The organism is Brevibacillus migulae (genome assembly GCF_004521915.1).
Lineage (GTDB): Bacteria > Bacillota > Bacilli > Brevibacillales > Brevibacillaceae > Brevibacillus_F > Brevibacillus_F migulae.
Genome location: NZ_SDKD01000017.1, coordinates 57,051 through 114,721 on the forward strand (window position 1 = coordinate 57,051; position 57,671 = coordinate 114,721).

Annotated in this window: 53 protein-coding genes (2 of these 53 cut by a window edge); 52 read left to right on the forward strand and 1 reads right to left on the reverse strand. The window is 48.5% G+C overall.

The window, feature by feature from the left end:
• The 38 genes from EIZ37_RS18310 to EIZ37_RS26760 form a co-directional block, all read left to right on the forward strand.
• A protein-coding gene (locus EIZ37_RS18310) for a DUF6115 domain-containing protein (RefSeq protein ID WP_134686225.1) crosses the window boundary here: on the forward strand, positions 1-227 show its 3' end. The gene continues 289 nt to the left of window position 1, outside the view; the window shows 227 of its 516 coding nt (coding positions 290-516); its start codon lies beyond the left edge, outside the window; the stop codon is at positions 225-227.
• A complete protein-coding gene (locus EIZ37_RS18315) occupies positions 217-792 on the forward strand; it encodes an MltG/YceG/YrrL family protein (RefSeq protein ID WP_134686226.1) in 576 nt (191 codons plus the stop codon). Before EIZ37_RS18310 ends, EIZ37_RS18315 begins: the two co-directional genes overlap by 11 nt.
• 200 nt (positions 793-992) lie before the next feature.
• Positions 993-1,697 carry a 30S ribosomal protein S2 gene (gene rpsB, locus EIZ37_RS18320; RefSeq protein WP_134686227.1) on the forward strand — a complete coding sequence of 235 codons (705 nt, stop codon included), beginning with the start codon at positions 993-995 and terminating at the stop codon, positions 1,695-1,697.
• 159 nt (positions 1,698-1,856) lie between these two features.
• A complete protein-coding gene (gene tsf / locus EIZ37_RS18325) occupies positions 1,857-2,741 on the forward strand; it encodes a translation elongation factor Ts (RefSeq protein WP_134686228.1) in 885 nt (294 codons plus the stop codon).
• Between the two features lie 68 nt (positions 2,742-2,809).
• Positions 2,810-3,532, forward strand: a complete 723-nt coding sequence (gene pyrH / locus EIZ37_RS18330; protein ID WP_134686229.1) for a UMP kinase — start codon at positions 2,810-2,812, stop codon at positions 3,530-3,532.
• A 1-nt stretch (position 3,533) separates the two neighbouring features.
• Positions 3,534-4,091: a ribosome recycling factor gene (frr, locus tag EIZ37_RS18335; protein WP_134686230.1), complete on the forward strand. Its 558-nt coding sequence runs from the start codon at positions 3,534-3,536 to the stop codon at positions 4,089-4,091.
• A gap of 80 nt (positions 4,092-4,171) precedes the next feature.
• Complete coding sequence (locus tag EIZ37_RS18340) at positions 4,172-4,936, forward strand: isoprenyl transferase (protein ID WP_134686231.1); 765 nt, start codon at positions 4,172-4,174, stop codon at positions 4,934-4,936.
• Between the two features lie 19 nt (positions 4,937-4,955).
• Entirely contained in the window at positions 4,956-5,747 is a 792-nt protein-coding gene (locus EIZ37_RS18345; RefSeq protein ID WP_134686232.1) for a phosphatidate cytidylyltransferase, read from the forward strand.
• 27 nt (positions 5,748-5,774) lie between these two features.
• Positions 5,775-6,923 (forward strand): 1-deoxy-D-xylulose-5-phosphate reductoisomerase, encoded by a 1,149-nt coding sequence (locus tag EIZ37_RS18350; protein WP_134686233.1) that lies wholly within the window; start codon positions 5,775-5,777, stop codon positions 6,921-6,923.
• Between the two features lie 42 nt (positions 6,924-6,965).
• Positions 6,966-8,231, forward strand: coding sequence for an RIP metalloprotease RseP (gene rseP / locus EIZ37_RS18355; RefSeq protein WP_134686234.1), 1,266 nt, complete (start codon positions 6,966-6,968; stop codon positions 8,229-8,231).
• A 55-nt stretch (positions 8,232-8,286) separates the two neighbouring features.
• Positions 8,287-9,345: a flavodoxin-dependent (E)-4-hydroxy-3-methylbut-2-enyl-diphosphate synthase gene (gene ispG / locus EIZ37_RS18360; RefSeq protein ID WP_134686235.1), complete on the forward strand. Its 1,059-nt coding sequence runs from the start codon at positions 8,287-8,289 to the stop codon at positions 9,343-9,345.
• A 44-nt stretch (positions 9,346-9,389) separates the two neighbouring features.
• The gene (locus EIZ37_RS18365; protein ID WP_134686236.1) at positions 9,390-11,108 is read left to right on the forward strand and encodes a proline--tRNA ligase; all 1,719 of its coding nucleotides are present in this window, start codon (positions 9,390-9,392) and stop codon (positions 11,106-11,108) included.
• 154 nt (positions 11,109-11,262) lie between these two features.
• Positions 11,263-15,573 (forward strand): PolC-type DNA polymerase III, encoded by a 4,311-nt coding sequence (locus tag EIZ37_RS18370; protein WP_134686237.1) that lies wholly within the window; start codon positions 11,263-11,265, stop codon positions 15,571-15,573.
• Positions 15,574-15,790: 217 nt separating this feature from the next.
• Entirely contained in the window at positions 15,791-16,249 is a 459-nt protein-coding gene (gene rimP / locus EIZ37_RS18375) for a ribosome maturation factor RimP (protein ID WP_134686238.1), read from the forward strand.
• 48 nt (positions 16,250-16,297) lie between these two features.
• On the forward strand, positions 16,298-17,395 hold the full coding sequence (nusA, locus tag EIZ37_RS18380) for a transcription termination factor NusA (protein ID WP_134686239.1): 1,098 nt from the start codon (positions 16,298-16,300) through the stop codon (positions 17,393-17,395).
• On the forward strand, positions 17,392-17,682 hold the full coding sequence (gene rnpM, locus EIZ37_RS18385) for an RNase P modulator RnpM (protein WP_134686240.1): 291 nt from the start codon (positions 17,392-17,394) through the stop codon (positions 17,680-17,682). The genes nusA and rnpM overlap by 4 nt, the downstream gene beginning before the upstream one ends.
• The gene (locus tag EIZ37_RS18390; protein ID WP_134686241.1) at positions 17,679-17,987 is read left to right on the forward strand and encodes a YlxQ family RNA-binding protein; all 309 of its coding nucleotides are present in this window, start codon (positions 17,679-17,681) and stop codon (positions 17,985-17,987) included. The genes rnpM and EIZ37_RS18390 overlap by 4 nt, the downstream gene beginning before the upstream one ends.
• Positions 17,988-17,998: 11 nt before the next feature.
• Complete coding sequence (gene infB / locus EIZ37_RS18395; protein WP_134686242.1) at positions 17,999-20,449, forward strand: translation initiation factor IF-2; 2,451 nt, start codon at positions 17,999-18,001, stop codon at positions 20,447-20,449.
• A gap of 1 nt (position 20,450) precedes the next feature.
• Complete coding sequence (locus EIZ37_RS18400) at positions 20,451-20,732, forward strand: DUF503 domain-containing protein (RefSeq protein ID WP_134686243.1); 282 nt, start codon at positions 20,451-20,453, stop codon at positions 20,730-20,732.
• Between the two features lie 30 nt (positions 20,733-20,762).
• The gene (rbfA, locus tag EIZ37_RS18405) at positions 20,763-21,125 is read left to right on the forward strand and encodes a 30S ribosome-binding factor RbfA (protein WP_134686282.1); all 363 of its coding nucleotides are present in this window, start codon (positions 20,763-20,765) and stop codon (positions 21,123-21,125) included.
• Complete coding sequence (locus EIZ37_RS18410) at positions 21,118-22,107, forward strand: DHH family phosphoesterase (protein WP_134686244.1); 990 nt, start codon at positions 21,118-21,120, stop codon at positions 22,105-22,107. Before rbfA ends, EIZ37_RS18410 begins: the two co-directional genes overlap by 8 nt.
• Positions 22,107-23,036 carry a tRNA pseudouridine(55) synthase TruB gene (gene truB, locus EIZ37_RS18415; RefSeq protein WP_134686245.1) on the forward strand — a complete coding sequence of 310 codons (930 nt, stop codon included), beginning with the start codon at positions 22,107-22,109 and terminating at the stop codon, positions 23,034-23,036. Before EIZ37_RS18410 ends, truB begins: the two co-directional genes overlap by 1 nt.
• Positions 23,033-23,974, forward strand: coding sequence for a bifunctional riboflavin kinase/FAD synthetase (locus tag EIZ37_RS18420; protein ID WP_134686246.1), 942 nt, complete (start codon positions 23,033-23,035; stop codon positions 23,972-23,974). The genes truB and EIZ37_RS18420 overlap by 4 nt, the downstream gene beginning before the upstream one ends.
• Before the next feature lie 128 nt (positions 23,975-24,102).
• Positions 24,103-24,372: a 30S ribosomal protein S15 gene (gene rpsO, locus EIZ37_RS18425; RefSeq protein WP_134686283.1), complete on the forward strand. Its 270-nt coding sequence runs from the start codon at positions 24,103-24,105 to the stop codon at positions 24,370-24,372.
• Between the two features lie 158 nt (positions 24,373-24,530).
• Complete coding sequence (locus tag EIZ37_RS18430; RefSeq protein WP_134686247.1) at positions 24,531-26,651, forward strand: polyribonucleotide nucleotidyltransferase; 2,121 nt, start codon at positions 24,531-24,533, stop codon at positions 26,649-26,651.
• A 167-nt stretch (positions 26,652-26,818) separates the two neighbouring features.
• Complete coding sequence (locus EIZ37_RS18435) at positions 26,819-27,805, forward strand: polysaccharide deacetylase family protein (protein ID WP_134686248.1); 987 nt, start codon at positions 26,819-26,821, stop codon at positions 27,803-27,805.
• A gap of 124 nt (positions 27,806-27,929) precedes the next feature.
• Positions 27,930-29,189 carry a M16 family metallopeptidase gene (locus EIZ37_RS18440; RefSeq protein ID WP_134686249.1) on the forward strand — a complete coding sequence of 420 codons (1,260 nt, stop codon included), beginning with the start codon at positions 27,930-27,932 and terminating at the stop codon, positions 29,187-29,189.
• Positions 29,190-29,319: 130 nt separating this feature from the next.
• Entirely contained in the window at positions 29,320-31,320 is a 2,001-nt protein-coding gene (locus EIZ37_RS18445) for a methyl-accepting chemotaxis protein (RefSeq protein WP_134686250.1), read from the forward strand.
• A 98-nt stretch (positions 31,321-31,418) separates the two neighbouring features.
• Entirely contained in the window at positions 31,419-31,679 is a 261-nt protein-coding gene (locus EIZ37_RS18450; protein ID WP_134686251.1) for a YlmC/YmxH family sporulation protein, read from the forward strand.
• 152 nt (positions 31,680-31,831) lie between these two features.
• Complete coding sequence (gene dpsA, locus EIZ37_RS18455) at positions 31,832-32,731, forward strand: dipicolinate synthase subunit DpsA (protein WP_134686252.1); 900 nt, start codon at positions 31,832-31,834, stop codon at positions 32,729-32,731.
• Positions 32,728-33,324 (forward strand): dipicolinate synthase subunit B, encoded by a 597-nt coding sequence (locus tag EIZ37_RS18460; RefSeq protein ID WP_134686253.1) that lies wholly within the window; start codon positions 32,728-32,730, stop codon positions 33,322-33,324. Before dpsA ends, EIZ37_RS18460 begins: the two co-directional genes overlap by 4 nt.
• Positions 33,325-33,369: 45 nt before the next feature.
• Positions 33,370-34,410 carry an aspartate-semialdehyde dehydrogenase gene (locus tag EIZ37_RS18465; protein WP_134686254.1) on the forward strand — a complete coding sequence of 347 codons (1,041 nt, stop codon included), beginning with the start codon at positions 33,370-33,372 and terminating at the stop codon, positions 34,408-34,410.
• A 12-nt stretch (positions 34,411-34,422) separates the two neighbouring features.
• Complete coding sequence (gene dapG / locus EIZ37_RS18470) at positions 34,423-35,649, forward strand: aspartate kinase (RefSeq protein WP_134686255.1); 1,227 nt, start codon at positions 34,423-34,425, stop codon at positions 35,647-35,649.
• 49 nt (positions 35,650-35,698) lie between these two features.
• Complete coding sequence (gene dapA, locus EIZ37_RS18475; RefSeq protein ID WP_134686256.1) at positions 35,699-36,562, forward strand: 4-hydroxy-tetrahydrodipicolinate synthase; 864 nt, start codon at positions 35,699-35,701, stop codon at positions 36,560-36,562.
• A 197-nt stretch (positions 36,563-36,759) separates the two neighbouring features.
• Positions 36,760-38,436 carry a ribonuclease J gene (locus tag EIZ37_RS18480; RefSeq protein WP_134686257.1) on the forward strand — a complete coding sequence of 559 codons (1,677 nt, stop codon included), beginning with the start codon at positions 36,760-36,762 and terminating at the stop codon, positions 38,434-38,436.
• 943 nt (positions 38,437-39,379) lie between these two features.
• Entirely contained in the window at positions 39,380-40,492 is a 1,113-nt protein-coding gene (locus EIZ37_RS18485) for a UDP-N-acetylmuramoyl-tripeptide--D-alanyl-D-alanine ligase (RefSeq protein ID WP_134686258.1), read from the forward strand.
• 154 nt (positions 40,493-40,646) lie between these two features.
• Positions 40,647-41,183 (forward strand): GNAT family N-acetyltransferase, encoded by a 537-nt coding sequence (locus EIZ37_RS18490; RefSeq protein WP_134686259.1) that lies wholly within the window; start codon positions 40,647-40,649, stop codon positions 41,181-41,183.
• The gene (locus tag EIZ37_RS26760; RefSeq protein WP_205683855.1) at positions 41,167-41,439 is read left to right on the forward strand and encodes a hypothetical protein; all 273 of its coding nucleotides are present in this window, start codon (positions 41,167-41,169) and stop codon (positions 41,437-41,439) included. The genes EIZ37_RS18490 and EIZ37_RS26760 overlap by 17 nt, the downstream gene beginning before the upstream one ends.
• Before the next feature lie 65 nt (positions 41,440-41,504).
• On the opposite strand, the gene lepB is transcribed toward EIZ37_RS26760, so the two are convergent.
• Complete coding sequence (gene lepB / locus EIZ37_RS18500; protein WP_134686261.1) at positions 41,505-42,071, reverse strand: signal peptidase I; 567 nt, start codon at positions 42,069-42,071, stop codon at positions 41,505-41,507.
• A gap of 338 nt (positions 42,072-42,409) precedes the next feature.
• Here lepB and EIZ37_RS18505 point away from each other — a divergent pair, with 338 nt between their 5' ends.
• The 14 genes from EIZ37_RS18505 to EIZ37_RS18570 all read left to right on the forward strand — a co-directional run.
• Complete coding sequence (locus EIZ37_RS18505; RefSeq protein ID WP_134686284.1) at positions 42,410-43,099, forward strand: ClpP family protease; 690 nt, start codon at positions 42,410-42,412, stop codon at positions 43,097-43,099.
• Complete coding sequence (locus EIZ37_RS18510; RefSeq protein WP_134686262.1) at positions 43,096-43,326, forward strand: YlzJ-like family protein; 231 nt, start codon at positions 43,096-43,098, stop codon at positions 43,324-43,326. The genes EIZ37_RS18505 and EIZ37_RS18510 overlap by 4 nt, the downstream gene beginning before the upstream one ends.
• A 100-nt stretch (positions 43,327-43,426) precedes the next feature.
• Positions 43,427-45,787, forward strand: coding sequence for an FtsK/SpoIIIE family DNA translocase (locus EIZ37_RS18515; protein WP_134686263.1), 2,361 nt, complete (start codon positions 43,427-43,429; stop codon positions 45,785-45,787).
• 224 nt (positions 45,788-46,011) lie between these two features.
• The gene (locus EIZ37_RS18520) at positions 46,012-47,079 is read left to right on the forward strand and encodes a BMP family ABC transporter substrate-binding protein (protein WP_134686264.1); all 1,068 of its coding nucleotides are present in this window, start codon (positions 46,012-46,014) and stop codon (positions 47,077-47,079) included.
• Positions 47,080-47,191: 112 nt separating this feature from the next.
• The gene (locus EIZ37_RS18525; protein WP_134686265.1) at positions 47,192-48,730 is read left to right on the forward strand and encodes an ABC transporter ATP-binding protein; all 1,539 of its coding nucleotides are present in this window, start codon (positions 47,192-47,194) and stop codon (positions 48,728-48,730) included.
• Positions 48,727-49,800 (forward strand): ABC transporter permease, encoded by a 1,074-nt coding sequence (locus EIZ37_RS18530; RefSeq protein WP_235828096.1) that lies wholly within the window; start codon positions 48,727-48,729, stop codon positions 49,798-49,800. Before EIZ37_RS18525 ends, EIZ37_RS18530 begins: the two co-directional genes overlap by 4 nt.
• Positions 49,800-50,756 (forward strand): ABC transporter permease, encoded by a 957-nt coding sequence (locus EIZ37_RS18535; RefSeq protein WP_134686266.1) that lies wholly within the window; start codon positions 49,800-49,802, stop codon positions 50,754-50,756. Before EIZ37_RS18530 ends, EIZ37_RS18535 begins: the two co-directional genes overlap by 1 nt.
• A 126-nt stretch (positions 50,757-50,882) precedes the next feature.
• Complete coding sequence (locus tag EIZ37_RS18540; protein ID WP_235828097.1) at positions 50,883-52,055, forward strand: stalk domain-containing protein; 1,173 nt, start codon at positions 50,883-50,885, stop codon at positions 52,053-52,055.
• Positions 52,056-52,543: 488 nt separating this feature from the next.
• A complete protein-coding gene (yfmF, locus tag EIZ37_RS18545; RefSeq protein WP_134686268.1) occupies positions 52,544-53,836 on the forward strand; it encodes an EF-P 5-aminopentanol modification-associated protein YfmF in 1,293 nt (430 codons plus the stop codon).
• 2 nt (positions 53,837-53,838) lie between these two features.
• Positions 53,839-55,131, forward strand: coding sequence for an EF-P 5-aminopentanol modification-associated protein YfmH (yfmH, locus tag EIZ37_RS18550; RefSeq protein WP_134686269.1), 1,293 nt, complete (start codon positions 53,839-53,841; stop codon positions 55,129-55,131).
• A gap of 7 nt (positions 55,132-55,138) precedes the next feature.
• Complete coding sequence (gene ymfI / locus EIZ37_RS18555) at positions 55,139-55,873, forward strand: elongation factor P 5-aminopentanone reductase (protein ID WP_134686270.1); 735 nt, start codon at positions 55,139-55,141, stop codon at positions 55,871-55,873.
• Positions 55,874-55,976: 103 nt separating this feature from the next.
• On the forward strand, positions 55,977-56,225 hold the full coding sequence (locus tag EIZ37_RS18560; protein ID WP_134686271.1) for a DUF3243 domain-containing protein: 249 nt from the start codon (positions 55,977-55,979) through the stop codon (positions 56,223-56,225).
• 103 nt (positions 56,226-56,328) lie between these two features.
• Positions 56,329-57,123 (forward strand): DUF3388 domain-containing protein, encoded by a 795-nt coding sequence (locus EIZ37_RS18565; protein WP_134686272.1) that lies wholly within the window; start codon positions 56,329-56,331, stop codon positions 57,121-57,123.
• A gap of 3 nt (positions 57,124-57,126) precedes the next feature.
• Positions 57,127-57,671 carry the 5' portion of a helix-turn-helix domain-containing protein gene (locus tag EIZ37_RS18570; RefSeq protein ID WP_134686273.1) on the forward strand. 343 nt of this gene lie beyond the right edge of the window, so only the first 545 of its 888 coding nucleotides appear in the window; its start codon is at positions 57,127-57,129; the stop codon falls past the right edge of the window.

Here is a 57,671-nt window from a genome sequence, read left to right on the forward strand (position 1 = left end):
CGAGCAATATGGCTTCGCCGACGGTGGCGGTTGAGCACGCCGAAGAAAGTCCTGCCACCGAGGATACATTGGCGCTCCAGGAAAGATATAGCCGCGTTTTTGAGTTGAAAAAAGAAGGCTTGACGGTGGATGAGATCGCGAAGCGTTTAGGTGCTGGCCGCGGTGAAATCGAATTGATTTTTTCATTGGCCAGCCCGAGCGAGAGAGGGTCAGCCCATGAAGCGTAACCTATTGATGGGGTTTGGGGCTGGCTTGGTGTTTGCTGCAGGCTTTATGATTGTTTTTCCGCCGCAGGGAAAATCCGCTGTCATGACTAAGGAACAATTGCAAAGCGCTGCGCAGGCTTATGACATGGTCCTGGTATCCAAACAGGAATATGAAAAATGGAAAGAGAAAGAAGAGTCTGGAAACAAGGGAAAGGCGCCAACAGCACCGGCTAAGCCAGTGAGCCCCACAGCACCAAAGCAGGGGACTGGACAAGCGCCAGCAGCGCCAAAGACGCCAGCGGAGGGTACAACGCCTACGACACCTGCCGCTCCTGCCCAGCAAGCTCCTGCAGCACCTGCTGCGCCAGCGGATAAGGTCAGCTTTACCGTCACTGCCGGTATGACAAGCGCAAATGTGGCTGCTCAGCTGGTAAAAGCCGGGGTTTTGCCGCCGAACAATCAATTTGTCCGAAAGCTTCGTGATCAGAATAAGCTCAATCGCATACGCACGGGAACGTACAGCCTCGAAAAAGGTATGTCGGAAGATGATGTGATCAAGCTTTTAACAACACCGCCTCGCTTGTAAGAGGTGGTGTTTTCTTCTTTCTCATATTTTTCCTCGAAGCGTTTCTTGCATTTGATTTTTCCATGTGATATATTTTTCTACGGTGTTGAATTCGCACGCCGACCAATCTTGGCAACGGTGCTGCTGAAAAGCAGTTTTGTCAGGAGATGCGGGCGGCGGAGGTTGGCACGACAAAAAACCAAACTAAGGAGGTGTGATGTATGGCGGTTATCTCTATGAAACAACTGCTCGAGGCTGGTGTTCACTTTGGTCACCAAACTCGTCGTTGGAACCCGAAAATGTCCCGCTATATTTTCACCGAACGTAATGGTATTTACATCATTGACCTGCAAAAAACGGTCAAGAAAGTAGAAGAAGCGTACAACTTCGTGCGTGATTTGGCTGCTAGCGGCGGAAAAATCCTGTTCGTTGGTACCAAAAAACAAGCACAAGAATCCGTGAAAGAAGAAGCGGAACGTACAGGTCACTACTACATCAACCAACGCTGGTTGGGTGGTACCCTGACTAACTTCTCTACCATCCAAAAACGTACAGCTCGCCTGGCTGAGCTGAAGCGTATGGAAGAAGACGGTACTTTCTCTGTACTGCCTAAGAAAGAAGTAATCAACCTGCGCAAAGAAATGGAGCGCCTCGAGAAATTCCTCGGCGGTATCTCCAACATGAATAAATTGCCTGACGCAATGTTCGTGATCGACCCGCGCAAAGAGCGCATTGCGATTGCAGAAGCTCGCAAACTTGGTATCCCAATCGTTGCGATTGTAGATACTAACTGCGACCCAGATGAAATCGACTACGTGATCCCTGGTAACGATGACGCGATCCGTGCGGTTAAACTGCTGACTGGTAAAATGGCAGACGCATTGGTTGAAGGCAGCCAAGGAACAGACCAAACAACAACTGCTTAATCTTACGAGGGTGGACTGAGGGTTTCAGAAACCTTCGTCCACCCTTTTTCGTAACACTGGGCCCCGCCCGGCAAAGCGCACGCTCACGCTGGGTGGGTTTTTTACAGGAAAAGAAGCTCCCTGTTTTTACTAAACCCACCATATCAAGGAGGAGTTACAATGGCAATTAGTGCACAATCCGTTAAGGAACTGCGTGAAAGAACAGGCGCAGGTATGATGGACTGCAAAAAAGCGTTGGAAGAAACCAACGGCGACATGGAAAAAGCGATTGACCTTCTGCGTGAACGCGGAATCGCGAAAGCTGCGAAAAAAGCAGGCCGTATTGCTGCTGAAGGTTTGACTGCAATTGCAACTGCAGGCAACAAAGCAGCGATCGTAGAAGTAAACTGCGAAACGGACTTCGTAGCGAAAAACCCTGAGTTCCAAACACTCGTAAAAGACATCGCTGAGCATGTAGTGGGCCAAAACCCAGCGACTGTAGAAGCTGCGCTGGAGCAACCTTTCAAAGGGGCTGGCGAAACCCTCGGCCACGTAATCAACGAGAAAATCTCCACAATCGGTGAGAACATCTCCCTGCGTCGTTTCTCCGTTGTTGAAGTATCCGATGGTGTTATTGGCGGATACCTCCACATGGGTGGAAAAATCGGCGTAGTAGTAGCTTTGGAAGGTTCCAAAGACGAAGGCCTCGCGAAAGATCTGGGCATGCACGTAGCTGCTTCCAACCCACGTTTCATCGATCGCAACGAAGTATCTGCTGATGAGATCGAACGTGAGCGCGAAGTGTTGAAAAACCAAGCGCTGTCTGAAGGCAAACCAGAAGCAATCGTGGAAAAAATGGTGGAAGGCCGTCTCTCTAAATACTTCGAAGAGTACTGCCTGGTAGAACAACCATTTGTAAAAGATCCAGACAAAAAAGTTTCCGCTCTGTTGAAAGATGCTGGAGCTACTGTAAAAACGTTCGTTCGTTTCCAAGTGGGCGAAGGTATCGAGAAAAAGCAAGAAGACTTCGCTGCTGAAGTAATGGCGCAAGTAAATAAGCAATAATTGATAGATAGGGAACACCTGTGTGTTCCCTATTTTTAAAACAAGAGGATGAATGGAGGCACTCGAAAATGCCACTTCCTGCCTATAAACGAGTTGTGTTAAAGTTAAGTGGAGAAGCGCTTGCCGGCGATGTCGGCTATGGGATTGATCCAAAAATCATTTTCTCCATCGCAAATCAGATCAAAGAAATCGTTGAACTAGGTGTTCAGGTAGCAGTTGTCGTGGGTGGAGGAAATATCTGGCGCGGTCTGTCGGGAAGCTCGAAGGGGATGGATCGGGCAACAGCCGATTACATGGGAATGTTGGCCACGATCATGAACTCACTCGCCTTGCAGGATGGTCTGGAAAAGGTGGATGTGCCGACACGCGTTCAAACTTCGATTGAAATGAGACAGGTCGCAGAACCATACATACGCAGAAGAGCGATCCGACATCTCGAGAAGAATCGGGTTGTTATCTTCGCGGCTGGAACAGGAAACCCTTATTTTTCAACAGACACCACCGCAGCTTTGCGTGCAGCGGAAATCGAAGCAGAAGTAATCCTGATGGCCAAAAACAAGGTGGATGGTGTTTATACAGCTGATCCATCCATTGATCCTACAGCAAGCAAATATGATGAGCTTACGTTCCTGGAAGTCCTGAACAAAGGGTTAGGAGTGATGGATTCAACCGCGTCCAGTCTCTGTATGGACAATCACATCCCGCTCATTGTATTTAACATAACGCAGGAAGGAAATATTCGCCGTGCTGTGATGGGCGAAAAAATCGGAACGCTAGTAAAGGGGGATTAATATGCCACAGTCAATTTTGAAAGATATGGAAGAACGGATGACGAAAGCCATCGGTACGCTGAAAAAGGATTTGGCGACACTCCGTGCGGGCCGTGCCAATCCTGCCATGCTTGATAAAGTCGTGGTTGATTACTACGGAACGCCAACACCAATCAGTCAGTTGGCGAACATCAATGCACCTGAACCGCGGATGCTGCAAATCCAACCATGGGATAAAAGCGCATTGAAAGATATTGATCGCGCCATTCAACAGTCTGATTTGGGATTGACCCCTTCGAATGATGGGAACATCATCCGGATTGCCGTGCCGCCTCTGACAGAGGAACGACGCAAGGAACTGGTGAAAGTAGCAGGCAAAAGCGGCGAAGAGGCAAAAGTAGCGATCCGTAATATCCGTCGCGATGCGAATGATGAGATCAAAAAGCTGGAAAAAGCGGCAACGATTTCAGAAGACGAATCCCGTCGTTATCAAGAGTCCATTCAAAAGACTACGGATAAATACATCGCGGAAGTCGACAAAATCGTAAAAGACAAAGAGAAGGATATCTTAGAAGTATAGCCAACGCATTCGGCATGATTGCATCCCCCTCAATTTGAGGGGGAATTATGTCTATATCTCGCTTTCTGGGGGAAAGCTTTATGTTAGAGCGAATCGCGCATTTTTTTACGCGCACGAAAAAGCAAACGACATCCGTCGATACCAATCTCAGCGTGCCCGTGCATGTGGCCGTGATTATGGATGGAAACGGAAGATGGGCGAAAGCAAGAAGCTTGCCTAGAATAGCTGGTCACAGCGCAGGTATGAAAACAGTAAAAGAAGTGGTAAAGGCTGCCGATGCCATTGGCGTGAAATATTTGACCATGTATGCTTTCTCTACGGAGAATTGGAAGCGACCTCGGGAAGAAGTGGAATTTCTCATGAAACTTCCCCAAGAGTTTTTGTCGACTGAATTGGATGAATTGGTCGAACGGAATGTATGTGTGAAAATCCTGGGCAGTCGAGAAGAACTGCCTTCTCATACACGTCAAGCATTGGAGACGGCAGTAGAGAAAACAAAACATAACGATGGCTTACAGCTTCTGTTTGCCTTGAATTATGGAGGGCGCAAAGAGATTTGTGATGCAGTGCAAGAGCTTGCACGTCAGGTTGAAGCGGGCATTCTTTCTGCTGAGCAAATCGATGAAAAGGCTATTGAGCAGAAACTTTACACAGGTGGGATACCAGAGCCGGACTTGCTGATCCGGACCAGTGGAGAAATTCGTCTGAGTAATTTTATGTTGTGGCAATTAGCCTACACGGAATTATGGTTTACGGATGTATTGTGGCCGGATTTCACCAAAGAACATTTCAATGAGGCAATCGCCGAATACCAACGCCGTGCTCGCCGTTATGGTGCGGTATGAGCCGAAGAGGTGGACATAGTTGAAGCAACGGATCGTATCAGGGGTTGTAGGTGGCATCATTTTTCTCACGATGGTTTATGTGGGAAACGCTTGGTATTCTTGGTTTGTATTGATGCTAGCGATCATAGGACTTTTTGAATTCTTATCGATGACAGGAATCCGGCCTGTGTCTGTACCGGGATTGCTCAGCTATGCGTTGCTGGTGAGCATCATGTGGCCGCAGCTGTACATCGGTACGGGACTCGAAATATCGCTGTCCCCGGTTCTGGTGTCCGTCATGATCCTTTTGTTGTTTTATTCGGTTTACCGGAAAAACAAGTTTCATATTGAACATGCCGCCCTTGCGATAATGGGGGCGTTATACATAGGGTTCGGATTTGTGTATATGCTTTCTGCACGCAATGTACCGGAAAATGGCCTCTTCCTGACCATGTTGGTCTTTCTCGGCATCTGGTCGACGGATTCGGGCGCTTATTTTGTGGGGAGAGCGATCGGCAAACGGAAGCTGTGGCCAGAGATTAGCCCCAACAAAACCGTAGAAGGAGCAGTAGGCGGCCTGATTCTCGCACTCCTGGTAGTTGCGGGTGTAAATCTTCTTTTTGATGCAGTCAGCCTCGCACAAGCTCTGGCCATTGGGCTGGTTGCGGGGATCCTGGGACAAATAGGAGACCTGATCGAATCAGCGTTGAAGCGCCATTATGGGGTGAAGGATTCGGGGAATATCATGCCTGGTCACGGCGGTGTGCTCGACCGTTGCGACAGCTGGCTGATTGTCTTTCCGATCCTGCATCTGCTGCAATTGATCGGCTAGAGTGAGGAAGAGGGAGAGGGACTTTACATGAGGAAAATCAGTCTGCTCGGTTCCACTGGCTCCATTGGGAAAAGTACATTAGAAGTGGTGGAGCAACATCCGGAACAATTTCAAGTTGTCGCGATGGCGGCGGGAGCGAATACCGAATTGCTGGCACAGCAGGTTCGTATCTTTAAGCCGAAGCTAGTGTCGGTAGGGAATGAACATTCTGTTCAGAAGCTACGCGATCTGCTAGGAGACTGTGATACGGAAATCGTATGGGGCGAAGAAGGATTGCTGCAGGCAGCGGCATTTTCCGAGGCCGATTTCGTCATGACAGCCATTGTAGGGAGTGTCGGAGTCGCCCCCACATTAGCGGCAATTGAAGCGGGCAAAACGATTGGTCTTGCCAATAAGGAAACATTGGTGAGTGCAGGACATCTGGTCATGAAGGCAGCAAAGGAAAAAGGGGTAGCGATTATCCCTGTAGATAGCGAGCATTCTGCTATTTTTCAATGTCTGCAAGGGGAACGGCGTGAGGATGTCTCAAAAATTATCATCACTGCATCAGGAGGATCCTTTCGCCAGCGGTCACGAGCAGAGCTCGAACATGTGACCGTCGCAGATGCGCTGCAGCATCCCAACTGGAGCATGGGAGCGAAAATTACCATTGATTCCGCTACGATGATGAACAAAGGATTTGAAGTGATCGAGGCCAATTGGCTGTTTGGATTGCCATACGATCAAATCGAATGTGTTCTCCATTATGAAAGTATCATACATTCTATGGTAGAATATAAAGACAGGGCTGTCATGGCTCAGCTGGGTACACCTGACATGAAAGTGCCGATTCAGTATGCGCTAAGTTATCCAGGGCGGATGCCTCTTGCGACCGAACCTCTGGATTTGCTGAAAATCGGAACGCTGCATTTTGCTCCGATGGATGAAGCCAGATATCCATTGTTACGGTTGGCCTATGAATGCGGCAAGCAAAGCGGCACCTTGCCTACGGTTTTAAATGCTGCCAATGAGGTGGCTGTATCGCGTTTTTTACGAGGGGAGATTCGTTTCCTCACGATCGAGGAAATTGTGGAACGTGTGTGCGAACAGCACGATAATACGTCAAACCCGTCCCTGGAAATGATACAGGCAGCCGATGCGTGGGCCCGCGAAAAAGCAACTGCATGGTCAGAGTAATACCTGTAATAACTAGTCTGGTATGAAAGGTGGCTAAAATCCTTGCCTTTTGCTCTGGATTCGCTCGAATCAATCCTTGCGATAATTGTGGTATTTGGTTTGTTGGTATTCGTACACGAATTGGGTCACTTCCTATTGGCCAAACGGGCAGGTATTTTATGCCGCGAGTTTGCGTTGGGGATGGGGCCGAAAATTTTTAGTGTGAAGCGTGGAGAGACAGATTATACGCTGCGGTTGCTGCCGATTGGCGGAATGGTCCGGATGGCAGGAGAAGACCCCGAGCTGGATGTCCTGAAGCCGCATATGGAAGTATCGGTGGCCCAGGATCCGTTGGGAAAAGTGACTCGCATCTTTTTGGATCAACCAAAAGATGCTTCCGTCCAAACGATTACAGGTACGGTCATTCGTTACGATTTGGAACATCAGCTAACGCTTACGCTTGATGTGGCCGGTGAACAACGCACCTTTGGTGTTCACCCGCAGGCCATGCTGGTAAAAGATGAGCAAGAAGTGCAAATCGCGCCGGCTAACCGACAATTCAAGGGAAAAACACTTTCACAGCGATTCTGGACGATTTTTGCTGGACCTGCTGCGAACTTTCTGTTAGCCTTTGTCTTGTTTGCAGCAAGCGGTATATTATATGGCGCGCCAAGCAATGAAGCGAAGCTGGGTGCTGTACAAGCGGGGGGACCCGCAGCACAAGCCGGGCTGCTGGAGGGGGATCGTGTTCTCGCCATTGACGGCAAACCGATTCAAACCTGGCGTGATCTGGTTACGATCGTGAGCGCTTCTCCAGGCAAGACATTGAATTTTGTCATTGAGCGTGGCGGAGTGCAAAAGAACGTTCCGGTAAAAGTGACGGTCGGAGATGAAAATGTAGGGAAAATCATGGTGTATAATCCGGTAACCTATGCACCGTGGGAAGCAATCAAATACGGAGCGACCTCGACCTACCAGTTTACGGTCATGATGGTACAGGGATTGGTCCAGCTCTTTACGGGCAGCGTCGGGCTTGATCAGCTTAGCGGGCCGGCGGGCATTTTCGTGATGACTGGTCAGGTTGCACAGCAAGGCATGTCCAAGCTGATGATGTGGGCCTCTGTACTGAGTATTAACCTCGGATTGTTCAACCTGCTGCCGCTGCCTGCTTTGGATGGCGGAAGATTGGCTTTTCTGTTCGTGGAAGCATTGCGGGGAAGACCAATCGACCCGCATAAGGAAGGCATGGTTCACTTCCTTGGGTTTGCGTTTCTTATGCTTTTGATCCTTGTTGTCACCTGGAACGATTTGCAGCGATTCTTCTTTTAGAGGTAACTTCTTAGTCAGAGTGCTTGTGAAAATATAAAGGATGGTGCACATACAGATGTTTAAACGTGAGGAGACGAAACCGGTATTTGTTGGAGGCGTACAGATCGGCGGACAAAAAAGCGTGGTTATCCAATCGATGACAACGACGGATACACGTGATGTGGAGGGCACCCTTGCGCAGATTCAACGCTTGGCAGACGCTGGATGTCAAATCGTTCGTCTGGCTGTAATCAATCAGGACGCTGCTCGTGCGATAAAACAGATCAAGGAACGTTCCCCGCTGCCGCTTGTCGCAGATATTCATTTTGATTACAAGCTGGCCTTGACCGCTTTGGAAAGCGGGATTGACAAGATCCGTATCAATCCAGGGAACATTGGTTCCAAGGAAAAGACGAAGGCTGTCGTGGAAGCGTGCAAGGAACGTGGGGTACCGATTCGGATCGGTGTGAATTCCGGCTCTGTAGAAAAACGCCTGTTGGACAAATACGGTTATCCGAGCCCGGAAGCGATCGTGGAAAGCGCCCTCGACCACGTGCAAATTTTGGAGGACCTTGATTTTACCGATATCGTGGTTTCCTTGAAGTCATCGGATGTTCCGTCGATGATTCAAACGTATACGTTGATGGCCCAAAAACGAAATTATCCGCTGCATGTAGGGGTAACCGAAGCGGGCACCGCGTTTTCTGGCGGCATCAAGTCAGCGGTCGGGATTGGTACCGTTCTCTCCATGGGGATTGGGGATACCATCCGTGTATCTTTGACGGCTGATCCGGTGGAAGAGATCAAGGTCGGGAAGCAGATCCTGCGCAGCCTGGATATCGTGAATAACGATCCTGTTGTCATTGCTTGCCCTTCTTGCGGACGCTGCGCAATCGACCTGATCGGTTTGGCCACGAAGGTAGAGGATGCAGTGGCAACCTTGAAAACCCCGCTGAAAATCGCAGTAATGGGTTGTGCCGTGAACGGACCGGGAGAGGCGAGAGAAGCCGATGTCGGCGTTGCGGGCGGTAACGGGGAAGGCCTGATCTTCCGTAATGGGGAGATCGTGCGCAAGGTGAAAGAAGACGAGTTGTTCGAGGAACTCATGAAAGAAATTCAGACGATGGTGAAATAATGGTTACCATCTTGTGGTTATAGTCGCTTGGGGGGAACAATCCTGTGCTTAAACAAAGTCAAATCCTGATTCCTACATTAAGAGAAGTGCCTTCTGATGCTGAGATTGCCAGCCATAAGCTGCTTTTGCGTGCAGGCTTGGCTCGTCAGCTGGCGTCCGGGGTATATACGTATATGCCGCTGGCGCTTCGCGTATTGCAAAAAATTCAAACCATCATTCGTGAAGAGATGAATCGCGCGGGGGCACAGGAGCTGATGATGCCCGCCCTGCAGCCGGCAGAAATCTGGCAGCAATCCGGCAGATGGGAAGCGTATGGTCCGGAATTGATGCGCATGAACGATCGCCATAACCGCCCGTTTGCTTTGGGTCCTACGCATGAAGAAGTCATTACCAGCTTGATTCGGGACGAAGTGAATTCCTACAAAAAGCTGCCGTTGAATCTTTATCAAATTCAAACGAAGTTCCGTGACGAAGTACGGCCACGCTTTGGCTTGATCCGCTGCCGTGAATTCATCATGAAGGATGCCTATTCCTTTGATACGACGCAAGAAGGCTTGGATAAGAGCTTTCAAGCCATGTTTGATGCGTATACCCGCATCTTTACCCGCGTAGGTTTGAATTTCCGTGCTGTTGAAGCGGATGCTGGCTCTATCGGTGGTACCGGTACGTATGAGTTTATGGCATTGTGCGAGATCGGTGAGGATACGATTGCCTATTCCACCGAGGGAGACTATGCAGCCAATCTGGAAAAAGCTGAGGTTGTCTACAAACCATCCGGCTCGAAACCAGAGAATGTGCCGGCAGCTGAAAAAATTCATACACCAGCGGTAAGAACGATTGAACAATTGACTGCTCATTTGGGGATTGCAGCCAATCAAATCATCAAGAGCCTTGTCTATCGTGTAGACGATAAGCTTGTTCTCGTATTGGTTCGAGGCGATCATGAGCTGAATGACGTCAAATTGAAAAACTACTACGATGCGGTCAATGTGGATTTGGCTTCCGAAGAGGAGATTCGCAGCTTGACAGGAGCGCCTGCTGGATTTGTGGGTCCAATCGGCATTAACAAGGAAATTGACATTTTGGCTGACAACTATGTGCAGGATGTGTACGACGGGGTGGTTGGCGCAAATGAAGTCGACTATCATATCCAGCATGTACAGCCTGGACGTGACTTCCAAGTGACGGCATACCTTGATCTGCGCAATATCATGGAGGGTGACGATAACCCGCGCGGCACCGGAAAAATCGTCTTTGCACGAGGTGTCGAAGTCGGACACGTGTTCAAGCTGGGGACCAAGTATTCCAAGGCATTGGGTGCTAACTTCCTCGACGAGAACGGCCGCAGCCAAATGATGATCATGGGGTGCTACGGTATCGGCGTATCACGCACGCTGGCAGCGGTCATCGAGCAAAACAACGATGAAAACGGAATTATTTGGCCTGTCTCCGTCGCGCCATATCATGTGCATGTCATTCCGGTAAACGTAAAAGTGGACGAGCAGCGCAATATCAGTGAGAAAATCACAGACGCGCTTACGCAAGCTGGTCTGGAGGTTCTTTATGACGACCGCCCAGAACGTGCCGGGGTAAAATTCAAGGACGCTGATTTGATCGGGCTCCCGCTGCGCATTACCGTCTCGGACAAAGCACAGGAAGGCTTGGTCGAGGTTCGTGTACGCCGTACGGGTGAAACCCATGAAGTCGCGATTGAAAAAGTAACCCAATTTGTACAGGATTTGCTGACTCGTGTAGACGCATAGATGCAACTCTCGCGGAATGTCTAGCAGGAATTCACGCAAAACTTGTCGAAATTACGGGAGGTACTCGAAATGGGTACCTCTTTTATTTTGCTCATATGCCACCTCGCGAGTTATTCGGTGGATACGGGTGCTGGAAGTGTAGGGAGGGTTTGCGATGGATAGAAGCGCAGAACAAAAGCAGCGCTTTACGATATTGTGTTCGCAGCTGGATTTGCCGCAAGAATGGCATTCCAGCTATTTTCAAGACGGGGAAATCGAAAAGCTGGAAGTGTACAAGCAGACAAAAGAATGGGTATTCCATTTTGCCTTGGCTCAGTTGCTGCCAGTCACCGTCTATCAGGGATTTGTAGGCAAGCTTAAGCAAACCTATGCGCACTTGGCAAAAATCGATGTCCGGATGCGCTATCGGCAAAAAGCGGCAGTCGAGCAAGGCGTCGAGGAATATTGGGATCTCGTGTTAGCTGCGCTGGAACCGAAAATCAATTCCTTGGCGGGTACGATTCGTTCCTCCCGCAAGACAATCGTCGGGGATGAGATCAAGATTCATGTCCCGACGGAGATGACGGTAGAAATGGCAAAGCGTAAGAAAGTGGATGCGGAATTAACCGAAGCCTTCTATCAGTTTACTCAGCTCCGATTGCGCTTCCAGTTTTTGGCGGAAGAAAGTGACGAAGCCTATCAAGCTTTCGTAGAGCAAAGACAAGAAGAAGAACGCGCTTTGATCGAAGTCGTGATGAGCGCTCAATCTGAGAAAGACAGCAAGGATGCAGCAGCGCAAGCTATTACCACATTGGTGATTGGCTACGACATCAAGGAAGATCCGGTGCCGATCAAGGAAATTCAGGAAGAAGAGCGGCGCATTACCATTCATGGTACCGTATTTGGCGCCGAGCTTCGGGAATTGAAAAGCGGACGTCATCTGCTGACGTTCCACCTGACCGACTATACGGATTCCCTGACGATCAAGGTGTTCTCGCGCGATAAAGAAGACGTAAAGATGCTGGAAGCGATCAAAGACGGTATGTGGCTCAAAGTGCGCGGCAGCGTCCAGCACGACACGTTTATGCGTGAGCTGGTCATGAACGCAAATGATATCAATCAGATCGAGCAGCGCGGACGTAAGGATTATGCCGAAGAAAAGCGGGTTGAACTCCACTGCCATACACCGATGAGTGCGCTGGACGGCGTAGCCCCAATCAAATCGATCTTTTCCACAGCGGCCAAATGGGGGCATAAAGCTGTTGCCGTGACAGATCACGGCGTAGTGCAGGCGTTTCCGGAGGCATACAGCAACGCGAAAAAGAACGGGATCAAATGCATCCTGGGGCTGGAAGCGTACGTCGTGGAAGATGGCGTGAACATCGTCTACAATCTCAACGCAGACGGCAGTAACGATTTTGTGATTGATGAAAATACGCCTTACGTGGTATTCGACGTGGAAACGACCGGTTTAAATGCCGCAGAAAACACCATCATTGAGATTGCCGCAGTTAAGATGAAGGGCACTGAAATCATCGACAAGTGGACGGAGCTCATCGATCCGGGACATCCAATTGGCGCGAAAACAACCGAGATTACCGGCATTACGACCGAAATGGTCGCTGGGAAGCCTACGATTGACGTCGTGCTGCCGCAATTTAAGGAATTTGCCGGAGATGCGATTCTCGTTGCCCACAATGCGGAGTTCGACCAAGGGTTTATTAACGCTTGTGCACTGCGAATCGGGATGGAAACATGGAAAAATCCATTTTTAGATACATTGCCCTTAGCACGGATGCTTTATCCGGGGATGCGCAACTATCGTCTTGGCACGATTGCGAAAAAGCTGAATGTTGAATTGATCAATGCCCACCGCGCGCTTGACGATACGGTCGCGCTTGCCCAAGTGTTCCAGCACATGTTGAAAGAAGTGAAAGAAAAAGAGATCGGCAGTCTTGCCGCTCTGAATGAAGCCAGCAATGCTCAAGCAGATTACAAGAGTTCAAGACCGTTTCACGCAACCATTTTGGTGAAGAACAAGACTGGCTTGAAAAACTTGTACAAGCTGGTAAGCCGCTCGCACACCGAGACCTTCTATCGTTGGCCGCGAATCATGCGCAGCCAGCTCATCAAGCATCGGGAAGGGCTCTTGCTGGGGACGGCATGCAAGGAAGGGGAAGTATTCCAGTCGATTCTGCGCGGGAAAACAAAAGAGGAAATCAAGCAGGTCGCGAGTTTCTATGATTATATCGAGTTGCAACCCCCAGCGCACTATTCGCCGCTCTTGCGAGATGAAAGCATCGCTTCTCTGGATGTCATTCACGGGTATCATAAAATGCTTGTCGAGATTGGGAAAGAATTGAATATACCAGTGGCAGCCACTGGCGACGTGCACTTTGTGAATCCGCAGGACGCTATTTTCCGCGATGTATTTTTGCTTTCTCAAGGAGATCAAAATGCGGGTAATCAGCCGCCGTTGTATCTGATGACTACCGATGAGATGCTGGAGGCATTCTCTTTCTTGGGCGAGGATTTGGCGAAAGAAGTCGTAGTGACTGCGACCAATACGATCGCGGATATGATCGAGGATGTCAGCCCGATCCCAGACAAGCTGTACACCCCGATCATTGAAGGGGCCGATGATGAGCTGCGCAATATGTGCTACGAAAAGGCACGCAGGTTGTATGGGGATCCCCTGCCTGAGATCGTGGAAAAGCGTCTGGAGAAAGAGTTAAACAGTATCATTACCCACGGCTTCGGCGTGATTTATTTGATTTCGCAACGTCTCGTAACCAAATCGTTGACGGATGGCTATCTCGTAGGTTCTCGGGGGTCGGTAGGTTCTTCCTTTGTCGCGACGATGTCCGACATCACGGAGGTTAACCCGCTGCCGCCGCACTATTTGTGCCCGGGCTGCCAGCACAGCGAGTTCATTACGGATGGTTCGATCGGTTCCGGGTTTGACCTGCCCGATAAGGATTGCCCGCAATGCGGCACGAAATACAATAAAGACGGACAAGATATTCCATTCGAAACGTTCCTTGGCTTTAAAGGGGATAAGGTTCCCGATATCGACTTGAACTTCTCCGGGGACTATCAGCCGAGAGCGCATAAATATACCCAGGAATTGTTCGGGGAGGATTATGTGTACCGTGCAGGAACGATCGGTACCGTGGCGGAAAAGACAGCATACGGGTATGTGCGTAAATACGCGGATGAGCGCGGAATGACGCTCCGGGGAGCGGAGATTGCCCGGATGGTAAACGGATGCACCGGTGTCAAGCGGACGACAGGCCAGCACCCGGGGGGCATTATCGTTGTGCCGGATTACATGGAAATTGAAGACTTTTGTCCAATTCAATATCCGGCAGACGATAACGATTCAGAATGGCGCACGACCCATTTTGATTTCCATTCCATCCACGATAACTTGCTCAAACTCGATATTCTCGGGCACGACGATCCGACCGTCATTCGGATGCTGCAGGACTTGACGGGGTTGGATCCGAAAACCATACCGCTCGGGGAGCCGAAAACGATGTCCATTTTTAGTACCACGGAGGCGCTTGGCGTGACCCCTGAGCAGATTCGCACCAATATGGGGACGCTCGGAATCCCGGAATTCGGTACAAAGTTTGTGCGTCAGATGCTCGAGGATACCAAGCCGACTACATTTGCCGAGCTGGTGCAGATCTCCGGATTGTCACACGGGACGGACGTCTGGCTCAACAACGCGCAGGATTTGATCCGCAATGGTACGTGCGTGCTCTCTGAGGTTATCGGTTGCCGGGATGACATCATGGTCTATTTGATCTATAAAGGCTTGGAGCCTTCCCGCGCATTTAAAATCATGGAGTCCGTGCGGAAAGGGAAAGGCGTTCCGGAAGAAGACCAAGAAGAGATGCGCAAAAACAATGTGCCGGAATGGTATATTCAATCATGCCAGCGGATCAAATACATGTTCCCGAAAGCGCATGCTACGGCATACGTCATGATGGCCGTACGGATTGCGTACTTCAAAGTGCATTATCCGCTTGAGTTTTATGCCACCTATTTTTCGGTACGTGCAGACGATTTCGATATTCCGTTGATGGTGAAAGGCTCCTCTGCCATCCGTCAAAAAATCGAGGAGATCGAAGAAAAAGGCCATGATGCGCAGCCGAAAGAAAAAGCGCTGCACACGGTACTGGAAATGGCGCTGGAAATGGTTGAGCGCGGCTTCCGTTTTGCGAAAGTGGATCTGTATAAATCGGATGCATCGAAGTTTTTGATTGAAGGCAATACTTTGATTGCACCGTTCCGTTCCATTCCCGGCTTGGGTGCCAACGCTGCGCTCAGCATTGTGAAGGCCAGAGAGGAAGGACCGTTTCTTTCCAAGGAGGATTTGCTTTCCCGTTCGAAGATCTCGAAAACGATCTTGGAATATTTGGATGAACAGGGTGCATTGCAGGAATTGCCTGAATCCAACCAGCTCTCTTTGTTCTGATCACAGGGGAACTACAGTGGCAAAGGTTGTCAAGTAGGTATTGTTATGCTATAATTTTTTTGGAAATACTGGTTATACACGCTGCGGATGAGAGTGGGGAAACCCACTCTTTCTTTCTGGGTGAAAGGGGCATTCGATCGTTCGATGCGTCACATGCCAGCAGCAGGCAGCATGGACAGGCGGGTGAACTCGCCTTGCAGGAAGGAGGTACATAAACATGAGCAAAGTAACCCAAATCGTAGAAGAACTGCTGACCCCAATTTTGGCTGAAATGAATTTAGAGTTGGTTGATATTGAGTACAAAAAAGAAGGCAGCAATTGGTTCCTGCGAATTTTTATTGATAATGAAACAGGCACAATTGATATTGATGACTGCGGCTCTGTGAGCGAGCGTCTGAGCCAACGTTTGGATGAGCTTGATCCGATTCCCACCGCTTACTTCCTGGAGGTCTCCTCGCCTGGTGCGGAACGCCCGCTGAAAAAGGAAAGCGATTTTCGGAAAGCAGTTGGCAAGCACGTACATCTCACCACAAAGGAACCAATCGATGGTGATACCGTTTTCGAAGGGGAACTGCTTTCGTTTGAAAATGGCGTATTGACGGTGAAAGAAGCGAAGAAGACACATCAGATTGCGTTGGAGCAAATTGCAACCGCTCGGATGGCAATCGTCTTTTAGAAAAAAGCAAAATGCAGGGATTGTACGAAAGGAGGAGGCACCAGCAACATGAACGCCGATTTTATTGAGGCACTGGAAGCCATAGAAAAAGAGAAGGGTATTGCAAAAGACATACTGATCGAGGCGATCGAGGCGGCACTCATATCCGGATACAAGCGCAATTTCAACTCGGCCCAAAACGTGCGTGTGGATATTAACCGTTTTACCGGTCAAATTCGCGTGTTTGCACGGAAAACCGTAGTGGAAGAAGTGTTGGATACGCGCTTGGAGATTTCCTTGGAAGCAGCACAAGAGATCGATCCGAACTTCCGTCTGGACGACATCGTTGAAATCGAAGTCACTCCGCGTGATTTTGGACGTATCGCCGCTCAGACAGCGAAGCAAGTCGTGACCCAGCGCATCCGTGAAGCGGAACGCGGACTGATTTACAGCCAGTTCATTGAACGCGAAGACGATATTGTCACAGGTGTGATCCAGAGACAGGATGCGCGCTTTTATTACATCGATCTGGGCAAAGCAGAAGCGGTAATGCCATTGACGGAGAAAATGCCTACCGACGAGTTTAATCCGCAGGACCGGATCAAAGCATACATCATCAAAGTGGAAAAAACGACAAAAGGTCCGCAAATTATCGTGTCCCGTACGCATCCAGGATTGCTCAAGCGCCTGTTTGAGCTGGAGGTACCGGAAATTTATGACGGAACCGTTGAAATCAAATCGGTAGCCCGTGAAGCGGGAGACCGCTCAAAGATTGCCGTGCACTCCATCAATCCGGAGGTAGATCCGGTAGGGGCTTGCGTGGGACCAAAAGGCTTGCGTGTCCAAACGATCGTCAACGAGCTGAAAGGTGAAAAGATTGACATCGTACGCTGGTCTGAGGATCCGGCTGAGTATGTGGCCAATGCACTGAGCCCATCGAAAGTGCTGCATGTGGAAGTAAATGCGGCAGAAAAAGTGACCCGAGTCATCGTTCCTGACTACCAATTGTCGCTTGCAATCGGGAAACGCGGTCAAAACGCACGTCTTGCGGCAAAATTGACAGGCTGGAAGATTGATATCAAGAGCGAGAGTCAGGCAGAGCAGGAAGGAATTCAATATCCAAAACTGTCTGAAACCGAAGAAGCCATGGGTGTGGAGCAAGAATGAAAGTCAAAAAGATTCCGTTGCGAAAATGCATAGTCTGCCAGGGTATGTTCCCGAAAAAAGAATTGATTCGTGTGGTGCGAACGCCACAGGAAGAAATCCTCATTGATCTAACAGGCAGGGCAGCGGGAAGAGGAACCTATGTCTGTAGGCAAGAGACCTGCATGAAGCCGGATACCTTTGCATCTGGCAAATGGAAGAAAGTGCTGGAGCGTTCACTCAACATGACGATTAGTCAAGAGCAGTATGAAGCATTCCGCAACCGATGGCTGGAGACAATCGGCCAATGAATCGACAGCTAAAGCAAATGCTCGGGCTAGCCATGCGTGCGCGAAAAGTGGTGACAGGGGAAGAGCTTGTCGTCGGCGCGATTCGCAGCAACCAAGCGAAGCTCGTCCTACTTGCCACAGACGCATCGGCAAATACAACCAAGAAAATTTCCGATAAGTGTAGCCATTACGCCGTGCCGCTTTATGTGCCAGCAGACCGTTTGGAATTGGGGGCGGCGATTGGCAAGGAAGCACGGGTAACGGTTGCCATTACGGACGCCAAGCTGGCGGACAGCATCCAGCACCTTCTCACACCTAATTCATAAGGGGTGACATGATGAAAACTCGTGTTTACGAATATGCAAAGAAGCATAATATGAGCAGCAAGGAAATACTCAACCTGCTGAAGCGGTTGAATATAGAAGTAGCGAATCATATGAGCATCATGGACGAAGAGATGGTCAATAAAATCGAGGAACATATGGCGAAATTACGGGCCAATGCTCGTTTTGATAAAACGCCAGCGACACCCGCACAAGCTACGAACCAGGTTGAAAGCCAAGCGGCTGCGCCGGAAAAAAGAAGCGAGCAGGCAAAACCGCAACCCCATCAGGCTGCGGGTCAAGAGCCACGTAAACAAGAACGACCGAATGGACAGGGAGAACGTCCAAAAGGGAATCGACCGGACAATCAACATCGTCCACAGCAACAAAAAATACAGGGGAATCACCAGGAGAGAAAAACACACGATATGAGTCAATCGACTAAAAAAACTGATCAACAAGTTGAGACCGCGCAAAATGTCAATGTAGAGCCAGATGATGTGAAAGTAGACGACTTTGAGGAGAAAGTAAATATTCCGGCAAAGGTCGCACTGGAAAAACGAGAAAAAATCAAAAAAGCGCCTGTACCGAAAAAGACTTATGAAGATCCGAAGAAAACGAACACACCGTTTAAAAACAATAATAACCGCCGCAATGACAATCGCCGTGGCGGCCATCAATCTCAGCCGCAAGCACAGCGCCCTGTGATGGAACCACCTTCCAAAATCACGTTTACAGAATCGCTGACAGTGGCGGAGCTTGCGAAAAAATTGCGTAAGGAACCGGCGGAAATTATTAAAAAATTATTTGGCTTAGGGATCATGGCAACCATCAACCAAGATCTGGACAAAGACACCATTGAGTTGATCTGTGCCGAATACAACGTGGAAGTCGAAGAGAAGATTGTCATCGACGAAACCAATTTCGAAACAATCGAAGAAGTGGATAACCCTGCTGATCTGGTAGAACGTCCGCCAGTCGTAACCATTATGGGTCACGTTGACCACGGGAAAACCACTTTGCTCGATGCGATCCGCTCTACCAATGTGGTTGCGGGTGAGGCAGGCGGAATCACGCAGCACATCGGGGCGTACCAGGTCGAGATCAAAGGGAAGAAAATCACGTTCCTGGATACACCGGGCCACGCTGCTTTTACAACAATGCGTGCACGCGGGGCGCAAATCACGGACGTAACCATTCTCGTCGTGGCAGCTGACGACGGCGTGATGCCACAAACGATTGAAGCGATCAGCCATGCGAAAGCGGCGAAAGTGCCAATCATTGTGGCGGTTAACAAAATCGATAAGCCGGAAGCCAATATCGACCGCATCAAACAGGAATTGACCGAGTACGAACTGGTCGCGGAAGAATGGGGCGGCGAAACCATTTTCTGCCCGCTGTCTGCAAAACAGCGCACAGGTATCGAAGAGCTTCTCGAATACATCCTGCTCGTGTCTGAAGTGCAAGAGCTCAAAGCGAATCCAAATAAACGTGCCCGCGGTACCGTCGTTGAGGCCGAATTGGATAAAGGACGCGGACCGGTTGCAACCGTTCTTGTTCAGCACGGAACGCTGAAAATCGGTGACCCGATCGTAGTCGGTTCTGCCTATGGACGCATCCGCGCCATGGTGAACGACAAAGGCCGCCGGATCAAGGAAGCACCACCATCCACACCTGTCGAAATTACGGGTCTGAATGATGTGCCGCAAGCCGGGGACCAATTCATGGTGTTCGAGGATGAGAAAAAGGCAAGAGCAATCGGGGAAGCAAGAGCTGTGAAGCAGCGTGACTCCGAACGCCGGGCAAGCAGCCGCGTTTCCTTGGATGATCTGTTCCAGCACATCCAAGAAGGCGATATCAAAGAGCTCAACCTCATCATCAAAGCTGACGTGCAAGGGTCTGTGGAAGCGCTCCGCGGTTCCTTGGAGAAAATTGATGTCAATGGTACACGTGTGAAAATCATTCATACTGGTGCGGGTGCGATTACCGAGTCCGATGTAACCTTGGCGAATGCCTCCAATGCGATCATCATTGGTTTTAACGTTCGTCCTGAGCCGAATGCTCGCAGCATGGCAGAGCAAGAGAAGATCGACATTCGTCTCCACCGCGTGATTTACAACGTGATTGAAGAAATCGAAAGCGCCCTGAAAGGGATGCTCGATCCAGTATACAAAGAGTCCATTATCGGTACCGCTGAAATCCGTGAAGTGTTCAAAGTATCCAAAGTGGGGAACATTGCCGGTTGCTATGTAACAGAAGGCAAGCTTACCCGCGATGCTGGGGCACGTGTCATTCGTGATGGTGTGGTCATTTATGAGGGCAAGCTGGATACCTTGAAACGCTTCAAAGACGATGTCAAGGAAGTTGCAACTGGTTATGAATGCGGATTGACCTTGGAACGATTCAATGACATCAAACAAGGTGACCTGGTAGAAGCATTCGTGATGGTTGAAGTGAAGGCCTAATATGGTTGGCGTGGTGCATGTGGAATTGTATATGCCCTCCTGCCAAAGCCTGAAGGATAAACGATCTATCGTAAAAAGTGTGTTGAGTCAACTCCGCGGCAAGCTGAATGTGTCGGCCGCGGAAATGGCTTATTTGGACCAATGGCAGCGTTGCGAAATCGCGATCGCTGCCGTTGCCAATGAAGTCGCTTTTTTACAGAAAGAATTGGCTGCAGCGATTCGCCTGGTGGAAAACGCTCCCGGGGTCGAGTTGATTCGAGCAGATACGGAATACTACGATTAAGCCTTTTTCGGGGGTGAAAACATCATGTCGATGAACAAGACAAGAATGAGCCGCGTTGGCGAGGAAATTAAAAAAGAGCTAAGTGTACTGCTACAGCGTGAAATGAAGGATCCGCGGATCGGTTTTGTAACGGTTACCGGTGTGGAGGTAACCAGTGACTTGCAGCAAGCGAAGGTGTTTGTCAGCATTTTTGGAAATGATGAGCAACGCAATGCATCATTAGCAGGACTGCAAAAAGCAAAAGGCTTCTTGCGGTCGGAAATCGGGAAACGAGTAAAGCTCCGTCATGTGCCCGATCTCGTCTTCAAACTGGATGAGTCCATTGATTACGGGAATAAAATCAATACCCTGCTGCGGGAAATCTCCGTCGAAGGAGAAGCCAAACATGACTGATTACTTGTCCTCGTTAAAAGCGGCGGCCCAATTTATGCGGGATCATGAGCGTTTTTTGATTATTTCTCATGTGAATCCAGACGGGGATACCACATCTTCCGCCTTGGCTGCCGCGTTAATGCTGGAGCAAATAGGGAAAAGCTATTGCATTGTGAACGAAGGGGAAACGCCGGCTAAATTTGCGTTTCTCCCTCGTTTTGAACATATCCGCAATCTGGAAACGGATTTCATCGATGAGACGTTTTCGGCTGTCATCGCGGTGGATGCGGCAGATTCCAAGCGTATGGGGAATGTACAGCATTTGTTTGCACCGGACGCCAAAATCGTCAACATCGATCATCATCCGACGAATGACCACTTTGGTACGATTAATGCCATCCGCACCGATGCAGCGGCCACCGCGGAGATGATGTATGAGTTGATGCAAGCAGGTGGATTTACGGGCAATCTTGAATTGGCCAATTGCATGTATACAGGCTTGTTGACCGATACAGGGGGGTTCCGCTATTCGAATACCACTCCCAATGTGATGAATATCGCTGCGGCCTTATTGGGTTATGGTGTAAAGCCCAGCGAGATTGCAGAAAGATGTCTGGAGGAAATCACGCTGGGTCATGTCCAGGTGCTGCGCCGGGCACTGCAATCCTTGGAAATCAGCCATAACGATCTGGTAGCATCTTTGCGTGTTGGGTATGCGGATCTTCAGGAGACACAAGCCACATCGGAGGATGCCAGCGGGTTGGTGAATTACGCACGCAACATTGAGGGCGTTGAGGTAGGGATTTCCTTTGTTGAATCCCAACCAGGCGTGGTAAAAGTGAGCCTTAGGGCCAGAAGCTATGTGGATGTTTCCAAGATTGCGCAAAGCCTGGGCGGTGGCGGACATGCAAAAGCGTCCGGCTGCACGCTGACGGGATCTCTCGAGCAAGTTGAGGAAGCGGTATTCGCGAAGGTAAATGAAGTACTCGGGGTGAATCGGTAATGAGTCAAGCACACGGGGTACTCGTGTTACATAAGCAGGCAGGGATGACTTCGCACGATTGTGTGGCCCGTGTACGCCGGCTGTTTCAAACCAAAAAAGTGGGCCATTCCGGGACGCTTGATCCGGAGGTAAGCGGTGTGCTGCCGATTTGCGTGGGAAACGCGACGCGAATCGTGGAATATTTGCAGGAGCAGTCCAAAACCTACCGAGCAGTGATGCGCTTGGGCTACACGACGACTACAGAGGATGCCACAGGTGAAGTGCTGGAACAGGCTGAAGTAGACGCGTCTTCGATTACAGAGGAACGCGTTCTTGCTGTTTTCCAGAGCTTTCTGGGACCCATTGAGCAAGTCCCCCCGATGTATTCCGCAGTCAAAGTGAAGGGGAAACGGCTCTATGACCTGGCTAGGGAAGGGGTCGTGATCGAGCGTGCTGCCCGAACGGTTACGATCTACGATTTAACGTTGGATTCCATCAAGTTTGGAGAGTATGTGGAAGTTTCCTTTACCTGCCAATGCTCAAAAGGAACGTATATTCGTACACTTTGCGTTGATATGGGCAAAGCTCTAGGTTACCCAGCCCACATGGCTCATTTAATCCGTACTGCCAGCGGCTCCTTCACTCTGGATCAGGCAATTACGCTCGAACAGGTGGAAGAACTGCAAAAGAATGGTAAGGATCTTGGCGATTTGCTCATCTCGATCCCGGATGCACTTTCTTTTCTGCCGCAGGTCGAAATACCAGCAGAACGCAAGAAGGCCGTTCTCAACGGATTGGAAACCACGATTCATGACTCCCAATTGCCAGAAGGAAGCCTTGTGCGGATCTTTTCCGAAGGAGATTTTTTGGGGATTCATCGTGTCTGCCAATCGTCTAGAGGTACATATGCAAAACCTGAAAAAGTTTTTCAAGTTGAGGTGGGAACGTGAGAATCGTTGAACTTTCATATCCGTTGCCCGATACACGCGAGACGGCCCCTTGCGCACTGGCCATCGGCTTTTTTGACGGCGTGCACCTGGGGCATCGGCGTGTCATTCAAAAGGCCATCGATGTTGCCGCGGCCAATGGTCTTAAAAGCGCGGTCATGACGTTTCATCCTCATCCGCGTGAGGTGTTGGGACAATCGGGCTATACCAAATACTTGACACCCTTGGCAGACAAATTGGAGCAGCTGGAGAAGATGGGGGTAGACATCGTCTATGTGATGAAATTTGATATCGCGTTCTCGGCGATCTACCCGGAAGATTTCATTTCAGAGTGTGTCATCCCTCTTGAGGCAAAGCATATTGTCGTCGGGTTTGATTACACGTTTGGCTACAGAGGGATGGGGACTGCACAGACCTTGCAGGAATTGGCAGCCAATCGCTATACGGTAGATATTATCGGTCCGGTGAACCGTTTCGGGGAAAAAGTGAGCAGTACGATCATCCGTGAGTTCCTGCATCATGGCGATGTGGAGCAGGTGCGGCACTTGCTCGGAAGACCGTATAAAGTGAAAGGGACCGTTGTGCACGGGGATAAGCGGGGAAGGACGATTGGGTTTCCTACGGCCAACGTGGGCCTTTCCGCACCTTATTTGATCGGCAAAAATGGCGTGTACGGCGTGCGGCTCACCGTCGATGGGCAAACGTATAATGGCGTGATGAACATCGGCATCAAGCCGACATTTGAATTGGAGAAAAAGGAAAAGTCGCTTGAGGTTCACCTCTTTGATTTCTCCGGTGAGATTTACGGGAAAGAAGTACAAGTCGAGCTGTTGTTCAGTTTGCGGGATGAACAAAAGTTTTCAGGTGTGGATGCCCTGATTGCACAGATCGGGAAAGACGTCGAGGAAGCGAAGACGAAGTTTGCAACTGGACAATATTAAATCTTTGCTTTTGTCTTTTCACTATGCTATAATTCGATTTGTTCTACTTCAACCACAGCTTGGCTGTTCGATTCTCACCGACGACTGACTCGGCTGTTGGGGATCATTTGAAAGGGAGGTGAGTCATGATGGCATTGACACAAGAACGTAAAAACCAATTGATTCAAGAATACCGTACTCATGACAATGATACGGGTTCCGCTGAGGTACAGATTGCTCTTCTGACTGAGAACATTAACAGTCTGAACGATCACCTGCGCACTCACAAGAAAGACCACCACAGCCGTCGTGGTCTGTTGAAAATGGTAGGTCAACGTCGTAATCTTTTAAACTACTTGAAAGAAACCGACGTGACACGTTACCGCACACTCGTTGACCGTTTGGGTCTGCGTCGCTAATGTGTTTGGTGTTTCTGTAGGAAAAGCGGGAATTTCCCGCTTTTTCTTTTGCTTTACAACCTTTCCGCCATTTTATTTCAACCGAAGCAGGAAATAATACATATAGGTAGAAAAGAGTCTTGACATCCATTATTGACCAAAGGAGGACAGCAAGCCATATGGAGCAACAATTCCGTACCTTTGAATTTGATTTAGCCGGCCGGAAATTGACGCTTGAGTTTGGGAAAATGGCCAAACAAGCGCAGGGCTCGGTTTTGGTGCGTTACGGCGATTCTGCGGTACTATCTGCGGTGACGGTGTCGAAAGAACCCAAAGCACTGGATTTTTTCCCACTTACCGTTAACTATGAGGAACGTTTGTACGCTGTAGGTAAAATTCCTGGAGGATTCATCAAGCGTGAAGGACGTCCGAGCGAGAAAGCGATTCTGGCGAGCCGTTTGATCGACCGCCCGATTCGTCCCCTGTTTCCAGAAGGTTTTCGCAATGACGTGCAAGTGGTGAACACCGTTCTTTCCGTGGACCAGGATTGCTCCACTGAAATTGCAGCGATGATCGGTACCTCTGCTGCATTGTGCACTTCGGAAATTCCGTTCGACGGACCGATCGCAGGTGTGATCGTGGGCCGCGTTGATGGAAAGCTCGTCATTAACCCAACTGTTGCGGAGATGGAGCGCAGCGATATCCATCTGGTTGTAGCGGGCACGCATAAAGCAATCAACATGGTGGAAGCAGGCGCAAACGAAGTGCCGGAAGAAGTCATGCTCGAAGCGATTATGTATGGCCACAGCGTGATCCAGCAAATCGTTGAGTTCCAAAATAAAATCGTCGCTGAAATCGGCAAGCCGAAAATGGAAGTGATTCTTCATCAAGTTGACGAAGAGATCAATCAAGCCGTTCGCGCTTTTGCCGATGCGAAGCTGCGCGAAGCCGTCCGCATCGAGGAGAAGCAAGCTCGTGCTGATGCAATCGACGCTGTGAAAGCAGAAACACAGGCACATTTTGCTGAGATTTATCCGGAGCAGGAAGCCGTCATTGGTGAAGTGCTCTATAACATGGTAAAAGAAGAAGTGCGCCGTTTGATCACCCACGAAAAAGTGCGCCCGGATGGACGAGCTCTGAATGAGATTCGCCCGATCTCCACGGAAGTGTCTCTTTTGACTCGCACGCATGGCTCCGGCCTGTTTACGCGTGGACAAACGCAGGCGCTTAGCGTATGTACGCTTGGACCGCTCGGTGATGTGCAAATCCTCGATGGATTGGGTCTGGAAGAATCCAAGCGCTTTATGCATCACTACAATTTCCCGCCGTACAGTGTGGGCGAAGCTCGTCCGCTGCGCCCTCCAGGAAGACGTGAAATTGGGCACGGAGCCTTGGGTGAGCGCGCGATTGAACCGATCATTCCGTCCGAAACGGAATTCCCTTATACGATTCGTCTCGTTTCCGAGGTCATTGAATCGAACGGATCTACCTCCCAAGCGTCCATTTGCGCTAGCGTTCTGGCTCTGATGGATGCCGGTGTGCCGATCAAAGCGCCAGTCGCAGGGATTGCCATGGGTCTGATCATGAGTGAGGATGAGCAAAACTTCTCCATTTTGACAGACATTCAGGGCATGGAAGACCACCTCGGCGATATGGACTTTAAAGTGGCAGGTACCGCGAAAGGCGTAACCGCCCTGCAAATGGATATTAAAATCGCGGGAATTAACCGGGAGATCCTGGAGCAAGCGTTGACCCAGGCCAAGGAAGGTCGTATGTTCATTTTGGAGCGTATGCTTGAAGCGATTGCTGAACCTCGCAAAGAGCTGTCTCCTTATGCACCGAAGATCATGACCATGACGATCAATCCGGAGAAGATCCGTGATGTCATCGGGCCACAAGGTCGTATCATCAATAAAATCATTGAAGAAACAGGCGTTAAAATCGATATTGAACAAGATGGTCGCGTCTTTATCGCTTCCGTGAACCATGAAGCGAATCTGCGTGCGAAACAAATCATCGAAGATTTGGTGCGCGAAGTGGCGGTCGGTCAGACATACCTGGGTACGGTGAAGCGCATTGAGAAGTATGGTGCCTTCATTGAACTGTTCGCCGGCAAAGAAGGACTTTGCCATATCTCGCAGCTGGCGGAAGAGCGCGTAGCGAAGACCGAGGATGTTGTATCGATTGGCGACAAGATCATGGTAAAAGTAACGGAAATTGATGATCAAGGCCGCGTGAACCTTTCCCGCAAGGCTGTATTGAAAGAACAGCAAGCTGCGGCGCAGACTCCGCAAGCATAGCTTAGACAACGTCGTAGAAAAGCTTCGTATCTCTCGAGATCGAAAGCTTTTTTTCTTTTTCCTCCAAAGCATAAAACAAACAACTTGTACTTCTAGCATCCCGTTTCCCTACATACATTGGACAAAGAGGAAGGTATCGTTGAGTACGTGAGGGGAATGGGATGAGGATGAAAAAGAACCTCGGAAAGCTGGCTGTGATAAGTGCTTGCTGGGGGGCACTTTTATTTGCCGTAGTGAATTCACAGCCCATCGATCTATATATTAGCAAGGTAAAAGAACGGATGTTTGCAGAGAAGTCTCAGCCTGTTCATCGGAATGAGGATGCTTGGCGTCTGCAAATTGAAGAATGGAAGAGAGAAAAGGATGAGCAGCCAATCAACGCTCGGATTGACAGAGTATGGAAATCCATCGTGCCTGGCTATAATGGTCTGGAAGTCGATGTGGAAGCTTCGTTGCAGGCGATGAGGGATGCGGAGCAAATCACTCCACAGAAGCTGGTCTACAAGGAAGTGCCACCGGAAATTTCGAAGGAAAAATTGGGCATCTATCCGATATATCGGGGAAATGAACAAAAACCCGCTATCTCATTTATGGTAAACGTGGCATGGGGGAATGAACATCTTGATCGCATTTTGAATACGCTGGACCACTACCATATTAAAACCACCTTTTTTCTTGATGGATCCTGGGTCAAAAAATATCCGGACTTGGCGAAAAAAATCGCAGATCGTGGTCACGAAATAGGGAACCACGCGTATTCCCATCCGGATATGAGCAAACTTTCACCAGAGCGCATTCGCCAGGAGATTGGCAAGACCCAAGCCGTCATCAAAGAGGCAACCGGGATCACGCCGCATCTCTTTGCACCGCCGTCAGGAGCGTTTCAGGACAGCGTCGTCAAAATCGCCAAGCAAGAATTTCACATGCAAACCATTCTCTGGTCTGCGGATACAGTCGATTGGCAAAAACCTTCCCTGGAACAGATGTTGTCAAGAGTCGGGGGGAAGCTGGGAAATGGCGTTCTCGTGCTGATGCACCCTACGCAAGTATCGGCACAAGGCTTGGAGTCCCTGATCAAAAAGGCTCAGCAAAAAGGATTGACTCCAACCACCGTGTCGGAAGTGATCGCCGAAACCAGATTGCGTACACCTTGAAGTCTTCCTCATGTTGTGGGAAAAAAGGAATTTTGTTATAGTTGACATGTTCGGCCGTTGTCGAAAAAGAGAGCAGATTAAATGATGCGAGCGTTTTGTGCGAACATTCCAAAGGAGGATGTATGTGATTCAACGATATAGTTGTGAAAACGGTCTGCGTATCGTGACGGAAAAAATTCCTTCGGTGCGTTCTGTTGCCCTGGGCATTTGGGTGGGGACCGGTTCAAAATATGAAATAGAAGCGAATAACGGGATCTCACACTTCCTTGAACATATGTTTTTCAAAGGAACAAAAAGCCGGTCGGCGAAGGAAATCGCGGAAACATTTGATGAAATCGGCGGCAATGTAAACGCTTTTACTTCAAAAGAGTATACCTGCTACTATGCGCGTGTGCTTGACCAGCACGCGCCAATTGCACTTGACGTGTTGGCGGATATGTTCTTTGAATCCGTTTTTGATGCAGAGGAAATTGAAAAAGAAAAGAATGTTGTCATCGAAGAAATCAGCATGTATGAGGACACACCGGATGATCTCGTGCATGATCTGATTTCCCGTGCTTCCTTTGCAGATCATCCGCTTGGCTATTCCATTTTGGGGACGGAGGAAGTGCTGCGCAGCCTCACCCGCAGCGACTTGATCAATTATATCGAGAAACGCTATTTGCCGGAGAATACCGTGATCACCGTAGCGGGGAATTTTGATGACTCCCTCATAGAAGCCATTAAAGTGCGCTTCTCAGCCTTTTCAAGAGGGGCTCATCCGGTCGAGATCGTAAAACCTGACTTTATCGCGAATGCGATTGCGCAGCATAAATCTACCGAGCAAGCGCATTTTTGCCTGTCATTGCCTGGCTATCAGGTTGGACATGAGGAAATTTATTCCCTGATTCTGCTGAATAACATTTTGGGCGGCAGCATGAGTTCGCGACTGTTTCAGGAGATCCGTGAAGAGAGAGGCCTGGCATATTCCGTTTACTCTTATCATTCTGCTTATAAAGAAACGGGTACCTATACCATTTATACTGGAACCGCTCCGGAACATGTAGGGCAAGTTTTTGACATTGTGACGAATATCCTTCTTGATGTAGCGGAAAAAGGAATTACCCCGAAAGAATTGAATAAGGGCAAAGAGCAGTTAAAAGGCAGTCTCATGCTGAGCCTGGAAAGTACCAATAGCCGAATGAGCCGCCTTGGAAAAAATGAATTACTGCTTGGCCGCCATTTTAGCCTCGATGAAATCATCGCCAAGATCGATCGCGTTGATCATGACTCCGTTTTGAAGGTAGCGAGAGAGCTGTTCCACTCCAAGCTGGCGATGGCGATGGTGAGCCCGCTGGATGGTTTCCCGCAAAATGTATCCAGTGATATTTTGGTGAAAGCATAAGCAGAAAATCGATGCAAAAAAAGAGGGGTATCCCTCTTTTTTTGTTTTTATTTAATTTTGTTTAACATTCGTATAAGCAGGGTATAGAAACGGGTAACGGTAGAAAATCAGACAGAAAAGGGGAAAGAGTGTGAAGATCAAAACAATTCGTGTCAAATTGATTCTATTTGTAACCATCCTTTTAGTTGCCTCCTTTTCCCTGACCTCGTTTGTCTTTTTTCAACAGATGGGACAGGTCATAAAGGATGACATTGAAACCAGCACGGCAAATGAGCTTGATAGCACCTCTACTTATATTGCGACGTATTTGGATTCATTTGCGCGAGGAGTGGAAATGTGGTCCATTCATTCTGACGCGTACCTGATTGAAAAAGAGAAAGAGAAATGGTCGTATCTTAGCCAATCGTTCAGGAATTACAGAAAGGTGAATCCAGCCACTGAAGTGATGTATATTGGCACGGCTTCAGGAGCGATGTATCTGGAGCCGAAAACGGAGCTTCCGGCTGACTACGATCCTCGAAAGCGGGATTGGTACAAAAAAGCGGTCGATAATCCAGGAAAGATTATCTGGTCGGATCCTTACACAAGTGCAGATCAAAACAAGTTCGTAATTACAGTGGCGACTACGGTAATGGATCCTACGAGTAACAGCTTGGTAGGGGTGATTGCTGCAGATATTACTTTAGGCAAAATCTCAGATGAACTGAGCAAAAGAAAAATCGATTATGGGGGCAATATCCTGTTGCTTGATCCAAACGGAGTGGCCATGGTTCATCCGACTATGCAGCAAAAAAATGTGAAGGAAGAGCTTCCTTACATGAAGCAGATTTATGACAGTCCGGATAAACAGGGCTCAATCGATTTCGTCGAGGATGGACTCGACAAGGTTCTCATTTATAAAAAAATTGACGGTTTCAACTGGGTCATTGGTTATACGTTTACGAAAGATACGCTCTTCCAAAAAATTAACGACATGCGCAATATGATTGGCATTGTGTTTGTACTCACGATCGGAGTAGCCTTATTGCTCACCTATTTTGGTGCGAATCGGATCAGCAAACCCATCGTGACGTTAGCCACCCTGATGGAACGGGTATCCAAGGGAGATTTGACGGTTCAGGCAGAGGCGAATGGACACGATGAAATTGCCCGGCTTTCTCTGTACTTCAACCAGATGATGGGGGAAATGAGAAGTCTGATTGAGCGGATCGTACTGGCAGCTTCCGATGTATCTTCTTATTCTGCACAGCTTACCCGATCGGCCCAGCAGACTACGAATGTATCTGAAGAGGTTGCGCGCACGATCGAACAGGTTGCTGAAGGAACGGTTTCCCAAGCGGTGCAAGCGGAAAAAGGAAATGAAATGATGAACGAGCTGGCTGACACGATAGTGAATCTGGTCGCTGCCAGCGATCAGATGGCCGAGATGGGACATACTGCTGCAAAAGCGAATCAGCAAGGACTGACCCAAGTGAGCCATTTGCAGCAGCGGGCGAATGAAAATAAAGAAGTCATGGAAACAATCGAATCGGTGATCCATTCGCTTAATGAACGGGCCAAAGAAATCGATGTGATTATCAATGTGATTACGGATATTTCCAACCAGACAAGCTTACTGTCGCTAAATGCCGCGATCGAAGCAGCAAGAGCTGGGGAACATGGAAAAGGATTTGCGGTAGTGGCAAGTGAAGTGCAAAAGCTCGCCCAGCAAACGAGTTTGGCAGCGGACGATATTCGCAAGCGAATCGAAACGATCCAGGCTGAGGCAGGACGTGCGGCCAATGAAATGTCTACAAAAGGACGTACAGTTACCCAACAGCAGTACGAGTCGGTCGCAGATGCCGAGAAAGCATTCCGGGAAATCGCAGCATCGATCGATCACATCGTATCGCAGATGCACACAATTTCGACAGAAACAATCGAGATGACCCGCTCAAAAGATGCGGCGGTACTGGCTATCCAAGAAATATCTGCGGTGTCTGAGCAAGCCGCTGCTGCAGCCGAAGAAGTGACGGCTTCCACCCAGGAGCAAATCGCCGCCTTAAAAGGAGTGCAGGAGGCTGCAGAACAGCTTACCGTACTTTCAGATAAGCTGTATACGGCAACCACTCAATTTCGTTTGCATGAGTAACACCACGTTACGTACGGCAAAAATCCGGCATAGGCCGGATTTTTTTGCGTATAAGATAGCAAACCGGACATGATGTTTTGCAGAAGGGGGATGGCAATATGCGATTAAGCGAATTTAGCGGAAAAGAAATTATTGGATTAGATACAGGCGAAAAAATGGGGGTGATCGGTCACTCCGATTTGGAAATCAATACATCTACTGGGGAGATTACCGCCATTATCTTACCAGGTACCACCTTTTTCGGCTTCGGAAAACGAAAAGATGATGTCGTGATTCCATGGAACGCCATCGTCAAAATTGGGCCGGATATGATCATTGTAGGCACCAGCAAGGATGGACAATACGTCTCAGGGAAATAGGAGAACACTGTCACCTGACCATTCGGTTGCGAATAAGATGGGGTAGATCGCAACGTTTTTTCCCTCTCTTTTATTTCCGAGCCGTTCAATAGGAAAAAACCTTTTGCGTTTCACTACTTTTGCAGTAAAATGTGTGGAAAGGGGAACGCAGCATGCTAACGGGTACACATGTTGCCTTCATTGGCGGTGATGCTCGCCAACTGGAAGTAATCAAGCGCTGCATACAGTTGGACGCTACAGTCACGCTCATTGGCTTTGACAACTTGGAGAGTATCTTCACGGGGGCAACGAAAAAACCATTATCATGCGACGTGTTAAAAGACGTTGATGCACTCGTTCTACCCATCGTAGGCACCGATGATCAAGGCTTTGTCGAGAGCATCTTTTGTTCGAACCCTCTGCAGTTTGAAGAGGAACATGCCGCTGCCTTACCGCGGAAATGCGTGGTTTATACGGGAATGGCCAAACCATACTTGAAAACCCTTCTAGCCCAGCACAAGCTGTCTTTGGTGGAGCTGCTGGATCGTGACGATGTAGCCATCTACAACTCGATTCCGACTGTGGAAGGAGCATTGATGGTTGCCATTCAAAACACGGATATCACGATTCATGGTTCCCAGGTGATTGTGCTTGGATTGGGACGGGTAGGTATGTCGTTGGCGCGCAGTCTGCATGCACTTGGAGCACGCGTTCGAGTGGGAGCCCAACGTCCGGAACACATAGCTCGCATCTATGAAATGGGGATTACTCCCTTTACGCTTGAAGAGTTGAAGCAGCAGGTAACCAATGCTGACATTATTTTCAACACGATTCCGCATCTTTTGTTAACAGCAGAAGTCATTGCACAAATGCCCCAGTCTACACTAATTATTGATCTCGCCTCGAGACCAGGAGGAACGGATTTCCGCTTTGCGGAAAGAAGAGGCATCAAAGCCTTGCTTGCTCCTAGTCTCCCTGGAATTGTTGCCCCTAAAACAGCCGGACAGATTCTCGCTAATACACTGTCCCGTTTGATTGCGGAACAAATCAAGGACCGAGGTGAGACATCATGAGTGACTTGAAAGGAAAAACCATTGGATGGGGATTGAGCGGCTCGCATTGTACCTTTGAAGAAACGATGCCGCAAATTCAACGGGTGGTGGACGCAGGAGCCCGAGTTATCCCTGTAGTGAGTCATACCGTCATGACGACAGATACACGCTTTGGGACGTCGGCCAACTGGCAGCAGCAGCTGAAAGACATCACTGGTGAGAAGATCATTTCGACGATTCCCGAAGCAGAACCGCTTGGACCGTCCAAGCTGTTTGACGTGATGGTGATCGCACCTTGCACCGGGAATACCACCAGCCGTCTGGCGAATGCCATTACCGATAGTGCGGTGTTGATGGCAGCAAAAGCGACGATGCGCAATTTACATCCGATTGTGATCGCGATTTCAACCAATGACGGACTCGGACTAAATTTTGCCAATGTAGCAAAACTGCTCAACACCAAAAATGTTTTCTTTGTGCCGTTCGGGCAAGATGCACCAGAGAAGAAACCGAATTCACTGGTTGCTCGAATGGATTTGATCAAAGAAACTTGTGAAGCTGCTTTGGATGGCAAGCAATTGCAGCCATTGCTCATAGAAAGATTTTTGTACTGAAGTTTGATCACGCCAAAGAATATCCGGCTGTAACGAGGAGAAAGGATGGAGAAACAGATGACGTACAATGTTGCCGTAGTTGGTGCGACCGGAGCTGTCGGCCAGCAAATCATTTCTTTGCTTGAGGAGCGTAATTTTCCGATTAAGGAGCTGAAGCTGCTTGCTTCAGCGCGCTCGGCAGGCAAGACGGTACCGTTCAAAGGAAAAGAGGTTGTAATTGAGGAAGCCAAGCCGGAGAGCTTTGAAGGTGTAGATTTTGCGCTGTTTAGCGCAGGCGGGGCCATCAGTAAAGTATTGGCGCCAGAAGCTGCCCGTCGCGGAGCAGTCGTCATCGACAACACCAGTGCATTCCGCATGGATCCGGAAGTTCCGCTTGTGGTACCAGAGGTAAACATGCACGCAGCTCATAAGCACAACGGGATCATTGCAAATCCAAACTGCTCCACCATTCAAATGGTTGCCGCGTTAAAGCCTTTATACGACCGTTATGGAATCGATCGGATCATCGTTTCCACTTATCAAGCAGTATCAGGAGCGGGCGCTTCCGCGATCAATGAGCTTCTCACCCAATCCCGTGAAGTGCTGGACGGAAAAGAAGCAACCGCAAATATTCTTCCTGTATCCAAGCTGCCTGTTCACCACCAAATTGCTTTTAATGCGATTCCGCAAATCGATGTATTTACGGAAAATGGCTTTACTTACGAAGAGATGAAAATGGTGAATGAGACCAAGAAAATCATGGAAGATGATAACATTCTCGTCTCTGCGACTTGCGTACGCATTCCGGTTGTATATGGACACAGTGAGGCTGTCTATGTAGAACTGAAAGAGGATTACGATTTGGCAGAGGTCAAAGCATTGCTGGCAGAAGCCCCAGGTGTAGTCCTCCAAGATGATCCGGAGGCCCAAGTATATCCGTTGGCTACTGATGCGACAGGGAAGCTGGATGTATTTGTCGGGCGTGTAAGACGAGACCTGCATCATCCGCGTGGCCTGCATCTGTGGATTGTTTCTGACAACCTCTTGAAAGGTGCTGCTTGGAACACGGTGCAAATTGCCGAGGAATTGGTAAAAGCTAATAAGTAGGAGAGAGGACAGTTGAGAATTCTCGTCCAAAAATTTGGTGGTTCCTCCCTGACAACGGCAGATTGTCGGGAGAGGGCCATCGCACATGTTGAACGGGCGCTTGCAGAAGGCTATGCGCTCGTTGTCGTTGTGTCTGCCATGGGTCGCAAGGGGGATCCCTATGCGACAGATACGTTGCTTCAGTTGATACGGGAGAACGGGAATCATTTGCCAACTAGAGAAACAGACTTGTTACTGCATACGGGAGAAATTATTTCTGCTTCGGTTATGTGCAGCCTATTGAATGACCGTGGCATTCAAACCACGGTGCTGACGGGCGGTCAGGCGAATATCATCACCTCTGACGATTTTTCCAATGCGCAGATCCTATCGATCGATCCGAAACGAATCAAGAAAGAGCTTGAAGCGGGTCGAGTCGTGATAGTGCCAGGTTTTCAGGGGAGAACGGCGGATTGGGAAGTCACTACGCTGGGGCGAGGTGGTAGCGATACGACAGCCACAGCATTGGGTGTAGCGCTTCAGGCAGAAATGGTGGATATTTTCACGGATGTCAATGGGATTATGACGGCAGATCCGCGAATCGTAGAAGAAGCTCAGCCACTGGATGCAGTCACCTACACGGAAATTTGCAATATGGCTCATCTAGGAGCAAAAGTGATTCATCCGCGTGCTGTGGAAATCGCGATGCAGACTCATGTGCCCATTCGGGTTCGTTCTACATTTACCGATGACCCGGGTACATTAGTCACAACCATGCATGAGATTGGTCGTATCAGCGGGCCGGTTCGAGACCGCACCGTGATGGGGATCGCCCATGTTCCGAATATCACCCAGATCAAAGTGTTCGCCAAGGAAGGGCAGTATGATACGCAGCTGCAAGTATTTAAGGCGATGGCAAAGCACAATATTTCGGTAGACTTTATTAACGTAAATCCGCTTGGTGTAGCCTATACGGTACATGATCAGATGGCAGAGAAAGCTGCTGGCATTTTGCGAGAACTCGGGTATGAGCCGCAAATGATGCCTCACTGCGCAAAAGTATCCGTCGTTGGAGCAGGGATGGCTGGAGTGCCTGGTGTGATGGCCCACATCGTGGAAGCCTTGACGAACCAGGATATTCAGATCCTGCAATCGGCAGACTCCCATACCACGATATGGGTATTGGTGCATGAGGAAGATATGGTGAAAGCCGTGCGTGCCTTGCATCGCCAGTTTCAGCTTCATTTGGATCGTTCGTAAACAGCGTTCGCATCAGGTGTGGGAGACAAGAAGAAAGGATTGATTGTTTGTGGCGCACTTTGGTCGCTTAGTTACCGCCATGGTCACACCATTTGATGACCAACTTCAGATTGATTACAACAAAACAGAGCGTTTAATTGACCATCTTCTCGCAACGGGAACAGAAACGCTGGTGGTAAGCGGGACAACCGGCGAATCACCAACTCTCTCTTCCACCGAGAAGCTGCAATTATTCCGCCATGTGGTGGCCTACAGTAAAGGTAGATGCAAGGTGGTAGCGGGTACAGGCAGCAACAATACAGCGTCTTCCATTGAATTTACTCAGGCTGCTGCGGAAACCGGCGTCGACGCGGTCATGCTGGTAACCCCTTACTACAGCCGACCTTCGCAGGAAGGCCTCTACCAACATTTCAAGGCGGTGGCGGAGTCGACCAAGCTGCCCGTGATGCTGTACAATGTGCCAGGGCGGACGGCGGTCAATATGACAGCAGAGACCACTTTGCGATTGGCGCAGCTGCCGAATGTCGTCTGTGTGAAGGAAGCATCGGGGAACCTTTCTCAGATGGCTCAAATTATCGAACACGCTCCAGCGGGATTCGAGCTGTACAGCGGGGACGATAGTCTGACGTTGCCGACCCTGTCTATCGGTGGCGTGGGGATCGTCAGTGTAGCCAGCCATGTGGCAGGAAAAGAGATGCAGGAAATGATGGAAGCATTTTTCGGGGGAAATCTCGCAAAAGCTGCTTCCCTACATCGCAAGCTTCTGCCGATATTCGAAGGGTTGTTTGCCTATCCAAGCCCAGGTCCGACAAAGGCAGCTTTGGAAAAGCTCGGGATAGAAGTTGGCGGTGTGCGTTTGCCGCTGGTTGAATTAAATGAAGAAGAGCGGGCGTTTGTTCACTCTTTGCTTTAAGAAACAGGAAGTAAGCCTTTATTTGGTTCTCCCTAGGGAGATGCCAGATAAAGGCTTTCTTTATTTTATGGGAGAGGCATATGGAATAGACCTTGGGTTTTGTTACTTGTGTTTGCCTTTTTCTTTCGGGTATAATAAAGCTAAGTGATTTGGGGCGGTTGAAAGAGTGTACACAACTAAATATAGGAGGTTCAACATTGTCTAAGTCTCAACAACGTGTTCTCATTTTCGCACTGGGCGGAGTCGGCGAAATTGGGAAGAATATGTACGTAATCCAGTCCGATGACGATATTGTCGTCGTTGATGCTGGACTCAAATTTCCGGAAGAGGAAATGCTTGGAATCGACATGGTCATTCCAGACATTACTTATCTGGAAGAGAATCGCGATAAAGTGCGCGGCATTATTATCACACATGGACATGAGGATCACATCGGTGGTTTAAGCTATGTCCTGAAACATCTCAACGTACCCGTATACGCAACCAAACTCACCCTAGGATTAATTGAAGCAAAGTTAAAAGAAGCGGGTATACTAAACGAAACGAAACGTCATCTCATTACCAATCGTTCGGAAATCCAGCTTGGGTCAATAAAAGCAAGCTTTTTCCATGTGAATCACAGTATTCCAGACAGTGTGGGGATTTGTTTCGAAACTCCGGAGGGATACATTGTTCACACTGGTGACTTTAAGTTTGACCAAACACCGGTAAGTGGTCAAGCAGCAGATATTGCCAAGATGGCTGAAATTGGTGAACGTGGAGTGCTTTGTCTCCTCTCAGATAGTACGAATGCGGAGCGTCCAGGCTTTACTGGATCAGAACGTTCCGTGGGAGAAGCGATTAAAGAGGCATTTCGCAAAGCAGATGGCCGAATTATCGTATCAACATTTGCTTCTAATATTCACCGCATTCAGCAGGTGTTAGATGCAGCGGTTCTGAACAACCGGAAAGTAGCGATAGCAGGGCGGAGCATGGTCAATGTGATCAATATCAGTCTTGAGTTAGGCTATTTGCATGCACCTGAAGGATTGTTTGTGGAAGCAGATGAGATTAACAAGCTCCCAGCAGAGCAGGTGGTTGTTATCTCTACCGGAAGCCAGGGAGAGCCGATGTCCGCTCTTACCCGTATGGCCCGATCCGCCCATCGGAAATTCGAAATCCTTCCGGGAGATACGGTGATCATTGCCGCAACACCTATCCCAGGCAATGAAAAATATGTAGCACGTACGATAGACCAGCTTTATCGTGCGGGCGCAGAAGTGATTTATGGTGGACATGGCCCTAATGGCACCGTTCACGTATCAGGACATGGAAGCCAGGAAGAGCTCCGCCTCATGCTCAACCTGATCCGTCCGAAATATTTCATACCGATCCACGGTGAGTATCGCATGCTGAGGATGCACGCCATCCTGGCAGAGCAAGTTGGCGTCCCCCCAGAGAATATCTTCCTGCTCGATAATGGAGATACGGTTGAGATTTCTGGTGGAAAGGCACGCTTTGGCCCAAAAGTCCCTTCCGGCAATGTATTGATTGACGGATTGGGCGTAGGGGATGTAGGCAATATCGTTCTACGCGACCGCAAATTATTATCACAAGACGGCATACTGGTAGTTGTCGTTACACTCAGCAAACAAAATGGTACGATTCTGTCTGGTCCAGATATTATCTCACGTGGATTTGTCTATGTTCGCGAGTCAGAGACCCTACTGGAAGAAGCAAATCGTATTGTCACCCAAACACTTGAGAAATGCATGGAAGAAAACGTAAATGAATGGTCTTCATTGAAGAACAATGTGAAAGACGCGCTTGGTCGTTTTCTGTACGATCAAACAAAACGTCGTCCGATGATCTTGCCGATTATCATGGAAGTGTAATTGGATTGCGGAAAACAGGAGCCAAACCCCTTTGATCTATCTTATTGGGGGGTAAGGCTCCTTTTCGATTTCAATATTCATTTGAACACCGCTTTTACTGGACGAAAGACATTCACAGTTGTTGTGAACGATCATGAAACAGCAGAAAATGATGTTGATAAAAAAAGTCCCATAACCAATGGTTATGGGAAGTGGGTTTAGGGGTAGTGCTTGAACTGATTCTTCTATTATAGGCGGGATTATAGAGCGAAACATTAGGATCTATCAGGGTTTTCGGCCAAATAAAAGAAAGACAACCATCTGCGAAATTGGCTGTCTCTGCATTCCCAAGAACAACAACTAGAAATGTTGCATATTATTTTCTTCGGCAGTTAAGTTTTCACAATGAATAGGGAACTATTGGAATGAATCCAATGATGACGTTTGTAACCTAGGAACATTGTAATTAATTTGCTTGTTTTACTATCAATTTTTCAGAGTTCTTCAATCTGCTTAAGTAATCAAATCAATCGTATCTATTACTAATGCAACCAAGTATGCACCCAGTAATGAAGTGATTAGTGAAGGAAGCAAGTAACGCTGTGGTTTATGAACGATACAATAAATCGTATAGATAAAACTCCAAGTAAACAGACCTCCCATGCATGCAACGAAGAACAACATGTTACTCATCCCTTCGGAAAAATTGAAATTGCCCAAATTATACCATGCTTGTAAGTGTCATGATATTTGCCACAATGAAAAATCGGGGAAAAATTGATACGGACTGTCCCGAAAAAAAACGGAAGCAGCAGCTTCGAGGATAACGACAGAATCCTCCCCCAACATTTTTCACAACGTTACCAAGAGTGTACAAACTGACGCCCATACAAGCAGTCCTCCCCCAACATAAAATGAGGTACAAAAGTTTGAAAAAGTTTCAGTCAACGAGAGAGGTTGGGGGATGGATGTGACCAAGACGCTTGCGCGGAGAAAACCGATAATTGCGATTACCGGTAGTGCTGGTAAAACGACAACAAAGGAAATGATTGCCTCGATTCTCAGTAGAAGATGCCGGATAGTCAAGACACGCGGAAGTTTTAACTTTGTGAAACATACCCGTAGCTACGCAAAACAATTAACAAAGGCGCATGGCGCTGCGGTGTTGGAATATGCAATGACTCGTTCTGGACACATTCGACGTCATTGTCAGATCCTCAGGCCAAATTATGGCGTGGTAACCAATGTAGGAACAGCCCATATCGGGAACTTTGGTGGAAGAATTACCGGGATTGCCCGAGCAAAATCGGAACTGATCCGACATATGAGGCAGAGCGGCAAGCTGTTTCTCAATGCGGACGATCCCAATTCCAGACTGCTAACGACCAAGTATTTTCGCGGACGCATCTTTACGGTTGGGATAATCAAGCCTGCAGATTACAGGGCCTCCAATATCCGCTATTTGCAGAACGGCATCTCGTTTCAGACAACTTTGAAAGGTCATAAGCATACTTTTTTTATTCCGGAATTGGGGAAGCACAACATTTACAATGCGTTATTTGCCATCGCAGTCTGTCATCAATTGAAGTTCAGTCCAGAGCTTATCCGGGCAGGTCTCAAATCGTATCGAAAGCCGAAGAGCAGATTATCGGTTTACCGTTTGCGTGGTGGTGTTCGACTCTTGGACGACACATACAGCGCCAATCCACAAGCAATGAAAGCAGCCATCGACGTCCTTTCGAGGCTGGGAAATGGAACCAAGATAGCAGTGCTCGGCAGTATGCTGGAAATGGGCAAGCATACGGTAAGTGCTCATGGACAGGTTGGAAACTATTTGGCGCGGAAAAAAATACAGTATCTTTACACATATGGTAAACTTGGCCGTTTAATAGGGTCAGCAGCAGTTAAATCCGGTTTTCCGTTGGGAAGAGTGAGGCATGTTCCTACGAAAACGTTGATGATTCGCAAGTTGAGACCCCATCTCAGATCAGGTGCAACCATTCTGGTTAAGGGATCAAACAAATTGCAAATGTATGAAATCATTCGCGGTCTAAAGAGAGTTCGGAGGAAGCGATAGGGCTGGGTTTGAGGCGAATTTTTATGAACCAGAGATGATACGCCAGGAAAAAAGAACCGTTCAGCACCTTTTCTTTTCATCGCATGCCCCCGGAATACTGTAAATATTGTTATCATTAGGTATATCAAAAGAGGAAGCAGGGGGAGGAGAGCCGATGAAAGTACTTGAAACCGAGCGTCTGATTCTGCGGCATCAATCGATGGAGGACGCTGCTTTTATCTTGGAGCTATTGAATGACCCTTCCTGGATCAGGTACATCGGTGATCGTGGGGTGAGAACTCTCGATGATGCCAGGAGCTATATTTTGAATGTTTCACAAGACATGTACGCCCGCCTTGGATACGGATTTTATTTGACTGAAATGAAAGATGGTGGAATTCCAATCGGTATTTGCGGATTGGTTAAAAGAGAATCGCTGGATGACGTCGATGTGGGGTTTGCTTTCCTGCCGAATTACTGGGGGAACGGCTATGCCTTTGAGGCTGCTTCCGCAGTGATGAAATATGCGACAAGCGTCTTGGGTTTCAAACGAATAGCAGCAATTACCACTGAAGATAACCAAGCATCGGCCAAGTTGCTGCAAAAGCTTGGAATGGAATATGAAGGTATGATTCGGCTGAGCGATGCGGAAAAAGAATTGCGTCTATTTGCGATTAACGTTTCGTATGGGGAAAATGGATCGGCAGGATAGAAAAAAGGAGTTGCTTATCGAAAAAATCGGTAAACAACTCCTTTTCGATGTGATTGAAAAATTAACTGCTAAAAAAGCTAAAGCTGGAATGCTTTTTCTTGTAATGCGAATTCCCGTAGTACGAATGGCCTTGACCATGGCCGTGCGATTGGGGAGGGTGTTTTCGGTGATGCAAGTCACTGCTGCTGTATTTCCGATAAGGATGGTGCGAGGAACTTTGGCCCAACAGACTTTTCAGCAACTTCTTAAGCAATAGAACCACTCCTTCGACTGAAGCTTCTCCTTATCTTACGAATCACATCAGAAACGGTTTCAGATCTCTTACTTTGAAAAATCAAAGTCCATTACCTTTTTGCCGATGACATGATCGAGTGGAATGAATCCAATATCCCGGCTGTCCTTGCTATTATTACGGTTATCTCCCATGACGAACACGCTGTTTTCCGGTACGATCCACTTTTTCTCGGAGACAAAAGCCATGGTCTCTTTAATATATGGTTCGTCCAAAGCTACGCCGTTACGAATGACTTGATTGTTTTTGAATTCCAGGACATCGCCTGGTCTCCCGATGACACGCTTCACATAAAACATATGCCCGCTTTCATCGGAAGCGAAGAGACTGATAAATGGTGTCTCCGTCAGATCATCCTTGAAAGTACGTTTACGTTCTACCCGGCTGTCGATAATGACGATATCCCCATAGTCCGGCAGAGTCGAGAACGTGTGGTTAAGCTTCGAGACGTAAATTCTTTCTTGATCGTGAAGGGTAGGATCCATGGAATGGCCTTCCACTTTAAATGGTTGAAATACAAAAATGGTGATCACCATCGCGACTACCAGTGAAAATCCGAGAGCTTTTGTCCAATCCCATATTTCTTTCCATTTCATTCATTTCAACCGCCTTTCAGTATCTGCGAAGAAATCGCTGCTATTCTTTATCGTGGCACATATTGAAAGTCGCCAGATGTTGCCAGCCTTCATTAAAAAAGAATTCTCATTTCAAGAATTCCTATGAAGTTATACGTGTAAGCATGTGAAAAAGTTTCAGGGACTGACTTCCACATCGTTCGCCCTTCTTGGTGCATCATTCTTCCTTCCCCTATCCATACTAAAGGAGGAAAGTTGAAGGAGGGTGTCATATGCCTGTAGATCAAGATTCTAATCAACGTAAAAAATTGACAGGAGATTCCAATCAAGAACAGCAACCCGCGGTAACGGAAGAACCGATGCCAGATGATGCGAAAAAAAGAGTGCTTGATACGATCACACAGCTGGGACAAACCAATGTGCCACAATTGGAAAGCAATATTTACTGCCTATCCATTATAGGGCAAGTGGAAGGGCATATCCAACTTCCTCCGCAAAATAAAACGACAAAATATGAACATCTCATTCCACAGCTGGTCGCAGCAGAACAAAATAGCAAGATTGAGGGAGTCTTGGTGCTGCTGAATACGGTAGGGGGAGATGTTGAAGCAGGGCTGGCGATTGCGGAGATGGTAGCCTCTCTGACAAAACCGGTGGTGACATTGGTGCTCGGCGGGGGACATAGCATAGGCGTCCCCATCGCAGTCTCGGGTGATTATTCCTTCATCGCTGAGACAGCCACCATGACCATCCATCCGATTCGTTTGACCGGCCTGGTGATCGGTGTACCGCAAACCTTTGAATACCTCGATAAAATGCAAGACCGCGTCGTCCATTTCATTGCGAGACATTCCAAGATCACCGAAGAGCAGTTCAAGGATTTGATGCTGCGTACCGGAGAATTGACGCGTGACATCGGGACCAATGTCATTGGGGCCGATGCCGTCAAATATGGGCTGATTGATGAAGTAGGCGGCCTTGGAAAAGCGTTGAAAAAGCTAAATGAACTCATTGAAAAGGCGCGGAATGAAGAGAGGATCGTCCAATGATCATGTATACCACGATGCCGCTGGAATTGGTGTTTGAAAACATGGACCAGACAGAGAAGCAAAGCATCAGGGAGATTAGCATGGGGGCTGGTGTGACCATGCTCGTGGAGCCGATCAGTTCTTCCGAAGGGAAAATCGTACGACTTATTTCTCCCAATCCCCAGGACTATTTGAATCCACGGTATGCACCAGGTCAAACCATTTCCTTTCAGCCGGAATTCAACTAGCGAATTATCCCTGTATTTCTCCCATTTTCCTGTGGTATACTTGATAGTAGACGCAGCCGGTAGTTTACGGCTGCCTTTTCATTACCGCATGAGAGGAGGCATGCCCATGGGAAGAAAAAAAGCAAGCTCGGCATGGACCTCGGTAGCAAAGCTAGAGTTGACTGGTCTTGTCATTATCGTGCTATCTTTAATCGGGTTACTGGAGAGCGGCTGGCTGGGGAAAAATGTACTATCCTTCACATTTCGCTTCCTGGCTGGTTCCTATGATTTTGTGTTACCGCTTCTATTCATTTGTTTTTCCGTGTACACGATGTTTACCAGAAAGCCTTTCCGGTTGAGTCCGCAAGTATTTGGCTGCTTTCTGTTATTTGTAGCCACACTCATCTGGGCGCATTTGCAATTTTATGGAGAGATTACTGCTAAAGGCAGATTCCCGGATCAAAGCATTATCCGCGTGACGTGGGACCATCTATGGCTCGATCATCAACAAAAAGTTTCCACCACAAACGTAGCGGGCGGAATGGTAGGGGCTTTCTTTTTTGCGATCAGCAATAGTTTGTTCGGTACGATCGGCACAGGCTTGATTATCGGGCTCTTGTATCTCGTAGGTTTGATGTTTCTCTTGAATCTCTCTTATGTGGAGATCCTCTTGTTCATCAAAAACAAATTTCAATTTGCTTACGAGCGCGGCAAGGAATCGGTAAAAGACTCCTTACAGCTTCTTCAGGAAGAAAAGGAAAAGAAAAAGGCGGAGGCTGAAAAACGCAAGGAGGAAGAAAAAGCAGCGAAAAATAATCCTCCGATGGGTAACAGGCCGGATGCTCCTGACACAGGAATCACGATGGAAATGGAACCGGAAGAACAACCGATCGTAGCTCCGGTGATCAGAGATTTTGCCGAGCGGCTGATCGAAGAAGAATCGAATGAACCGGCATCCAATCCAGGGAAAAATCGGGCAGCAACCGAGATAACGTTTGCGCTTGAAGGCGACGAGCTGATTTTCGGAACCCTCGAAAGCGACGATATTTCTCCGATGCCCTATGAAATTCCAAGCTTACATATGCTGTCCCGACCAAAGTCGTTCAGCAGCGGTAAAGAAATCGATCATACCACAAACGCGACCAAGCTGGTGCAAACCTTAAAGAGCTTTGGAGTAAGCGCCATTGTCTCCGAGGTGCATCGGGGACCGGCTGTGACGCGTTATGAGATACAACCGGCAACAGGGGTAAAAGTCAGCCGTATCGTCAGTTTGACCGATGACTTGGCGCTCGCCTTGGCTGCGAAGGATATCCGGATCGAAGCGCCTATACCAGGGAAGTCCGCGATCGGAATCGAGGTGCCGAATGCAGAGGTGGCCATGGTTTCCTTGCGAGAAGTATTGGAAGCGGGGCCATACCAGGATGCTTCAGCCAAGCTGACGGTGGCACTCGGGCGGGACATTTCGGGGGAACCGATTGTCGCAGATTTGACGAAAATGCCTCACTTATTGGTGGCAGGTGCGACAGGAAGCGGAAAATCGGTTTGTATCAACGGATTGATCATGAGCATATTGTTTAAAGCCCGCCCAGATGAGGTCAAACTGATGATGGTAGACCCAAAGATGGTCGAGCTGAATGTGTATAACGGAATTCCGCACCTGCTGGCTCCCGTGGTAACCGATCCTCGCCGGGCTTCGGTTGCATTGAAAAAAGTCGTGGCGGAGATGGAGCGGCGATACAACCTGTTTGCCAAATCAGGCGCCCGCAACATCGAGATGTATAACCAACAGGTTGCAGCAGCTGGCGACGGCAGCATGAAAGCGGCAAAGCTTCCGTATATCGTGGTGATTGTGGACGAGTTGGCCGACCTGATGATGGTTGCTCCCGGTGAAGTGGAGGATGCGATTTGCCGACTTGCGCAAATGGCGCGTGCAGCAGGGATCCATTTGATTATCGCGACACAGCGTCCTTCGGTGGATGTCATTACAGGGGTTATCAAAGCCAATATCCCATCCCGTATCGCATTTGGTGTATCATCGATGGCGGATTCACGCACCATTTTGGATATGGGCGGAGCGGAAAAGCTGCTTGGCAGAGGGGATATGCTCTTTTTGCCGATGGGCGCTTCCAAGCCAACCCGCGTCCAAGGCGCTTTTGTGTCCGATAGTGAGGTGGAGGAGGTGGTTCGATTCGTGAAGGAGCAGCAAGAGGCTACCTACAGCGAAGAGATGATACCGGAAGAAGTGACGGAAGAACCTCCACAGGCGGTCGATGATGAACTGTACGACCAAGCATTGCAGATTGTAGCGGAGGCGCAGACAGCATCTGCCTCCTTGCTGCAGCGAAGACTTCGCGTCGGCTACACGCGGGCGGCCAGACTGATTGACATGATGGAATCACAAGGGGTGGTAGGACCTTACGAGGGCAGTAAACCTCGAGAGGTGCGAGTTCCTCGTCCTTCCGTAGAATCCAACATTTCATGACATTTTTCGACGCAGCAGGCATGGGGAAATGGTAGCATGGAAATTTCGCTTGCATGAATCTAACGGCATAGGTTAAAATTTCTACGGACTCATGGAAATTGTGGTAAGATGTTCATACGGCAAACAATGGTTGGATTCCAACAACTTCTGATCGGAATTTGTCGATGGGTGCACTTTCTTGCCTGCAATTTCGGTTCATAATCTAAAAAATGGGGGTAACATGCATGAAAAAGGTTTTCTCAGTCTTATCCGTTGCGGCCCTTAGCCTCTCCCTCGTACTTACGGGATGCGGAAGCAAGGCTCCTGAGCAAGGACAAGGCGGACAAGCCAACGCTGGCGGCGGACAAGCAGCAGCACCTACCGCTAAAATTGGTATGGTTACTGACGTTGGTGGTGTGAACGATAACTCGTTTAACCAAAGCGCTTGGGAAGGTTTGCAAAAGCTGCAAAAAGATACCGGCCTTCCTGAGGACAATGTAAAGTACCTACAATCTACTGGTGACGCGGACTATATCCCGAACCTGACTCAATTCGTAAAAGACGGTTGGGATCTGACATGGGGTATTGGTTTCTTGATGGGTGACCACGTGAAAAAGGTTGCTGAAGAAAACCCTGATGCGAAATTGGCGATTATCGACTCCGTCGTAGAAGCTCCAAACGTAGCTTCTGTTTTGTTCAAAGAGAATGAAGGCGCATTCCTGGTCGGGGTAGTTGCTGGATCCATGACCAAGACGAACAAAATCGGCTTTGTTGGCGGTATCGATATCCCTGTTATCAAACGTTTTGAAGCAGGATTCACAGCCGGTGTGAAAGCTGTAAAACCAGATGCTCAAGTAATGATCGTTTACACTGGTGCGTTCGACAAGCCTGACCTCGGTAAGTCCACTGCATCCCAAATGTACGGCAGCGGCGCTGATATCGTGTTCCACGCAGCTGGTTCCACTGGTGATGGCGTATTTAACGAAGCAAAAGACCGTAAGTCCAAAGGTGAAAATGTTTGGGTAATCGGTGTTGACAAAGACCAATCTCTGACATTTGGTAAAGAAATCACCCTGACTTCCATGATGAAACGTGTTGACGAAGCGGTTGAGCGCGTTTCCAAAGATGTTATGGAAGGCAAATGGGATTCCATCAAAGGGAAAACCATCAACCTGGGCCTTGCTGAAAACGGTGTAGGTCTGCCAGAAACATCCAAAGACACAGTTCCAGAAGATGTACTGAAAGTTGTTGAAGATTACAAGCAAAAAATTATCAAAGGCGAAATCAAAGTACCTGAAGAACCTACGAAATAAGAGTAGCCAAGTGGTAAAAGAACAAGGCTAGCAACTGGTCTAGCCTTGTTCTTTCCTTCTATTTACGTCTCACCGCAGCTTCTTATTTCATCCATAAAACGGGGTGAACAGCGTGGAACAAGTAAAAACGGTAGTTGAAATGCGCGGCATCACGAAACGATTTCCAGGGATCGTCGCAAACGATAATATTAACTTGGTTGTAAAAAAAGGTGAAATACATGCGCTTTTAGGAGAGAATGGTGCGGGGAAATCTACCCTGATGAACATTCTCTTTGGATTGTACCAGCCAGAAGAAGGCGAAATCCTGATCAATGAAAAAGTTGTCCAAATTACAAATCCGAACGTAGCCAATGACTTGGGTATCGGGATGGTTCATCAACATTTCATGTTGGTGGAACCGTTTACAGTGACAGAGAACATTATTCTCGGGAACGAGCCCAAGAAAGGGATGAAGATAGACATTGAAAGTGCCGCCAAAGAAGTGGCGGAACTGTCCAAACGATACAAATTAATGGTTGATCCCATGGCCAAGATCGAGGATATCTCGGTAGGGATGCAACAGCGCGTCGAGATCTTGAAAACCCTCTATCGCGGTGCAGACATACTGATCTTTGATGAACCAACCGCTGTTCTCACCCCCCAAGAAATTCATGAGTTGATCGAGATCTTGAAGAATCTGGTGAAGGAAGGCAAGACGATCATTTTGATCACGCACAAGCTGAAAGAAATTATGGCGGTTTGTGACAAGGTAACCATCATTCGACGCGGGAGGGTAATCGACTCTGTTACGGTCGCCGATACGAATCCGGATGATCTGGCTGCCAAAATGGTTGGCCGCGAAGTCAACTTTAAAGTCGACAAAACGCTAGCCACGCCAAAAGAAGCCATCTTATCGGTAGACAAAGTTACAGCGTTGGGGAACCGAGGGGTCAATGCCCTGAATCAAATTTCCTTTGATGTGCGTGCAGGTGAAATCCTTGGGATCGCAGGGGTAGATGGAAACGGTCAGAGTGAATTGATCGAAGCGTTGACAGGCTTGCGCAAGGTGCAGGAAGGAAAAATCCTGCTGAATGGCAAGGAAATCACCAACCATACCCCTCGTGTAATTTCTGAAAGCGGCCTCTCCCATATACCAGAGGACCGTCATAAGCGTGGACTTGTACTAGACTTTTCGATGAGTGAAAACATGGTGCTGGAAACGTATTTCTATCCGGAATTCAACAAGGGCGGATTTTTGAATTACGATGCGATTGACAAGCATGCAGCCAAGCTGATTGAAGAATTTGATGTGCGTACGCCAAGCATTCATACCCCGGCACGCGCACTTTCCGGTGGGAACCAGCAAAAGGCGATCATCGCCCGGGAAGTAAACAAAGATCCAGATCTGCTGATTGCAGCACAGCCAACCCGCGGTTTGGACGTTGGGGCGATCGAGTTCATTCACAGACGACTCATCGAACAGCGTGATAAGGGAAAAGCGGTCTTGCTTTTGTCCCTAGAGTTGGATGAGATCATGAACGTATCGGACCGCATTGCAGTCATTTATGAAGGACAAATTGTAGGGATTGTTGATCCGAAACAGACAACCGAACAAGAGTTAGGGTTGATGATGTCAGGTGGTAAAACAATCCAAGGAGGTGGAAACGGGTGAATAGCAAAATCAGAAATATCTTCTTAGCGGATTCGACTCTTGTCCCGTTAGCCGCAATCCTGCTTGGCTTGATTACCGGTGCCATCTTTATGCTGGCAGGTGGCTTTGACCCAATCAAGGCGTATGGTTCGCTGTTGGATAAAGTGTTTGGAACCTCTTACGGTTTTGGTGAGACCATTCGCCAAATCACTCCGCTGATCTTTACAGGTCTATCCGTTGCATTTGCGTTCCGTACCGGCCTGTTTAACATTGGGGCGGAAGGGCAATTTATTATGGGGATGCTCGCCTCTGCTTATGTGGGGATCAGCTTTGATCTGCCATTTATCATCCATGCTCCCCTCGCCATTATCATCGGGGCATTGGCAGGTGGGCTTTGGGGCGCGATCGCTGGTTACTTGAAAGCGGCACGCGGCGTCAATGAAGTAATCACTACGATCATGTTGAACTGGACAGCTCTTTATTTCGCCAATTTTATTTTGAATGCGTTCCTGGTTCCCCAAGGTAAACAAAACTCGGAGCCAGTGAAAGAATCAGCCATCATTACGATCGGCTGGCTCTCTGATATGTTTGATAATGCCCGCTTGCACTGGGGTACATTACTCGCACTTATTGCAGCAGTTGTCTTCTATATCCTGCTGTGGAAAACCAAAACGGGCTTTGAGCTTCGTGCAGTAGGGTTAAACCCACACGCATCCGAATATGCTGGGATGAACGTAAATAAGAACGTGATGAATGCCATGTTTATCGGTGGTTTGTTTGCCGGTATTGGCGGCGCCTGCGAGACGCTCGGGGTATTCCATTATATGTCCATCATGTCCGCGATGCCGGGATATGGGATGGATGGTATCGCCGTCGCGCTTATCGGTGGAAATACGCCAATCGGAGTTGTACTTGGAGCCATTCTCTTCGGGATCTTATCCTTCGGTGCTTCCGGGATGAAATTTGGAGCGGGTGTGCCAGTAGAACTGATCCGCGTTGTAATCGCGTCCGTTATTTTCTTCGTTGCAGCGCATGGGATCGTCCGTTATTTCATTAAACCTCTACTAGCAAGACAGAAGGAGGAGAGCTAATGGACTGGGTTGTAACTGGCAGTAACCTGATACATGACACCATCGTATTCTCGACAGCGCTCATCTTTGCGGCTCTCGGCGGTATGTATTCCGAGCGATCCGGTGTGACGAATATCGCATTGGAAGGGATGATGATCATCGGGGCATTCTCCGGTGCGGTCGTAACCTTTTTCATGCAGGATGTCACACCAATGGCTCCTTGGATTGGACTCATCGCAGCTATTATATTGGGGGCAGTTATTTCTCTGCCGCATGCGGTCGCTTCCATTACGTTTAAAGCTGACCAAGTCGTTAGCGGTACAGCCCTTAATTTCTTGGCTGCAGGTTTGGCGGTTTACCTGACAAAGGTTATCTTTAACGGTGCTGGTCAAACAACAACACTCACTTCGGTATTTGGTAAATGGCATATTCCGGTTTTGGGCGACATTCCGTTTTTCGGACATGCCATTTTCGAAGCCTATCCGACTAGCTATCTTGCGTTTATCGCGGTGGCGGTCTCCTGGTATGTATTATTCCGTACGCCATTTGGTTTGCGTCTGCGCGCGGTGGGTGAACATCCGCGTGCTGCTGATACCGTTGGGATTAATGTCAAACGCATGAGATATACCGCTGTTATGATCAGTGGTGCATTGGCTGCGATGGGCGGAGCGACGATCGCTCTGACCACGACAAGCAACTTTTCGCATAACACCGTTTCCGGTCAAGGATTTATCGCTCTGGCGGCCTTGATCTTCGGGAAATGGAATCCACTCGGTTTGACAGGTGCTGCACTGTTTTTCGGGATTGCCCAAGCGGTGAAAACCTTGGTGCAGATTCTAGGGCTCACTGCTTATGTTCCGATTGAGTTTATTTACATGCTGCCGTACGTATTGACGGTACTTGTACTTGCCGGCTTTGTCGGAAAGTCCAGCGCACCAGCTGCGTTAGGGAAAGCATACGATACTGGCTCTCGATAAGAGGGTGGAAAAAGACTGGTCAATGATTGACTAGTCTTTTTTTTGCTTGCCTCCCAATATTTTACCAACCATTGTCTTCTCTTCTTATGAGATAATGTTCGTTGTCCAAAAGAGGGAGGGATGAATATGGCGAAACGCCAAATGCGTGCAAGCCTTCGTCTGCAAACGGTACTGGGAGCCATTGCGCTTATGGCAGGGATCTTTATGTTTTCCCCAACAGCCACCACATCCGCTGCTTCCCCGGGTCCAACGATTTCGCTAATGATTGATGGAAAAGGCATTGAGACGGAAGTGACCCCGCGTATTGTGCAGCGCCGAATGTTGGTTCCGCTGCGCGCGGTTGCAGAGAATACAGGAGTTGACGTTGAATACGCAGCTTCGACGGGACGTGTAACACTGAAAACGCCGATTCACAGCACCGCGGTTTTTGTGGGAAAAAAAACAGCCTATAAAGATGGGAAAACCTTTGCATTGGATGCTGCGCCTGTCATCGTTCAAGGACGTACGTTGGTGCCCATACGGTTTGTGAGCGAAGCGCTTGGATATCAGGTGACATGGGATGCGCAAGCAGGGGTTGCCAGTGTCCACACGCAGCAAATAGAGCTGGTAACAGAAGACGATGATCTCTACAAAGACAATCCTTATGTCGTAAAAGCGGGAGATTCATTGTCTACGATTGCAAAAAATCATGATACAACCGTTTCGGATATAAAGGATAACAACACATTGAAATCTCAGCAGCTCTACGTCGGCCAGATGATTTACCTGCCGGAAGATGCTGATGATTCGAAAAATCCGTTAACAAAATTCGTTTCTGAAAAACGTTTGCTTGCAGATGAAAATCAATTTCCCATTAGCCAGGAGAATGAAAAGTCTCCCTTGCTTGACACATATGGAGATGGTCGTACTTGGGGGGCAGATGCCGCCGGTAGGAATCATGAGGGAATTGATATCATGGCAGATAAAGGTACGCCGGTCTACGCATCTTCCAGCGGGACAATCAATCGGATTGGCTGGAATACGTATGGCGGATGGCGCATCAATATCACAGATGCCTCGGGGAAATACAAACTGTATTATGCGCACTTGGATGCATATGCTCCCGGACTAAAATACGGCACAAAGGTAAAGGCGGGACAATTAATTGGATTTGTGGGTGACTCTGGCTATGGTTCACGCGGCACAGAGGGAAAATTTGCCCCACATCTGCACTTTGGGCTGTATCAAGCATCCAATGATCGCCCGCTTAATCCGTTTTATTATCTGAAGTACTGGGAACTGAATAATCGCCCTGTGTAAGTGAGAGAATAAAGGAAAAACCTTGGGGGAATCACTTATGTGGAATTGTCCGTATTGCGGTGGAAGCCAAGGACAGCCTTTTCAAGATAATCAGCTGCAGGGCATTCTCTGCTTGGATCCCCAATGCGGGAGATTCGATGTGCAGGATGATCAGGCTGAAAGATTCTCTGACCCTCACGAAAGCGATTTTTAGATAATGAACGATGAAAAGGAGCGACAGGGCTCCTTTTTTTATTTGTTCGATACTTTTCTTTACATAAATGCAAACCGTATTCGTCCAGTTTCTTCAGTGTCGTAAGATTTTAGTTGTCCTGTGGCACAATGTTCCACGCACTTTATTTGTTGTCAAACCAGATCACGGTTAGGTACGATGAGGGAAATCCTTCAAGAATCCCCGCGTAGGATGGAAAACAAGAAGAGCTTTGCTGAAACCAGCTGACATTGGTTACAATAGAAGGTACGTAGTACAAAAAGAAGGGAGATATGGTATGGCAGCCCTAACCAAAGAGATTGCGTTTGAAACCACTCCGTTGAATGGATTGCATTTACATACGATGAAAACGGACCAGTTCAAAACGACTACCATGGTGGTCGTGATTGAACAAGCTCTGTCAGAAGCATATGTGACGAAAACAGCGCTTTTGGCTTCCGTATTGAAAAGAGCAACAGCTCGATTTCCGGATACACGGCTTTTGCGGGAACATCTCGACTTTTTGTATGGGGCCATTTTCGATGTGGATGTGGCGAAAAAAGGGGAAAGACAAATCCTGCAGCTGTACATGGAAGTTTCTAATGAAAAGTTCTTGTCCGATCAAACGCAGCTTTTGGAGCAAGCCATCCAATTTGTAGGGGATGTGCTGACGAGACCATACCTGGAAAACGGCTCCTTTGCCGATAAATATGTGACGGCTGAGAAGGAGTCGCTGCGCAAACGCATCGAGAGCCTCATCGACGATAAAATGAAATATGCCAATCAGCGGGTAACCGAAGAGATGTGCAAAGGCGAGCCTTTCGCGTTGATGGCAAGCGGTCGTGCTGAAGACTTGCCTGGCATTGACGGTAAATCGCTCTACGCGTACTACCAGGAGCTGATAGCGAAAAATCCAATCGATGTGTTTGTCGTAGGGGATATCGATCCAGCCCAGGTGACCCAGTACATCCAAAAACACATTGCATTGTCTCGTACGGAAGGCAAAAGGATTGCCGTGGGTACCCAGACAAAAGCGGTCACAGCACCAAAAGAAGTGGTGGAACGTCTGGAAGTGAGTCAGGCGAAATTAAACATTGGCTGCCGCACCAACATTTCGTACCAGGATGACGATTACCCGGCGCTCATTGTATGTAACGGTGTCTTGGGAGGATTCCCTCACTCCAAATTATTTGTTAATGTAAGGGAAAAAGCAAGTCTTGCCTATTATGCGGTATCCCGCTTGGAGAGTCATAAAGGAATATTGATGATGATGTCTGGGATCGATGAAAAGAACTATGAAAAGGCAGTGTCGATCATAAAGGAACAGGTTGAGCTTGTACGCAAAGGAGAAGTCTCGCAGCAAGAGCTAGCGCAAACAAAAGCGACCATTTCTAACCAATACCGTGAACTATTAGATAGTCCAAGACTCATGATCGACTTTACGTATAATGGTGTCATCAGCGGTCGTAAGCGTCAATTGGAAGAGCTTTTGGAACAGATCAATGCAGTGACGGTGGAAGACATCAAGCGCGCGGCGGGCAAGCTTGCGTTGGATACCATCTACCTGCTTCGTGGAAAGGGGGAGGCTTAAAGATGCAAGCAACAACGTTTGATCAAGTACAGGAAACCCTCTATCAGGAAAAGTTGGCGAATGGATTGACCGTGTACCTGGTGCCGAAGCGCGGATTCAGCAAAACGTACGCTGTTTTCACCACCAAATATGGGTCTGTCGATAGTCATTTCAAGACGAATAAAGGGGAGGAAATTCACGTTCCGGACGGGATAGCCCACTTTTTGGAGCATAAAATGTTTGAGAAAAAAGATCGCGATGTATTTAAAGAGTTCAGTGAATACGGTGCATCCTACAATGCGTTCACCTCTTTCACCAGAACCGCCTATCTGTTCTCCTGCACCGATAATCTGGACAAAAATCTGAATCTGCTGCTGGACTTTGTTCAGGAGCCGTATTTCAGCGATCAAAGCGTGGAAAAGGAAAAAGGCATTATTGGTCAGGAAATTACCATGTACGACGATAATCCGGATTGGAAAGTCTACATGAATTTGTTGAAGGCGATGTACAAGGAGTATCCGATCAACATTGAAATTGCCGGAACGATCGAATCGATTTCGCATATCACCAAAGAAACGCTGTATCAATGCTATGAGACTTTTTACCATCCGGCGAATATGGTACTGCTGGTGGTAGGCTCGTTTGAACCGGAAGCCGTCATGAAGCTGGTCAGAGACAATCAAGCGAAGAAAACATTTCAGCCGGCACCGCAAATCGAACGGATTTTTCCGCAGGAGCCGACCGCTTTGGCTCAGCAAAAAGTGGAGCATCACTTGCCGGTAGGATTGCCCAAAATCCTGATTGGCTTTAAAGAAGCGAAGACAGGTTTGACTGGCGAAGCGTTGCTCAGACGCGAATTTACGACCAAGCTTCTCCTTGATATTTTATTCGGGTCCAGCTCGCCGCTGTATCAAAAACTTTATGACAGCGGATTGATTACGGATAGCTTTGATTTCGATTATTCCAATGAAAAAGAGTTTGGTTATTCCATTCTCGGCGGGGATTCCCCCGAACCGGAGAAGCTGGTGGAGTCGATTCAGCAAGCCCTCACCGAATACGGGTCCCGTGGGATAGATCAAGATGCCTTCGAACGTAGCAAGCGCAAAAAAATTGGTCATTTCCTGCGTGCGCTCAATTCGGTTGAGTTCATCGCCAATCAATTCACCAGCTATGCATTTCAAGGGACAGACTTATTCACCGTATTGCCGGTGTTAGAATCGATCACACGTGAAGAGGTAGAAATGCGGATGAAAGAACATTTCCGTACGGAGCAAATGGCCGTATCCATTGTTCGTTCTGCATCAAGTCAGGAGTAGAAAAAATATGGGAAGAGAAACGCCGTGGGCTTTCATCAGCGGAGCTTCGGGGGAAATCGGCCAGGCAATTGCACTGGCACTGGCCGACCAGGGAGTTCCGCTTTTTTTACATTACCATCAATCCGGTCATAAGCTTGAACCGGTGCTGCAATATTGTCGGGAGCGTTCTGTACCTGCTTATCCGATACAAGCAGATTTGCGAGACCTCACCCAGATTCAAACGATCTTTGATATGCTCCCGGTAAAGCCGCTGCTGTTGGTGAATAACAGCTCTGTTGATCATGTGGGATTGTTTACGGATATTACACCTGAGCAGTTTGAAGAGCTGGTGAATATTAACGTGCGATCTGCCTTTTTTCTGACGCAGGCGGCGGTAAAGCCGATGATCCAACAGGGCTATGGCAGAATCGTCAATCTTTCCTCGATCTGGGGATTGACTGGCGGCTCCTGTGAGGTGCTGTATTCCCTGACAAAAGGAGCGATCAACAGCTTTACCAAGGCATTGGCAAAAGAGCTTGCACCCAGCGGCATTACGGTTAATGCGGTGGCGCCAGGTGCGGTAGAGGGCGGCATGATGCGTCGCTTCAGCCCGGAGGAAGTCGAGCAGATCTCGCAGGAAATACCGGTGGGTCGGATGGGCCTGAGTACGGAGGTTGCTTCACTGGTTAGCTATTTATTGTCTCCGCAATCGGGATATGTAACCGGGCAAATCATCAGTCCGAATGGCGGCTGGTACACCTAACGGACACATCTGGCATGAATAAAGCGCGACGTAACAAGGGATTCTACTCCTATACGGGCAAATGACCGCCCGTACCTGTAATTATTTTAAGGAGGGAATCCGAGTGTCCGTTCTTGACAACTTTGGCGATTGGAAAGAATTTCTTGGCGATCGTGTAAGTCAGGCAAAACAATCTGGGATGGAAAGCGAAACCATCACAAACGTTGCTTACCAAATCGGTGACTACTTGGCTCAAAAAGTGGATCCGAAAAATGACCAAGAGCGCTTGCTCAAGCAGCTTTGGGAAGCTGGCGATGAAGAGCAGCAGCGTGCCTTGGCTTCCTTGATGGTGAAGCTTGTCCAAAACAAGTAAACGGAAGCGAAGAGAAAATCCCCTGTATGAGGGGATTTTTGTTTGTCGAAACGTCTGAATTTGGTATACTGAAACTGATTGCATCGGACGTGGGGGGATAAGCATGGAAGCAAAACCAGTGAAAGAATGGTACATGGAATATGAGATCCACAAAAATCGCCCAGGCTTGCTAGGGGACATGGCATCCGTCTTGGGGATGATGAATATCAACATTGTAACCATTAATGGTGTGGACGATATTCGCCGTGGCATGCTTCTTACCACTGACGATGATGAAAAAATTGAAGGATTACGAAACATAATCCAAAAAGTGGACAACATAACCATAACAAGACTTCGTCCGCCTACCTTGCTGGACCGTCTGGCGGTGCGGCATGGTCGCTATATCGAGCGCGACAGCGAGGATAAAAAAACGTTTCGTTTCATTCGTGACGAACTCGGCTTGCTCGTAGATTTTATGGCGGAAATTCTCAAACGGGAAGGCCACCAAATGATCGGGATTCGCGGCATGCCCCGTGTAGGGAAGACGGAATCCATGATTGCTGCCAGTGTATCAGCGAACAAGCGATGGACTTTTGTTTCTTCTACCTTATTGCGGCAAACGATTCGCAGCTCGTTAGCCATTGATGAAATGACTCCCGATCATGTATATTTAATTGACGGGATTGTATCGACGATGCGGGCCACGGAAAAGCACCATACGTTGCTGCGTGAAATCATCCATTTCCCGGCAGCCAAAATCATCGAACACCCGGATATATTCGTCCGCGAATCGGAGTACGAGCTGTCCGATTTTACCTATATAATCGAACTTCGTCATCATCCAGATGAAGAAATTACATACGAAATCATCAATAACAGTCGAATGAATGATTTTGACATGACGTTAGGAGGGTAAGCCGTGTCTGAACTCGGCTTGGTACTGCAAAAAGCACGTGAAGAAAAAGGAATATCTCTAGATGACATACAGCGGATTACCAAGATCCAACGACGTTACCTGGAGGCGATCGAGAGGGGGCATTTCCACCTTCTTCCCGGTCATTTTTACGCGCGCGCTTTTATTAAAAGCTATGCGGAGGCAGTAGGGCTGGATCCAACATATGTGCTTGATCATTTTCAAACAGACCTCCCTGCGCAGCCTCCACAGGAGCAGTTGGAACGTCTGCGCAGGCGTAGAGCCGCTTCGGTGAATGAGCCGCTGCAAGCAGGGCGTTGGGTATCGAAAACGCTTCTGGTGCTTTTCGTCGTCCTGATATTTGGTGTGATCTACATGGCCTTCGTCAATAATCAAGGAGGGCTGGACGCCACCCCAGTACCGGGAAACAGCAGTCCGATACAGCCAGGCGTACAGACACAACCTGCACAACCGGGAACGGAAGCGGCAGTTCCGCCGCCTGCACAAGTCGTGCAGCCGCCGGCCCCGATCGTTACCGTGCCGGAACAGAC

What these genes read in the sequence shown, in the direction of transcription:
- EIZ37_RS18315 (WP_134686226.1), top strand. Translation starts at nt 217, where the DNA reads ATGAAGCGTAACCTATTGATGGGGTTTGGGGCTGGCTTGGTGTTTGCT.
- rpsB (WP_134686227.1), top strand. Translation starts at nt 993, where the DNA reads ATGGCGGTTATCTCTATGAAACAACTGCTCGAGGCTGGTGTTCACTTT.
- tsf (WP_134686228.1), top strand. Translation starts at nt 1,857, where the DNA reads ATGGCAATTAGTGCACAATCCGTTAAGGAACTGCGTGAAAGAACAGGC.
- pyrH (WP_134686229.1), top strand. Translation starts at nt 2,810, where the DNA reads ATGCCACTTCCTGCCTATAAACGAGTTGTGTTAAAGTTAAGTGGAGAA.
- frr (WP_134686230.1), top strand. Translation starts at nt 3,534, where the DNA reads ATGCCACAGTCAATTTTGAAAGATATGGAAGAACGGATGACGAAAGCC.
- EIZ37_RS18340 (WP_134686231.1), top strand. Translation starts at nt 4,172, where the DNA reads ATGTTAGAGCGAATCGCGCATTTTTTTACGCGCACGAAAAAGCAAACG.
- EIZ37_RS18350 (WP_134686233.1), top strand. Translation starts at nt 5,775, where the DNA reads ATGAGGAAAATCAGTCTGCTCGGTTCCACTGGCTCCATTGGGAAAAGT.
- ispG (WP_134686235.1), top strand. Translation starts at nt 8,287, where the DNA reads ATGTTTAAACGTGAGGAGACGAAACCGGTATTTGTTGGAGGCGTACAG.
- EIZ37_RS18370 (WP_134686237.1), top strand. Translation starts at nt 11,263, where the DNA reads ATGGATAGAAGCGCAGAACAAAAGCAGCGCTTTACGATATTGTGTTCG.
- rimP (WP_134686238.1), top strand. Translation starts at nt 15,791, where the DNA reads ATGAGCAAAGTAACCCAAATCGTAGAAGAACTGCTGACCCCAATTTTG.
- nusA (WP_134686239.1), top strand. Translation starts at nt 16,298, where the DNA reads ATGAACGCCGATTTTATTGAGGCACTGGAAGCCATAGAAAAAGAGAAG.
- rnpM (WP_134686240.1), top strand. Translation starts at nt 17,392, where the DNA reads ATGAAAGTCAAAAAGATTCCGTTGCGAAAATGCATAGTCTGCCAGGGT.
- EIZ37_RS18390 (WP_134686241.1), top strand. Translation starts at nt 17,679, where the DNA reads ATGAATCGACAGCTAAAGCAAATGCTCGGGCTAGCCATGCGTGCGCGA.
- infB (WP_134686242.1), top strand. Translation starts at nt 17,999, where the DNA reads ATGAAAACTCGTGTTTACGAATATGCAAAGAAGCATAATATGAGCAGC.
- EIZ37_RS18400 (WP_134686243.1), top strand. Translation starts at nt 20,451, where the DNA reads ATGGTTGGCGTGGTGCATGTGGAATTGTATATGCCCTCCTGCCAAAGC.
- rbfA (WP_134686282.1), top strand. Translation starts at nt 20,763, where the DNA reads ATGAACAAGACAAGAATGAGCCGCGTTGGCGAGGAAATTAAAAAAGAG.
- EIZ37_RS18410 (WP_134686244.1), top strand. Translation starts at nt 21,118, where the DNA reads ATGACTGATTACTTGTCCTCGTTAAAAGCGGCGGCCCAATTTATGCGG.
- truB (WP_134686245.1), top strand. Translation starts at nt 22,107, where the DNA reads ATGAGTCAAGCACACGGGGTACTCGTGTTACATAAGCAGGCAGGGATG.
- rpsO (WP_134686283.1), top strand. Translation starts at nt 24,103, where the DNA reads ATGGCATTGACACAAGAACGTAAAAACCAATTGATTCAAGAATACCGT.
- EIZ37_RS18430 (WP_134686247.1), top strand. Translation starts at nt 24,531, where the DNA reads ATGGAGCAACAATTCCGTACCTTTGAATTTGATTTAGCCGGCCGGAAA.
- EIZ37_RS18435 (WP_134686248.1), top strand. Translation starts at nt 26,819, where the DNA reads ATGAAAAAGAACCTCGGAAAGCTGGCTGTGATAAGTGCTTGCTGGGGG.
- EIZ37_RS18450 (WP_134686251.1), top strand. Translation starts at nt 31,419, where the DNA reads ATGCGATTAAGCGAATTTAGCGGAAAAGAAATTATTGGATTAGATACA.
- dpsA (WP_134686252.1), top strand. Translation starts at nt 31,832, where the DNA reads ATGCTAACGGGTACACATGTTGCCTTCATTGGCGGTGATGCTCGCCAA.
- EIZ37_RS18460 (WP_134686253.1), top strand. Translation starts at nt 32,728, where the DNA reads ATGAGTGACTTGAAAGGAAAAACCATTGGATGGGGATTGAGCGGCTCG.
- EIZ37_RS18465 (WP_134686254.1), top strand. Translation starts at nt 33,370, where the DNA reads ATGGAGAAACAGATGACGTACAATGTTGCCGTAGTTGGTGCGACCGGA.
- EIZ37_RS18485 (WP_134686258.1), top strand. Translation starts at nt 39,380, where the DNA reads ATGGATGTGACCAAGACGCTTGCGCGGAGAAAACCGATAATTGCGATT.
- EIZ37_RS18490 (WP_134686259.1), top strand. Translation starts at nt 40,647, where the DNA reads ATGAAAGTACTTGAAACCGAGCGTCTGATTCTGCGGCATCAATCGATG.
- EIZ37_RS26760 (WP_205683855.1), top strand. Translation starts at nt 41,167, where the DNA reads ATGGATCGGCAGGATAGAAAAAAGGAGTTGCTTATCGAAAAAATCGGT.
- lepB (WP_134686261.1), bottom strand. Translation starts at nt 42,071, where the DNA reads ATGAAATGGAAAGAAATATGGGATTGGACAAAAGCTCTCGGATTTTCA.
- EIZ37_RS18505 (WP_134686284.1), top strand. Translation starts at nt 42,410, where the DNA reads ATGCCAGATGATGCGAAAAAAAGAGTGCTTGATACGATCACACAGCTG.
- EIZ37_RS18510 (WP_134686262.1), top strand. Translation starts at nt 43,096, where the DNA reads ATGATCATGTATACCACGATGCCGCTGGAATTGGTGTTTGAAAACATG.
- EIZ37_RS18515 (WP_134686263.1), top strand. Translation starts at nt 43,427, where the DNA reads ATGCCCATGGGAAGAAAAAAAGCAAGCTCGGCATGGACCTCGGTAGCA.
- EIZ37_RS18520 (WP_134686264.1), top strand. Translation starts at nt 46,012, where the DNA reads ATGAAAAAGGTTTTCTCAGTCTTATCCGTTGCGGCCCTTAGCCTCTCC.
- EIZ37_RS18535 (WP_134686266.1), top strand. Translation starts at nt 49,800, where the DNA reads ATGGACTGGGTTGTAACTGGCAGTAACCTGATACATGACACCATCGTA.
- EIZ37_RS18540 (WP_235828097.1), top strand. Translation starts at nt 50,883, where the DNA reads ATGGCGAAACGCCAAATGCGTGCAAGCCTTCGTCTGCAAACGGTACTG.
- yfmF (WP_134686268.1), top strand. Translation starts at nt 52,544, where the DNA reads ATGGCAGCCCTAACCAAAGAGATTGCGTTTGAAACCACTCCGTTGAAT.
- yfmH (WP_134686269.1), top strand. Translation starts at nt 53,839, where the DNA reads ATGCAAGCAACAACGTTTGATCAAGTACAGGAAACCCTCTATCAGGAA.
- ymfI (WP_134686270.1), top strand. Translation starts at nt 55,139, where the DNA reads ATGGGAAGAGAAACGCCGTGGGCTTTCATCAGCGGAGCTTCGGGGGAA.
- EIZ37_RS18565 (WP_134686272.1), top strand. Translation starts at nt 56,329, where the DNA reads ATGGAAGCAAAACCAGTGAAAGAATGGTACATGGAATATGAGATCCAC.